Annotated in this window: 40 protein-coding genes, 2 tRNA genes and 1 pseudogene (2 of these 43 cut by a window edge); 15 read left to right on the forward strand and 28 right to left on the reverse strand. The window is 54.6% G+C overall.

The features are described from left to right. Nucleotides 1–894, forward strand: the 3' portion of a protein-coding gene (locus AC1EK1_RS06315; protein WP_480306150.1) for a chorismate mutase. It extends 219 nt beyond the left edge of the window; 894 of the gene's 1,113 nt are visible here — the last part of the coding sequence; its start codon lies beyond the left edge, outside the window; it ends in the stop codon at nt 892–894. After that, entirely contained in the window at nt 860–1,249 is a 390-nt protein-coding gene (folB, locus tag AC1EK1_RS06320) for a dihydroneopterin aldolase (RefSeq protein WP_480306149.1), read from the forward strand. Before AC1EK1_RS06315 ends, folB begins: the two co-directional genes overlap by 35 nt. A 123-nt stretch (nt 1,250–1,372) precedes the next feature. On the opposite strand, the gene AC1EK1_RS06325 is transcribed toward folB, so the two are convergent. Next, nucleotides 1,373–2,896 (reverse strand): Do family serine endopeptidase, encoded by a 1,524-nt coding sequence (locus tag AC1EK1_RS06325; protein WP_480306148.1) that lies wholly within the window; start codon nt 2,894–2,896, stop codon nt 1,373–1,375. A 656-nt stretch (nt 2,897–3,552) separates the two neighbouring features. On the opposite strand from AC1EK1_RS06325, the gene AC1EK1_RS06330 reads away from it, so the two are divergent. From AC1EK1_RS06330 to hemL, 8 genes are all read left to right on the forward strand, one after another. Next, nucleotides 3,553–4,863, forward strand: a complete 1,311-nt coding sequence (locus tag AC1EK1_RS06330; protein WP_480306147.1) for an adenylosuccinate synthase — start codon at nt 3,553–3,555, stop codon at nt 4,861–4,863. Nucleotides 4,864–4,906: 43 nt separating this feature from the next. After that, nucleotides 4,907–5,593: a zinc metallopeptidase gene (locus AC1EK1_RS06335; RefSeq protein ID WP_480306146.1), complete on the forward strand. Its 687-nt coding sequence runs from the start codon at nt 4,907–4,909 to the stop codon at nt 5,591–5,593. A gap of 144 nt (nt 5,594–5,737) precedes the next feature. Beyond that, nucleotides 5,738–6,451, forward strand: a complete 714-nt coding sequence (locus tag AC1EK1_RS06340; RefSeq protein ID WP_480306145.1) for an energy transducer TonB — start codon at nt 5,738–5,740, stop codon at nt 6,449–6,451. Between the two features lie 110 nt (nt 6,452–6,561). Beyond that, a complete protein-coding gene (hemA, locus tag AC1EK1_RS06345; protein WP_480306144.1) occupies nt 6,562–7,911 on the forward strand; it encodes a glutamyl-tRNA reductase in 1,350 nt (449 codons plus the stop codon). Nucleotides 7,912–7,944: 33 nt separating this feature from the next. Further along, nucleotides 7,945–8,856, forward strand: a complete 912-nt coding sequence (hemC, locus tag AC1EK1_RS06350; RefSeq protein WP_480306143.1) for a hydroxymethylbilane synthase — start codon at nt 7,945–7,947, stop codon at nt 8,854–8,856. Between the two features lie 15 nt (nt 8,857–8,871). Further along, the gene (locus AC1EK1_RS06355) at nt 8,872–9,576 is read left to right on the forward strand and encodes a uroporphyrinogen-III synthase (RefSeq protein WP_480306142.1); all 705 of its coding nucleotides are present in this window, start codon (nt 8,872–8,874) and stop codon (nt 9,574–9,576) included. Further along, a complete protein-coding gene (gene hemB / locus AC1EK1_RS06360) occupies nt 9,573–10,535 on the forward strand; it encodes a porphobilinogen synthase (protein WP_480306141.1) in 963 nt (320 codons plus the stop codon). Before AC1EK1_RS06355 ends, hemB begins: the two co-directional genes overlap by 4 nt. A 26-nt stretch (nt 10,536–10,561) precedes the next feature. Next, complete coding sequence (gene hemL / locus AC1EK1_RS06365) at nt 10,562–11,851, forward strand: glutamate-1-semialdehyde 2,1-aminomutase (protein ID WP_480306140.1); 1,290 nt, start codon at nt 10,562–10,564, stop codon at nt 11,849–11,851. A 510-nt stretch (nt 11,852–12,361) separates the two neighbouring features. Here hemL and rbr read toward each other — a convergent pair. Beyond that, entirely contained in the window at nt 12,362–12,949 is a 588-nt protein-coding gene (gene rbr / locus AC1EK1_RS06370) for a rubrerythrin (protein ID WP_480306139.1), read from the reverse strand. A 310-nt stretch (nt 12,950–13,259) separates the two neighbouring features. On the opposite strand from rbr, the gene AC1EK1_RS06375 reads away from it, so the two are divergent. Next, nucleotides 13,260–13,333, forward strand: a tRNA-Asn gene (locus AC1EK1_RS06375). 181 nt (nt 13,334–13,514) lie between these two features. Here the strand turns inward: AC1EK1_RS06375 and AC1EK1_RS06380 are convergent. Then, nucleotides 13,515–15,500: a peptide MFS transporter gene (locus AC1EK1_RS06380; RefSeq protein WP_480306138.1), complete on the reverse strand. Its 1,986-nt coding sequence runs from the start codon at nt 15,498–15,500 to the stop codon at nt 13,515–13,517. Between the two features lie 255 nt (nt 15,501–15,755). Between AC1EK1_RS06380 and AC1EK1_RS06385 the strand changes: the two genes are divergently transcribed. Next, on the forward strand, nt 15,756–17,405 hold the full coding sequence (locus AC1EK1_RS06385; protein WP_480306137.1) for an alpha-galactosidase D: 1,650 nt from the start codon (nt 15,756–15,758) through the stop codon (nt 17,403–17,405). Nucleotides 17,406–17,516: 111 nt separating this feature from the next. On the opposite strand, the gene efp is transcribed toward AC1EK1_RS06385, so the two are convergent. Beyond that, on the reverse strand, nt 17,517–18,083 hold the full coding sequence (gene efp / locus AC1EK1_RS06390; protein ID WP_480306136.1) for an elongation factor P: 567 nt from the start codon (nt 18,081–18,083) through the stop codon (nt 17,517–17,519). Between the two features lie 39 nt (nt 18,084–18,122). Further along, nucleotides 18,123–19,236, reverse strand: a protein-coding gene (prfB, locus tag AC1EK1_RS06395) for a peptide chain release factor 2 (protein ID WP_480306135.1) whose coding sequence is annotated in 2 segments (ribosomal slippage) — nt 18,123–19,172 and nt 19,174–19,236 — 1,113 coding nt in all. Because the reading frame shifts where the segments join, the coding sequence is not laid out codon by codon here. Nucleotides 19,237–19,462: 226 nt separating this feature from the next. Between prfB and AC1EK1_RS06400 the strand changes: the two genes are divergently transcribed. Then, on the forward strand, nt 19,463–20,989 hold the full coding sequence (locus AC1EK1_RS06400; protein WP_480306134.1) for a YncE family protein: 1,527 nt from the start codon (nt 19,463–19,465) through the stop codon (nt 20,987–20,989). Between the two features lie 364 nt (nt 20,990–21,353). On the opposite strand, the gene recA is transcribed toward AC1EK1_RS06400, so the two are convergent. The 7 genes from recA to AC1EK1_RS06435 form a co-directional block, all read right to left on the reverse strand. Continuing rightward, complete coding sequence (recA, locus tag AC1EK1_RS06405; protein WP_480306278.1) at nt 21,354–22,331, reverse strand: recombinase RecA; 978 nt, start codon at nt 22,329–22,331, stop codon at nt 21,354–21,356. Nucleotides 22,332–22,435: 104 nt separating this feature from the next. Continuing rightward, nucleotides 22,436–22,906 carry a thioredoxin-dependent thiol peroxidase gene (gene bcp / locus AC1EK1_RS06410; protein ID WP_480306133.1) on the reverse strand — a complete coding sequence of 157 codons (471 nt, stop codon included), beginning with the start codon at nt 22,904–22,906 and terminating at the stop codon, nt 22,436–22,438. After that, nucleotides 22,903–24,099 carry a saccharopine dehydrogenase family protein gene (locus AC1EK1_RS06415; RefSeq protein ID WP_480306132.1) on the reverse strand — a complete coding sequence of 399 codons (1,197 nt, stop codon included), beginning with the start codon at nt 24,097–24,099 and terminating at the stop codon, nt 22,903–22,905. The genes bcp and AC1EK1_RS06415 overlap by 4 nt, the downstream gene beginning before the upstream one ends. A gap of 812 nt (nt 24,100–24,911) precedes the next feature. After that, nucleotides 24,912–26,039 carry a DUF4876 domain-containing protein gene (locus AC1EK1_RS06420; RefSeq protein WP_480306131.1) on the reverse strand — a complete coding sequence of 376 codons (1,128 nt, stop codon included), beginning with the start codon at nt 26,037–26,039 and terminating at the stop codon, nt 24,912–24,914. 28 nt (nt 26,040–26,067) lie between these two features. Then, nucleotides 26,068–27,468, reverse strand: coding sequence for a hypothetical protein (locus tag AC1EK1_RS06425; RefSeq protein ID WP_480306130.1), 1,401 nt, complete (start codon nt 27,466–27,468; stop codon nt 26,068–26,070). 18 nt (nt 27,469–27,486) lie between these two features. Next, entirely contained in the window at nt 27,487–28,875 is a 1,389-nt protein-coding gene (locus AC1EK1_RS06430; protein WP_480306129.1) for a hypothetical protein, read from the reverse strand. Between the two features lie 5 nt (nt 28,876–28,880). Then, nucleotides 28,881–31,280: a TonB-dependent receptor gene (locus tag AC1EK1_RS06435; RefSeq protein ID WP_480306128.1), complete on the reverse strand. Its 2,400-nt coding sequence runs from the start codon at nt 31,278–31,280 to the stop codon at nt 28,881–28,883. Between the two features lie 188 nt (nt 31,281–31,468). Here AC1EK1_RS06435 and AC1EK1_RS06440 point away from each other — a divergent pair. After that, nucleotides 31,469–31,555, forward strand: a tRNA-Ser gene (locus AC1EK1_RS06440). Nucleotides 31,556–32,077: 522 nt separating this feature from the next. Here the strand turns inward: AC1EK1_RS06440 and AC1EK1_RS06445 are convergent. The 10 genes and pseudogenes from AC1EK1_RS06445 to AC1EK1_RS06490 form a co-directional block, all read right to left on the reverse strand. Continuing rightward, nucleotides 32,078–33,697 (reverse strand): glycoside hydrolase family 3 protein, encoded by a 1,620-nt coding sequence (locus AC1EK1_RS06445; protein WP_480306127.1) that lies wholly within the window; start codon nt 33,695–33,697, stop codon nt 32,078–32,080. A gap of 101 nt (nt 33,698–33,798) precedes the next feature. Beyond that, nucleotides 33,799–35,604, reverse strand: coding sequence for a RagB/SusD family nutrient uptake outer membrane protein (locus AC1EK1_RS06450; protein WP_480306126.1), 1,806 nt, complete (start codon nt 35,602–35,604; stop codon nt 33,799–33,801). Nucleotides 35,605–35,635: 31 nt separating this feature from the next. Further along, nucleotides 35,636–37,738, reverse strand: a pseudogene (locus AC1EK1_RS06455) (SusC/RagA family TonB-linked outer membrane protein); the annotation flags it as partial. A 36-nt stretch (nt 37,739–37,774) separates the two neighbouring features. After that, nucleotides 37,775–38,935, reverse strand: a complete 1,161-nt coding sequence (locus tag AC1EK1_RS06460; RefSeq protein WP_480306125.1) for a carboxypeptidase-like regulatory domain-containing protein — start codon at nt 38,933–38,935, stop codon at nt 37,775–37,777. A 51-nt stretch (nt 38,936–38,986) separates the two neighbouring features. Then, a complete protein-coding gene (locus AC1EK1_RS06465; protein WP_480306124.1) occupies nt 38,987–40,177 on the reverse strand; it encodes an exo-beta-N-acetylmuramidase NamZ family protein in 1,191 nt (396 codons plus the stop codon). A gap of 8 nt (nt 40,178–40,185) precedes the next feature. Next, nucleotides 40,186–41,370, reverse strand: coding sequence for a serine hydrolase domain-containing protein (locus tag AC1EK1_RS06470; protein ID WP_480306123.1), 1,185 nt, complete (start codon nt 41,368–41,370; stop codon nt 40,186–40,188). Continuing rightward, nucleotides 41,370–42,185 carry an N-acetylmuramic acid 6-phosphate etherase gene (murQ, locus tag AC1EK1_RS06475; RefSeq protein ID WP_480306122.1) on the reverse strand — a complete coding sequence of 272 codons (816 nt, stop codon included), beginning with the start codon at nt 42,183–42,185 and terminating at the stop codon, nt 41,370–41,372. The genes AC1EK1_RS06470 and murQ overlap by 1 nt, the downstream gene beginning before the upstream one ends. Continuing rightward, nucleotides 42,182–43,036 (reverse strand): ATPase, encoded by an 855-nt coding sequence (locus AC1EK1_RS06480; protein WP_480306121.1) that lies wholly within the window; start codon nt 43,034–43,036, stop codon nt 42,182–42,184. Before AC1EK1_RS06480 ends, murQ begins: the two co-directional genes overlap by 4 nt. Then, on the reverse strand, nt 43,033–44,181 hold the full coding sequence (locus AC1EK1_RS06485; protein WP_480306120.1) for an acyltransferase family protein: 1,149 nt from the start codon (nt 44,179–44,181) through the stop codon (nt 43,033–43,035). Before AC1EK1_RS06485 ends, AC1EK1_RS06480 begins: the two co-directional genes overlap by 4 nt. Before the next feature lie 18 nt (nt 44,182–44,199). Beyond that, a complete protein-coding gene (locus AC1EK1_RS06490) occupies nt 44,200–45,651 on the reverse strand; it encodes a sodium:solute symporter (RefSeq protein ID WP_480306118.1) in 1,452 nt (483 codons plus the stop codon). Nucleotides 45,652–46,251: 600 nt separating this feature from the next. On the opposite strand from AC1EK1_RS06490, the gene AC1EK1_RS06495 reads away from it, so the two are divergent. Beyond that, a complete protein-coding gene (locus tag AC1EK1_RS06495) occupies nt 46,252–47,079 on the forward strand; it encodes a glycosyltransferase family 2 protein (protein ID WP_480306117.1) in 828 nt (275 codons plus the stop codon). 1 nt (nt 47,080) lies between these two features. Here the strand turns inward: AC1EK1_RS06495 and AC1EK1_RS06500 are convergent, their stop codons facing one another. From AC1EK1_RS06500 to AC1EK1_RS06525, 6 genes are all read right to left on the reverse strand, one after another. Further along, nucleotides 47,081–48,094 carry a stealth family protein gene (locus tag AC1EK1_RS06500; protein ID WP_480306116.1) on the reverse strand — a complete coding sequence of 338 codons (1,014 nt, stop codon included), beginning with the start codon at nt 48,092–48,094 and terminating at the stop codon, nt 47,081–47,083. Continuing rightward, nucleotides 48,066–48,944 carry a lysophospholipid acyltransferase family protein gene (locus AC1EK1_RS06505; RefSeq protein WP_480306115.1) on the reverse strand — a complete coding sequence of 293 codons (879 nt, stop codon included), beginning with the start codon at nt 48,942–48,944 and terminating at the stop codon, nt 48,066–48,068. Before AC1EK1_RS06505 ends, AC1EK1_RS06500 begins: the two co-directional genes overlap by 29 nt. Nucleotides 48,945–50,175: 1,231 nt before the next feature. Beyond that, nucleotides 50,176–52,569, reverse strand: a complete 2,394-nt coding sequence (locus tag AC1EK1_RS06510) for a hypothetical protein (protein ID WP_480306114.1) — start codon at nt 52,567–52,569, stop codon at nt 50,176–50,178. A 15-nt stretch (nt 52,570–52,584) separates the two neighbouring features. Next, a complete protein-coding gene (locus AC1EK1_RS06515) occupies nt 52,585–54,063 on the reverse strand; it encodes a hypothetical protein (RefSeq protein WP_480306113.1) in 1,479 nt (492 codons plus the stop codon). A gap of 24 nt (nt 54,064–54,087) precedes the next feature. After that, on the reverse strand, nt 54,088–56,607 hold the full coding sequence (locus AC1EK1_RS06520; protein WP_480306112.1) for a hypothetical protein: 2,520 nt from the start codon (nt 56,605–56,607) through the stop codon (nt 54,088–54,090). Beyond that, nucleotides 56,604–57,671 carry the 3' portion of a hypothetical protein gene (locus tag AC1EK1_RS06525; protein ID WP_480306111.1) on the reverse strand. It continues 909 nt past the right edge of the window, so the window shows 1,068 of its 1,977 coding nt (coding positions 910–1,977); its start codon lies beyond the right edge, outside the window; the stop codon is at nt 56,604–56,606. Before AC1EK1_RS06525 ends, AC1EK1_RS06520 begins: the two co-directional genes overlap by 4 nt.

Here is a 57,671-nt window from a genome sequence, read left to right on the forward strand (position 1 = left end):
GGGGTAGGCGAGCCGGCACTGGAGTGGCTACGAGAGATCCAAAGGCGATACCACCTCTTTGTGGGAACCGAGGTCGGTACCCCCGACCACGCAAGGCTGGCACTCAAGTACGGGCTGGACTTTGTCTGGATTGGTGCCCGCACCACCACCTCTCCCTTTGCCATTAGCGAGATTGCAAAAGCACTCGCCGGTCACGACATAGCCATCTTAGTCAAAAACCCCTTAGCACCCGATTCCACCCTTTGGCTCGGGGCCATTCTTCGCTTCTTGGACCAGGGACTGACTCGTCTGGCCGCCATACATAGGGGCTTTGGTGTCGGGGCCAATGCCCTCCTGCGCAATCTGCCACTCTGGTCGGAGGCCCAAAAACTACGCGACCAACTCCCCTCTCTGCCACTCCTATGCGACCCCAGTCATATCGCCGGTCACAGAGACTTGGTCCCTGTGATTGCGCACGAAGCACTGGGCCGAGCCTATGACGGTCTGGTCATCGAGGTCCATCCCGACCCCCCTCATGCACTCAGCGATGCCACACAGCAACTCACTCCGGAGCAGATGGCAGAGCTTCTCCGTACCGACCCCTCTACCACGTCCGATCCGCAGCAGGGGGAGCTACTCCACCTCCGGCACGCAATAGACAATGTCGATGAGGAGATCATACGGCTCCTCTCCGAGCGCAACCGTGTTGTCGGAGAGATGGCTCTCTACAAGGAGCGCCACCATCTCCCCTACCACCAGCCCGAGCGAGAGGCCACACTCTACCTATCCCGTGCCGAGATGGCGCGCCTCTATGGCGTGTCACCGGAGTTGGTGCGAGAGCTCTACCACCTCATTCACGACCATTCGATCCGACTGCAGCATGACGACCCGACCACTCCACCTGACCGAGAGTAGCATCACTCTGGAGGCATTGCCCTTCTTTTCACACCACGGTGTATTGCCACACGAGCGACGAGACGGAGCTCACTACCTCCTTACCCTCACCCTATACTTCCCGGCCGACTGTGCCATGCAGAGCGACAGCGTGGACGACACGATCAGCTATGCCGAGGTCTATCGGGTCTTGTCCGAGGAGATGAGCCAACCCTCCGCACTGCTCGAGCATGTCGTCTATCGGATCCTCAAGCGACTTGGTGGAGAGTTTGGGCTACTCACGAGAGCCACTTGCAGCCTCACCAAACTCCACCCACCGATACCCCGATTTGATGGCACCGGTGCCACCTTCAGTGCGACAGTGACCTACGAGTGACCCTTCTCCCAAGAAAAAGAAAAAAGAGGAGCCGTCTCCACCACAGTAGTGGAGACGGCTCCTCTTGCTTTGGACACAGCCCTCACCCAAGAGTCCATCGGACTCCGGTGGGGACTGATGATTCTATCTGAGGTCTACAGCCGTATAGACGATCTCACCATTGGCACGCATACCTTTGATGAAAAGGACCTTGTCCGGAGAGTTTTTGATCACCTCGTCGATGATCCGATTGACCTCCTCAGCTGTGGCCACCGGCACATTGTTGATCGCCAGGATCACAAAACCCTTGCGGATACCTGCGGACCTAAACTTGCCCTCACTCACACCGGCAACACGTACGCCATAGCTGATGCCTATACGCGCACGCTCCTCCTTGGTCAGTGGCACAAAAGCGGCCCCGATCGATCCCGATGAGATCTTCTCCACGACACCGGTCGTACCCTCCTGGTTCTTCAGGACGACGTCAAAGGATAGCTCCTTGCCCCCACGGTGTACGCTCAGTCGCACCTTGTCGCCCGGTGCATGCTTGGCGATCTGCTCCTGCACTTGCGCCATACTCCGGACGGTCACACCATTGACCCCGGTGATCACATCGCCCTCCTTCAGGCCGGCTTGCTTGGCGGCACTCAGGTCCGAAAACTCCACCACTACAGCACCTTCGTTGACCTTCAGGTCGTATTTCTCACGCATCTGTGGGGTCACATTCGTCCCCACGACACCAAGTACCGCACGCTGTACAGTGCCGTACTTCTTGATATCGGCCACCACCTTGCCGGCAATGCTCACCGGCACCGCAAAGGAGTAGCCCGCATAGCTACCGGTCTGAGAGTAGATCATGGTGTTGATCCCCACCAGCTCCCCACGGGTATTGACCAAGGCACCACCCGAGTTGCCACTGTTTACGGCCGCATCCGTCTGGATGAATGAGGCAATCTTTAGATCCCCATCAGTCGCCGTACTGCGCCCCTTGGCAGACACTATGCCGGCCGTGACTGTAGACGAGAGGTTGAACGGATTACCCACCGCCAATACCCACTCACCCACCTGTAGCGCGTCACTGTCTCCGAAAGGAATAGGCTTGAGCCCGCTGGCGTTGATCTTGATGAGTGCAATGTCGGTCATTGGGTCGGTGCCAATGACCGTCGCCTCGTACTCCTCATTGTCATTCGTCGTCACATAGAGCTTGTCGGTGTCCGCTATCACGTGGTTGTTGGTGATGATGTACCCATCGGTGCTGATGATCACCCCCGAGCCTATACCAATAGCCTTGGGCTGCTCCATCGGCTGCCCATTTCCCTGCCCCTGAGGCATAGAGGGATGGCCAAAAAAGAACTCAAACGGATCAAAAAAACGAGGCTGACGTGCCTGCATCATCTTCTCCGAGCGGATGTGCACTACACCATCGATGGCGGCCGCCGCTGCTTTCACGAAACTCTCCGGCGCGCTACCCTGCAAGTACATTGCATTGGTGGCACGAGCCGGCTGGTTGAAAACCTGTGCCGCATTGGCCATATCCTCACTCAGCTCCGAAGGCGTGAGCGAACCTCTATTCTGCAGATGGCTGTACAGCCCAACTGCTCCAAATGCACTGCCCAGCGAACATGCAATCACTAGGGCAACTGTTAGGATTACTTTCTTTTTCGTCATATCACTTTTCGTTGTTTCTATTCGACAAACAAACTTGCCGGACCAAAAAATAGGGGTCACCTCCGACCCACCGGCTTCTCTGCAAATAAACAGAAACTCCCCGACTATAAAAAACAAATGCGCCACAATTTTAACATTTCGACTACCCCGATCCGATCTTTACCCTGTGGGTTAGTAATGATTAACGGCACGGGGCTATTTTTAGCGATTGGGAAGAGGGCATAGCATGATCTACGGTCACCGGCCGGAGCTTTTTTGGGGGGGAGCAAGTCCGCTAAAAGACACCCCGATGGGCGAAAAAAGGCGATTTTGGGGGGCAAGAAAGTGATTTTTGGGAGCGTTGATAGTCAGATGGTTACAAGGGACCTCGAGTTTCACGGATAGAAGCAAAAGTTTTCACGGACAGAAGCGAATCTTTTCACGGATAGAAGCAATCGCTTGGACGGATAGAAGAAAAACGGTGCCACGGGTCGGAGCAAAACGTGCGATCGTCTGGCCGTGCCCCTCAAGAAGGGTTGTACGGAGGGGAGATGTGGGGCCAAAAGATTTTCAAAGGTTGCCAAAAGTGGTATATTTGTGGAAGGGTAGGGGGATGCCGTTTGGGCGTGACCTTCCGGCACTACGAAACAGAGGTAAAATTTTTTTAGGATACAGATATGAACGATAAGCGAGTAGACGTACTCCTCGGGCTCCAGTGGGGCGATGAGGGCAAAGGTAAAGTGGTGGATGTCTTGACCCCCCACTACGATATGGTGGCACGCTTTCAGGGTGGTCCAAATGCCGGGCACACACTGGAGTTTGACGGCAAAAAGTTTGTCCTGCGCTCTATCCCGTCCGGGATATTCCAGGGAGGCAAGACGAACCTGATCGGCAATGGCGTGGTGCTGGATCCTGTCCTCTTTCGTCAGGAGGCAGAGGAGCTGATGACCTCCGGGATCGACATACGCGCACAGCTGGTGATCTCCAAGAAGGCACACCTCATCCTCCCGACTCTGCGTCTGCTCGATGCGGCCAACGAGGCGAGCAAGGGGGCATCCAAGATAGGAACGACAGGCAAGGGTATTGGCCCGACCTATACCGACAAGGTTAGTCGCAATGGCTTGCGCGTAGGGGATATCCTGCATGCCGACTTTTTGGATCGCTTTGAGCAAGCCAAGCAACGCCATGCCCGGATGCTCACCTCCCTGACCGGAGAGGCAGATCCGCTGAGTGGCGAGAAGTATCGCACTCTGGAGGCGGACTTTTTGTCCGCTGTGGAGTACCTGCGTGGCTACCGTATCGTGGACAGCGAATATCTGGTGAATGATGCTCTTGACGCCGGTCACAGTCTGCTCGCAGAGGGTGCGCAGGGGACGTTGCTGGATGTGGACTTTGGGTCTTATCCTTTTGTCACCTCCTCCAATACGGTGTCGGCCGGGTGCTGTATCGGCTTGGGCGTGGCGCCCAACCGTATTGGGCGGGTCTTTGGGATCTTCAAGGCCTACTGCACCCGCGTGGGGGCAGGCCCATTCCCGACTGAGCTGGATGATGAGTATGGCCATGCGATGGCGGAGCGGGGACATGAGTTTGGCGCAGTGACCGGTCGCAAGCGCCGCTGTGGCTGGATCGACTTGGTGGCTCTCAAGTACTCCACGATGCTGAACGGTGTCACGGATCTGATCATGATGAAGAGTGATGTGCTGGATACGTTTGATGAGATCAAGGCGTGTGTGGCCTATGAGATCAATGGCGAGCGGACGGAGCACTTCCCCTTTGAGGTGGACTCGAGTATCACCCCCGAGTACCGCACCTTTGAGGGGTGGAAGGTCGACCTGACCGGCAAGAAGTCGGAGGCAGAGCTGCCGGAGACTTTTATGCGCTATGTCCGCTTCGTAGAGGAGTATCTGGGTATCCCGATCACCATCCTCTCCATCGGACCGGATCGTGAGCAGACTATATTTAGAGCGGGTTTTGAACAACTGCCCTGAACTTTGGCCCGTTTTTCCCTCCCCGAATGAATAATATCGAGAGATGAATACAGGACTTTTTTGGGTACTCACCCTATTTGTGATGATCGGTGGTGCCGCCGCTCAGATGCTACTCCAATCAAGATTTAGGCGGTACGGTGCTGTGCGACTGTCCAGTGGACTCACCGGCCGTGAGGTGGCAGAGAAGATGCTACGTGACGCCGGGATCAACAATGTCCAAGTACTCTCGACGACCGGCCGACTGACCGACCACTACAACCCCGCCAACAAGACAATCCGCCTCAGTGAGGTGGTCTACGACAGTAATTCTGTGGCGGCTGCGGCAGTGGCGGCCCACGAGACCGGCCATGCGATCCAGGATGCACTGGGATACGCGCCGCTCCGGCTGAGGAGTACGATGGTGCCGGTGGTGAGCTTTGCCGGGAGTCTGGTGCAGTGGGTCCTCTTGGCGGGGATCTTGCTGATAAGAGTCTTTCCCGGACTATTGTTGCTTGGAATCGTACTTTTTGGCGTGACGACGCTCTTTAGTCTCATCACCTTGCCGGTGGAGATCGATGCATCGAGACGGGCACTGGAGTGGCTGAGGACAAGTGGGGTGACCTCTTCCCAACAACAACCCATGGCGACCTCCGCACTCAAGGCGGCGGCCTATACATACGTCGTGGCCGCACTGGGCTCACTGGTGACCCTCCTCTACTATCTCTCTATCTACACCAACAATCGGAGATGAACCGGCGGATGGTTTAGAAAATAGGACTGTGGAGTGGTAGTTATTCAAAATTGTGTATATTTGTGACTGACTAGATTGTCCGGCACCGTAAAGGGCCGCTCCTCTGAGGCAAAAACAAAAACTATATAACACTTAATTGATTTTATGGACCAGTACAACAAGGAACAAAAGAAGACGGACCGAGCAAACCTCGAGTCGAATATCGGTCTGTACTTCCTAATGGGAGCCGTCGTGGCACTGGCGACCATCTTCGTTGCTTTTGAGTGGGGTAACCGTGATATCAAGCTCCAAGATATCGAGAACACAATGGTCATCGAGGAGATTGAGGATATCCAGATCACGCCACCCGACGAGGATACGCCTCCCCCTCCCCCTCCCGAGGAAGCCCCTGTCAACGTCGAAGTCCTCCAGATCGTGGAGGATGACGTGAAGGTTGCCGATGTGGAGTTGGCATCAGTCGATGACTCATTTGACAAGGTACAGCAAAAGCTGACCCTGCCCGGACCGACACAGAGAGGTCGCGCAGAGAAAGTGGCGGACGATACGATCTTTGAGTTTTTGGAGGAGATGCCGGAGTTTCCCGGTGGTCCTGCAGCCATGATGAAGTGGTTGTCCGAGCATGTGCGCTATCCGGCAATCGCCGCTGAAAACAATATCCAAGGACGTGTGATGGTGTCGTTCGTGGTGGAGACCAATGGGTCGGTATCCAACGTGAAGGTCCTCCGTGGTGTGGACCCCTCCCTCGACAAGGAGGCTGTACGCCTGATCGAATCCATGCCGAAGTGGAAGCCCGGTATGCAGACCGGTAAGCCTGTCCGCTGTCGCTACAATATCCCTGTGACCTTCAAGCTGAGATAAGTCACAGTAGCTAGAGAAAATAGATAAGCCCTCCTCGGTATTGCCGAGGAGGGCTTAGTCGTATCCCGCCACGGCCAAAGCAAGGTGCGGGGCCGAAATCACCAAATATAGTGAGTGTAATCAGTCGTGAATTGGCTACATTTGTCTCAACCTACAAAAGCGTAAAAACAAACAACAAGCAAATGCACGACCTCGAGCAAAGTACACCGGCACACCCCGAGAGTACCCCCCTCGTCATAGCCACTCTGGGTGTGGATCATACCACTGCTCCTATCGGAGTGCGTGAGGCACTAGCCTTTTCTCCAGCGGATGCTGTGGATTTTCTAAAAAAGTCAAAGCAAGATGGACTGGCAACCGGCGGTGTCGTGCTCTCTACATGCAACCGCATGGAAGTGACAGTGGAGTCGCCCCTCTCGGCGACCGAGCTGAGGCAGGCTCTCTCCCGATACCTGCTGGAGTACAGACGCTTGCCACAGACGTACCAAAAGTACCTGATCTACTATGACGGTGAGCAGGCGTACGAACACTTGTTTAGGCTCGTCTCCGGCTATGAGAGTATGGTGCGGGGTGAGACACAAATCGTGGGGCAGGTAAAGGAGGCATTGCATCTGGCCAGAACAGGTGGCTATGTGACCAAGACCCTTCTGCGACTGTACGAAAAATCACTTGAGGTGGCCAAGTCGATTCGATCGACCGAACAGGTTTGTGCAATCGATAGATCCGCCGGAGCTTCTGCAGTGGACCTTTTGATCGAGCGGGATGGAGCCGAGACCCTTAGAGGTGCTACGCACTTGGTCGTTGGTGCCGGGCTGATGGCCGCCACGCTGGTGGAGTCGCTCAAGCGTATCGGTGCGAAGTATTTGACCCTATACAACCGCACCAAGTGCCGTGCCCAAGAGTTTGCCGACAAGTACGGCCTGAAAACATACTATGCGGATGGCGATCTGGAGACGGCACTGACAACAGCCGGCTATATCTGGGTGGCAACCGGTGCTTCCAGCCCGATTATTCTCCCGGGTACCTTGCCAGCCAGTCCGTCTCTGACGGTCTTTGACCTCGGTTTGCCCCGCAATGTCGACCCAGCTGTCTCCGTAGTGGATGGCGTGCGGTTGTTTTGTATCGATGACTTGGACCGTGATACCCTGGTGGAGCGGATGTCGGATGAGGCGTGGAACTACATGCGCCAGGGAATCGACGAGTTTCGAGCCTGGCAGGAGGGTTTGGGGATCCGTGATGTTTACTCCATCATTCGATCCGAGACAGAGGGGTTGCTCATGCGTGAGCTCCAAAAGGCGGAGCGCCATGTGGATGAGGCCACAGCCAAGGCTTTGACCAGCTATAGCCACCAGATCTCCCAGAGGGTGTCCAGTGATATGATCTCTCGACTGCGCAAGCTCTCCGAGACCACACATGATCCTATCTATGCCACCGTACTGCGAGAGCTATACACGATAGTCTGAAAGAACACCAACTAATATACAACCAACCTACAGATGGATATGAAGCCCCTAGTGATCGGGACCCGAGGAAGCGACCTCGCGCTGTGGCAGGCCAAGGCGGTACGAGATGCCCTAGGCCACTATACGTCGCAAGCTGTGGAGATCAAGGTCATCGAGACACGCGGTGACCAGCACTTGGAGCTGTCGCTCAGCAATCACAAGTTGGACAAAGGCCTCTTTACCCGAGAGCTGGAGGAGGAGTTGCGGACCGGCGAGGTGGACTTTGCCGTTCATTCGCTGAAGGATATGCCGGTGGAGCAACCCGATGGGCTGACACTCGCCGGTGTTTTGCCACGAGCCGATGTCCACGATGTAGTGGTGGCAAGGCCTGGCCTTGAGCTCCACAGTGTTCGTGATCTAGTTGGACTAAAAGTAGGCACCGGTAGCCCGAGGAGGATCAGCCAGTTGAGCTACCTCATCGGTGCGGACAAGGCCGTCACGGCGGATATTCGGGGAAATGTGCCCACGCGTATCCGCAAGGTGATAGATGGTGAGTATGATGCCGTACTGCTCGCCTATGCCGGTCTCGAGCGACTGGGGCTAACGGATAAGGTGAGCCTGCACCTCCCGCTTGAGGCGATGTTGCCTGCACCCGGACAAGGGGCGATAGGGATACAGTGTGCCACGAGCAATACCCAAGCCCTACAGTTGGCTAAAAAAATCAATGATCCGGAGACAATGCTGACCACTCGCATTGAGAGACAAGTACTGGCTGCTCTGGGTGGAGGCTGTGCGTTGCCACTGGGGATCCTCTGCCGGGTCGATGGTCGGGAGGTCTGCCATATCCATGTTGCCTATGCGCCACGCCTGGGGGCGGATATGATACGCCACCATTACTTGGTACCGGTTGAGCATGAGCCGGATGCACTTGTCTCGATCTGCAGGGAACTTTCGGCAGGTCGCTAGGATTTGTGTTGAGTGATGGGGCGACAGCTGATCATAGGACGCTCGCTTGAGCAGACCGAGGAGCTAGTGCCTCAGTTGATGTGGCTGGATCCGGAGTTGCAGGTGCAGTGTCTCCCGCTTATACAGGTCGAGCCGACCGATGTACCCCTGCCTCCATCCTCCTCCTACGATACCTTGCTTTTCACTTCCCAAAACGCAGTCCGCTTTTTTCTCCAAAAAGGGGGGACCACTACCGGCAAGGCACTTCTCTGTATTGGGCCGGCGACAGCACAGGCTCTCCCCACACCGCCACACTTCGTCAGCCGGTTCGGACACGCCCGAGGGATGGCAGCCGAACTTGTGGCGCAGCTGTCCGACCTCTCCACCCGACATCTGCTCTACCCCACAAGTGCGCTGAGCGAACTGGTCTTGCAACAGCAGTTGGCTCCTCGTGTCGCCTCTTTTTGCACCCTGCCGATCTACACCACCGTCCCTCATCCTCGGATTCCGACCACCCTGGCCCCGGACTACGCAGTCTACTATAGCCCCAGTGCTGTCACGGCATGGGCAGAGCGAAACAACAGCCGCCCCACGGCGGTCAGTATCGGCCCATCCACGACGAACCGACTGAGGCAACTCGGATGGACCCACGTCTTTCAAGCAAAAACCCCAACCAATGGGGCTGTATTCCAAACCCTAAAACAACTACTCAAAACGTCATGTATCCAGAAGTCAGAATGAGACGACTACGCACGTCTCAAAATCTACGTGATATGCTGCAGGAGACACATCTCCTACCCTCCAACTTCATCCACCCCCTCTTTGTCGTACATGGAGAGGGCATACGCGAGGAGATCAGCTCCCTCCCCGGACAGTACCACCTCTCTGTGGACGAGCTGGTAAAGGAGTGCCAAGAGATCTATGCCCAAGGTGTGCGGAGTGTCATGCTTTTCGGAATACCGGCGCACAAGGACGGCATCGGTAGCGAGGCTCTCTCGGACGATGGTATCGTGCAGCAGGGTATGAAGGCTCTCCGCGAGGCATTGCCCGACCTAGTCACCATTGCTGATATCTGCATGTGTGAGTACACGGATCACGGACACTGTGGTATCCTCCATGGACACGAGGTGGACAACGACGAGACCCTCAAGTACCTCGCTCAGCAGTCTGTGTCCATGGCACGCTGTGGCGCAAAAGTCATCGCCCCATCCGATATGATGGACGGACGTGTGGCCGCAATACGAGAGGCCTTGGACGAAAATGGCTTTGAGCATATCCCGATCATGTCCTACGCCGCCAAGTTTGCTTCAGCATTCTATGGCCCGTTCCGTGTGGCAGCGGACTCAGCCCCCTCCTTTGGTGACCGACGTGGCTACCAGATGAATCCCGCCAACGGCCGTGAAGCCCTCCGCGAGATCGAGCTAGATATAGAGGAGGGAGCGGACATCATCATGGTAAAGCCCGCCCTTGCCTACCTCGACATCCTCCACGAGGCACACATGAGGTACGACCTGCCACTTGCCGCCTACCACGTCAGTGGGGAGTATGGCATGATCAAGGCCGCCGCCCAAAAGGGCTGGATCGATCACGACCGCGTCATGATGGAGTCGCTTTTGTCCATACGACGTGCCGGAGCGCAGTTGATCCTCACCTATCATGCCAAAGAGGCCGCCAAGCTCCTCAACGAAGGTAGGTTCTAAAGTTTACACACAGTCCAAAAAGCAATATGTCCAGATACACCAAGTCCGAGAGCCTTTTCAGAGAAGCCTGCCGCCATATACCCGGTGGCGTCAATAGTCCTGTGCGTGCCTTCAAGTCAGTGGGTATGTCGCCCCTCTACATAGATCGTGGTATACGAGGGCATCTAGTGGATGTGGATGGCAATGAGTACATCGACTTCGTCTCCTCCTGGGGCCCCCACATCCTAGGGCATGCCCACCCGGATATCCTTCAGGCCATTCACACCACTGCCGCCAAGGGTACCAGCTTCGGAGCCTGCATCCCTCTGGAGGTGGAGATGGCTGAGATGGTCAAGGAGTTTTTTCCCTCCATGGATCTGGTGCGCATGGTCAACTCCGGCACCGAGGCCACTATGAGTGCGGTGCGCCTGGCACGAGGCTATACCGAGCGTCCACTGATCATCAAGTTCGATGGTTGCTACCACGGCCACTCCGATGCCTTTTTGGTCCAAGCTGGATCGGGAGTGCAGACCTTTGCGTCGGTCCAAAACAACGGTGTCACCAAAAGTGCCACAGCCGAAACACTCATAGCACGCTTCAACGACCTCGACTCCGTCCGAGACCTTTTCCAAAAACATCCGAACCAAATCGCAGCCGTGATCTTGGAGCCCATCATGGGCAATATGGGCGTGATACCTCCGGAGCCGGGATTCCTGGAGGGGGTGCGCGAATTGACGGAGTCCAACGGCACACTCCTCATCTTTGACGAAGTGATCACGGGATTCCGGGTCAGCCGAGGTGGGGCGCAGGCCCTCTACCACATTCGGCCGGACCTCACCTGCTTGGGCAAGATCATTGGCGGAGGTCTGCCGGTGGGAGCCTTTGGCGGGCGACAGGAGATCATGAGCAAGCTCTCACCCGATGGTGCCGTCTATCAGGCCGGTACCCTCTCCGGCAATCCCCTCGCGCTTGCGGCCGGCTTGGCGATGCTCCATCTGCTCCGTGATCCCGATACTTACCGTACGCTGGGCGAGCGGAGCGAGCAGTTTGCAGAGGGGGTGCGACGCATCATCCGACCCTACGGTGATCGGTTGCGCTACAATAGTGTCGGCTCTCTATCCACGATCTTTTTTGCACGAGAGACGGTGCGCGATGCCGACAGTGCTCGGACATGCGACACCGATAACTATGCACGCTACTTCCGCCAAATGATCGACCGAGGCATCTATATCGCTCCATCGCAGTTTGAGGCAACCTTTGTATCTGCAGCACATACCGCTGAGGATATTGACCAAGCCCTCACCGCCATAGAGCAGAGTCTCTCGGCCGTCCTATAGCTGACTGCCAATCCTCAGGGCTCGGACAAATGATCGAGGGTGTGCCAAAACAGTCGTTTGGGCACACCCTCATTTTCTATCGGAGCACTTCCCCAAAAAAATCCTTCTATCCGTCCTAAGCGATTGCTTCTATCCGTGAAAACTTTCGCTTCTATCCGTGAAAAAGATGGCTTCTATCAGTGAAACTCAAGGGCCCGTGTAAGTGTCTGAATACCAACACTCCCAAAAGAGACGTTTTTTTGACCCCAAAACCGCCTTTTTTGCCCTCGCCAATAGAGGTGCTAAGGTTCTGATTATGGTCAACCTGGGATCTGTTTTTGGGGACGGACCTCCGTGTTTTTTTGCGGTTGGGAAAATTGAGGTTAGGAAAGAGGGTGTGCCAAAACTCAGTTTTGGCACACCCTCTCATATTCGGATTGCATGTATTGGTGCGACTGTGCCGACCTCCTAGGTCAGCCTGCGAGCCACTCCGGTGCAATCAACTGTGCTTGGCGCAATTGCCGGCAGGTATCAGATGACTGGAGCGTCGGATAGTCGCTCGGCATAGCCCTGCGGATGCTGGCAGATGGGGCACTTTTGGGGTGGTTGCTTGCCCTTGTACACATAGCCACAGACGCGACACTTCCAGATCACTTCCTCCTCCTCGTGTAGGAGATTCTCTTTCTCGATACGCTCCAGGAAGAGTCTGTAGAGACGCTCGTGCTCCTGCTCGGCCTTCATGATGTTGCGCATCAGGATAGCGACCTCTCTGAATCCCTCCTCCTCTGCTTTGGCGGCAAAGGTGGGGTACATGTCTGTCCACTCCTCGTGCTCGCCCTCTGCAGACTCGAGGAGGTTCTCACGTGTTGTGCCGATCTTGCCGGCGGGGAAGGTGTACTCGATCTCTACAGGACCACCCTCTAGGTGCGAAAACAGCATCTTGGCATGCATGCGCTCTTGGTCTGCTGTCTGCTTGAAAAAGTCTGCGATCTGTCCCAAACCCTCCTTGCGTGCCACGCTCTCGTAGATATTGTAGCGGTTGCGAGCCTGCGACTCACCGGCAAAGGCTCTCAGTAGATTTTTCTCGGTTTCCGTCCCTTTGATACTTTTTGTTCCCATTTTTCTTGGTTATTTCTTGTTTGAACAACGGTTGGTGGTACTCCACCATAGATTACTCTCTAGAGCAAATATACCTAATAGTAGGTATGTGGACAAGCAAACAATGTTCGGAAATACCTACTCTTTCGGATCGAGGGCTGTGGAGGCTGTGCGTGTGAGGGGAATGGGAGCCTTGGCATACGCTCAGCGGATCTGTGTGGAGGATAGAAAAAATGAAGAGAGTGTGCCAAATATTTTGTGGAATCAAAAAATAGCGCTACCTTTGCAGAGCAAAAGGGAGATAAGACATGTGTCCTCTCTTTTATGACACTCTTCATTAGCTCAGTTGGTTAGAGCACCTGACTGTTAATCAGGGGGTCCTTGGTTCAAGTCCAAGATGAAGAGCAAGCCCAACAAAAAGGATCAGTGTCCTACAGACGCTGATCCTTTTTTGTCTTCCGGCTGTTGGCCCGCTGTTGTGTGCCGAGTACAAGAGAGAGAGGGTACCTCCCTATTTTGGGGGAGGTACCCTCTCTTGCGTTTGGGCCCACTATATCGCTATGTGGCGGTATAGAGTGGTTGGAGGTCAGCCCTCGGTGACGGCCTCCAGTTTTTTCATGATGCTAAAGATGAAGATAGCCGATAGGAGACAGCAACCGATGAGTACGCCCCAAAAGGCCACCAGAGGCAGCTTGTCCCAGAAGGATCCCATCACTCCGACGAGGAGGTTGCCGACAGCCGTTGCCGCCAACCAGCCACCTTGCATCAGTCCGGAGTACTTGGGAGGAGCCACCTTGGAGACAAAGGAGAGACCCATAGGGCTCAAGAATAGCTCTGCCAGTGTCAGGACGAAGTAGGTGCCGATCAGCCAATCCGGTGAGATCAGCGTGGTGCTGGTGCCGGATAGGGTGCTGGGGTCGGGCAGTCCGATCGAGCCGATGAGCAAGACGATGAAGCCGAGTGCGGCAAGCATCATGCCGATACCGATCTTGCGTGGGGCACTAGGCTCCTTGCCCTTGCGGTTTAGGTAGGTAAAGAGTCCTACAGTCACAGGGGTGAGGAGGATGATGAAGAAGGGGTTGAACTGCTGGAAGATCTGTGGTGTGATGTTGCGTAGTCCATCGCCGATCTCCTTGATGTCCAAGAAGTATCCACCGATAAGTCCGGCGATACCCAGTACGACCAAGACAAGGCCTGTAGCGGGGTTTTTCTTGCTACCTAGGAGTCCGAAAAGGCTGAGGTAGATCCCGTACATGAAGCAGATGAACGGAATGAGCATCTTTAGGGAGAATGGGATGAAGCCCAGAGCATTGACCTTGCTCATCGTGTAGTCTCGTGCAAAGAAGGTCATGGTTAGGCCGTTTTGGTGGAAGGACATCCAGAAGAAGATCACCACGACAAAGACAAGTCCGAGTGCGATAAGTCTCTGACGCTCCTCCTCCTTGGACATGGTCTCGACTTGTGCTCCGGACTGTGCCGCTTGCTGTGCCGCCTGCTTGGCTGTCACGTCGGCGTACTTCCAGGTGCGACGGAAGAGCAGGAAGATCAGGATCGAGATGACCAAGCTGATACAAGCCACAAAGAAAGCTAGGCTGTAGGACTTGGAGAGCGCAGTGGTCACGTAGTGGTGCCCAAAGTCGCGCGCAAAGTCTCCCGTGGTCGAATCCGGTATCAGCGTCGCAGGTACTTCGGCGGAGATGATTCGGTCCCTGATGGCCGCTTGGTTGGGTGCCTCCTGTGGGTCACGGCTCGCCATGGTGAGGTAGTCGTCCTCTGTCACAGCGAGGGGATCGCCCTCGGCGATCTTGCCGGCTTGGGTTAGCTGGTGTAGCCCGGCTAGCTTGAGGTTGAAAAGCACCTGTGCCTCCTCTTCCGGAAACATCACTCCGTGCTTCTTTTTGGCCTCGCCTACGATCGCTTTTTGCTCCTCTTGGGAGAGTGTCGCCCAGTCGCTGTGGGCCTGTGCCACCTCTGCAGTGAAGGCAACGGGATCCACGGTCTCGTCATTGAGCCGTACATAGTTGGCCGGCACTGCCGCATCGTAGTAGTAGCCCTCTTGTGCAAGGACTGTATTGGTAATCGCATTGCCCATACTGGGTGCAAAGAAGGCACCAATATTGATGAACATGTAGAAGATGGAGAAGGCTATGTCTCGATTTTTGGAGTAGGCCGGGTCGTCGTAGAGCTTGCCGACCAGTGCCTGTAGGTTGCCCTTGAATAGCCCGGTCCCTGCTGAGATCAGGAGCAAGGAGAGGAACATCACGCTGATGCCCATCGCTTGGTTGCCGAGGTCCAGCCCCAGTACCAAGTAGCCAAAAAACATGATGCAGATGCCGATGAGGACGGTCTTGCCATAGCCGAGCCACTTGTCTGCCACCACGCCACCAAAGACAGGCAGGAAGTAGACTAGAGCAAGGAAAGTCCCGTAGATCATACTGGTCTCAGACGAACTGAAACCAAACTTTGCTTGCATGTACAGGGTCAGAATCGCGAGCATGGTGTAGTACCCAAAGCGTTCGCCCATGTTGGAGAGGGCTAGTACGATTAGCCCTTTAGGATGACTTTTTGCCATACGGTTAGGTTTTTATGATTGGTTGTTTTAGTAATATAGTCCCATATCACCCTGCATTCCTAAAAATGCACATGGACAAATCTAACCTTTTTCTGTCAAATACAGCTCCCGGATTTGCTGTCGTTTGTCTTGCTTTTGATCGGAGTTACCGAGGCAGGTGTCGGATGGTCTTTTTAGGAATTGCCCTTCCTCGCATCTTGGAAAGTGAAAATGACTATATTTACCACACGAAAAATAGCTGAAAACAGTTGAGCCATGGACAACCACCTGACCACCAAGACCACCTTTTCCCTCCTAGTCGCCATTTTTGTCGCCACTCTCTCCTTTGCTCAGGAGCCGACCCCTGCTCCTCCGCTGATGGGGTGGAGCTCGTGGAATACCTACCGTATCCATATCAATGAGCCCCTTATCCGATCTCAAGCTGATGCCATGGTTCGGCTCGGACTCCGAGAGGTGGGCTATCGGTATGTGAATGTAGATGATGGTTTTTTCGGTTACCGAGATAAAGCGGGGGTGCTATGGACGCATCCGGAGCGTTTTCCGAAGGGGCTGAAGGGGTTGGTCGACTACGTACACTCGCAGGGTCTCAAGGCCGGTATCTACTCGGATGCCGGAGCCAATACCTGTGGATCGATATGGGATGCTGACCCCAATGGTGTGGGGGTCGGACTCTATGGGTACGAAAAACAGGATGCTGACCTATACTTCAACCAATGGGGCTTTGACTACATCAAGATCGACTACTGCGGTGCCGGCCAGCAACTGGAGCTGGACGAAAGGCAGAGGTACACCGAGATAGCGGATGCCATACGTGAGGTGGCCCGCAAAAAGGTCAGTATCAATATCTGTCGATGGGCTTATCCCGGCACGTGGTGCGCGGACCTTGCCGCGTCATGGCGTATCAGTGCGGATATCAATCCCTCCTGGGCATCTGTCCAGCACATTATTGGCAAAAACCTCTACCTCTCGGCCTTTGCCACGGGTGGACACTACAACGATATGGATATGCTGGAGGTGGGGCGCGGATTGACGAGGACCGAGGAGGAGACACACTTCGGCATGTGGTGCATCATGAGCTCGCCCCTACTCATCGGTTGCGACCTGACGACGATACCCGAGGAGACGCTGGAGTTGATCAAGAATGAAGAACTGATCGCCCTCAACCAGGATTCACTCGCTCTGCAGGCGGCTGTGGTCAGTCGTGAAGGAGCGGGCTATGTCTTGGCCAAGGATGTTGAGCAACGCAGAGGACTCACTCGTGCCGTCGCACTCTACAATCCTTCCGACTCCATTCTGGCCTTTTGTGTGCCTCTATCGGTACTGGAGCTCTCCGGTGAGACTCGTGTGAGGGATCTGATCCGCAGGCGGGACGAACCCTGTGTGGACAATACACTCCGGTACGATGTGCCGGCACATGGAGTCAAGATCCTTCGTCTCGAGGGAAGTCGGCGTATAGAGCCGGTGAGGTACGAGGCGGAGCAAGCGTTTCTCAACCGGTATGAGGACCTTGGAAGACGTCATCGTCCGGTCGCATTTGTCCCCTACGAGGGTGCATCCGGAGGTGTGGTGGTCAGCAATCTCGGTGGTGAGGAGGACAACTACGCTGAGTGGCGTCACGTCTACAGCGAGCAGGGCGGACGCTACCGACTCACCATCCACTATCTGCCAAGCGAAAAGCGCAAAAGCCCGGTCGGGGAACGTGAGATTGAGGACCGCCAAATCGTGCTGAGTGTCAATGGGGATAGGACGACACTCTTCCCCACGGTGACGGATCGTACCAAGGGCATTCAGACCATCGGTCTGGAGGTCGTCCTCGACAAGGGTGAAAACATCATCCGCATGTGTGGCACCCGCACTTGGATGCCCGACCTGGACTGCTTCACGCTCACCCCACTACGCCGGTAGTACCTGGATATACCGAGCCCAAAAAGGAGTTGGCCCGACAGAATCATTTTCTGTCGGGCCAACTTCCTTTGTCCGAGTCACAGTCTCGGATTTAGTCCTGTGTGAGGAGCATCACTCCTTGGCGCGGCTCACATATACGCCATCACGCGTATCTATGACGATGCTCTCGCCTTGCTCGATGAAGAGGGGCACCTGTACCTCTGCACCGGTCTCCAGAGTGGCGTTCTTTTGAGCATTGGTGGCAGTATTGCCTTTCACTCCCGGCTCAGTGTAGGTCACGACTAGAGTAACGTGTGCCGGCAGCTCGCAAGTGAGGACCTCCTCGGTACCGGCGTGGACCATTGCCTCGACCATATCCCCCTCTTTGAGGAACTGTACACCGGCGATGGAGACTTCCGGTATAGTGATCTGGTCAAAAGTCTCCGGGTGCATGAAGACCAACCCCATCTCCTCTTTGTAGAGAAACTGATAGGGGCGACGCTCAATGCGGACCTCCTCCACCTTTACGCCGGAGCTCCAGGTCTTGTCGAGGACACGTCCGGTGCTGATGTTGCGGAGCTTGGTGCGTACAAAGGCAGGGCCTTTACCCGGCTTGACGTGTAGAAACTCCACGATCTCGTAGTAGGTGCCGTCGATGTCGAGGCACATGCCGTTCTTAAAATCTGCTGTCGTTGCCATAGTTGTATTGTCTTATCTTATTTTCTGTGTTGTTTTCCTTTACTCTTCGTCGCCGTGCTCCATGAGGTAGGCCTTGATGAATGGATCTATATTGCCGTCCATCACTCCTTGGACATCTGAGGTCTGGTAGTTGGTGCGATGGTCCTTGACCCGTCGGTCATCAAAGACGTAGCTACGGATCTGGGAACCCCACTCGATCTTTTTCTTGGTGCCTTCGATTGCCTCTTGTGCTTTTCGTCTACGGGCTAACTCCCTGTCGTATAGCTCACTTCGGAGGAGCCGCATGGCATTTTCGCGGTTGGTCTGCTGCTTGCGGGACTCTGTGTTTTCCACAAGGATCTCCTCCTCTTCGCCGGTGTCTGGGTCTACAAATTGGTAGCGCAGCCGTACGCCGGTCTCCACTTTGTTGACATTTTGTCCTCCTGCACCTCCGGATCGGAAGGTATCCCACGACACGCGTGCGGGGTCGACTTCGATCTGGATCGTGTCGTCCACCAGAGGCACCACAAAGACAGAGGCAAAGGAGGTCATCCGCTTGCCTTGAGCATTGTAGGGCGAGACACGGACAAGGCGGTGTACCCCGTTTTCGCTCTTGAGAAAACCGTAGGCCATCTCACCTTCCACCTGCAGGGTTGCTGTCTTGATCCCCGCATCATCTCCGTCCTGCCAGTTGGTGATAGTGACTGTATAGCCCTGCTTTTCGCACCACCTCTGGTACATACGAGCGAGCATAGAGGCCCAGTCTTGGCTCTCGGTACCACCGGCTCCGGAGTTGATCTTGAGTACGGCGCCTAGGCGATCCTCCTCGGCTCGGAGCATGTTGCGCAGCTCCATGTCCTCCAGCTTCTCAATCGCCTGAGCGTAGAGCTTGTCCACCTCCTCTTCGGTGATGAGTCCTTCTTTGAGAAAGTCGAGCGACAGTGCTACCTCTTCGGATAGGCTGTCCACCTCCTCATAGCCGTTGATCCAGGACTTGAGCCCACGGACCACTTGCATCTGCTCCTCGGCCTTCTTGGGGTCGTCCCAGAAGTGCGGGTCTTGTGTTCTTAGTTCTTCTTCCTCGAGTTGTATCTTCTTCGAGTCGACGTCAAAGATACCTCCTCAGCGCATCGCGGCGCTCCAACAGTTCACTAAGTTGGTCTGATGTTATCATCGGAATGACTTCTTTTGATAGGGTGAATAATACAGTTGCTTGTCACCCTCCCCAGCTTCGCAAAATTACCAAAAAAATGGCGAACCTCTGACGCATCAACACGCTTACCCCATGTACTAGAGCGACAAGCTCCACCGAAAAGCGGACTTTGTCAGTAGGTTTGGGTAAATTTGAAGTTTGAATAGGCAAATTTTAGTTAACCAAACAAGTACACCAACAAAAAGCGATGAAACAAAAACATTATGTCCCGGCGCTACTCTCACTGGTAGCAACACTGGCACTGGCCCTAACCGGCTGTCAAAGAGACGAAGTCAGCGATCTGCAACGAAGCATCGACGACCTCAAAAAATCACAAGAGGCGCAAGGCGAGCTCATTCAGGCTCTCCAAGTCGTGCAGGAGCTCAAAGAAAACGACACCAAGGCTTGGAACATCCAAAAATCCCAAAAAGGACTGCCCGTGACAGTGGCTACGCTGACCGATGGCAGGCTCCTTGCTGTGTCCGAGGGCGGTCTCACCCTCTTTGAAAAGAGCGAAGACGGCAAGGTCCTCATCAATAATGAGAAGACCGACAGAGAGTGGACCACCCCTATGACCATCGAGATCTGCCCCAAGGGGGTATGGCTCATCAATGGTGAAAGTACACGCCACGCTATCCCCACCCTTGCCAAAAAGCAAAAGCCATACACCATTCAGGCAAAAGGCACCGGCTACCTCATCACTCTGGCCAATGGCAAAACCTATACGCTGGCAAAGAGTGTTGGCCTCTTTTACCTAGCCGAAGGGTCGTTCGGCAAGGGTAATGGTGAGCTGGAGTTCTTCTCTCTGGATGCTAATACCGAAAAGTACAGCCCCGTTGATGGGCTCCGTTGGCAAAAGTTCGGCGAGACCCCCAACGCATTCATCCCCTATGGCTCAAAAATCTATGTCGCTGTATCCGGGAAACAGGGTGCCAAGAATGGCTCGGTGCGTGTGCTCGACCGCACAGGCAGGCTCCTAAAGGAGATCAAGCTGGCCGCAGATGGCGGTGATCTGATGCCCAGGCAGCTTGTGGCGCACGAGGGCAAGGTGTACGTATCGGCCTACCTGGATCCGGCGGACAAGGACTACTCTTTCGTGGCACGTCTCGATACCATAGAGTACAAGCCCGAGTACGCCAAGATCACCGGCAAGCACAGCGAAGGACTTACCACCGAGGGCAATGAACTATTCATATGTCAGTCCGGCCAAGGCAGGGACAACAAGATCGCCGTCGTAGATCTCGCCACCTTCAAGGAAAAAGAGGTCATCACTGTCGGCTACAACCCCTGCTCCATCGTGGGTGATGGCAAGGGCAACCTCTACTTCGGCACCAAAGATGTCTACGACACGACCACTTGGACAGTCTCCACACCATCCGACCTGCACAAGATGACCGCCGCAGATCGGAAGGTCGTCAAGACCTACAACATCCGCACCGGATCACTGGCGATCCACAACGGCATACTCTACATCACCAATATCTCCAGTTGGACCACCGGAGCCTGCGAGATCAAGAAGCTGAACACCACCGACGACACTGTGAGCGACTTTTCCAAAAAGCTCCCGCATGCCATGTTTGCAAGTAAAGTTGCCGCCTTCGACGATGAACGTGGAGAGCTCTATATCACCCAGAGCTTGGGTAGCACAATCTTTAGATTCAAGTACGATGGCACACTCGTGGAGAAGCTCCGCGCAAAGCAGCAAAACGGTGCCGGTGTCCTGCTGATCAAGTAACCGGCAATGCTCGAGGGGATCTGCTCCGTGCGACACTCCATGTGAGCAAGGCCGAGACTTGATCCCGTACCAAATGAAGCGGAGGGTGCGCCAATATTTTGGCGCACCCTCCGCTCCTATTTGTGATGCTCCTCTCCCCATAACCAACAAGAGTCACACTCACGTGCGACTCTTGTTGATTTTTCCACAAAAATATTAGATTGATAGGTAAGAAAGATTGATTAGGTTTTGCTTTTTCAACAACTCAAAGATCCTATATTTTCCAAGACGAACAAAGAAAAAAGGAATGTTTTTCAACACTCCTTTTTTGTTTTGTTTTTTAATATCCACGAAGATTTTGGGGGCATAAAGAAAATTTATTTCATCACCCCTGTGTCAAAGCCTCGTGTATTTTTGTTTCGATCTCTGCGCACAGATCGGGATTCTCCTCGAGGGTGGCCTTGGCGTTGTCCTTGCCTTGCCCAAGGCGGGTGTCTCCGTAGTAGTACCACGACCCGGACTTGCGGATAATCTCCAGATTCTCACCGGCATCGATGATCTCGCCCAGCTTCTGAATCCCCTTGCCGTAGAGGATCTCAAACTCAGCTGTGCGGAATGGCGGTGCGACCTTGTTTTTGGCCACCTTTACTTTTGCCAGGTAGCCGATCTGCTCCGATTCATTGTCCTTGATGTGCTGGCCGCGACGGATATCGAGGCGGATCGTGGAGTAGTACTTCAGAGCATTGCCGCCGGTGGTTGTCTCCGGACTGCCATAGACGACACCGATCTTCTCGCGCAGCTGGTTGATGAAGATACAGGTGGTACGCGTCTTGCTGATGATCGATGCCAGCTTGCGTAGTGCCTGGCTCATCAGTCGTGCCTGTAGTCCGATCTTGTTTTCTCCCATCTCGCCGTCGATTTCGCTTCGGGGGGTCAGGGCCGCCACGGAGTCGATCACGACTAGGTCCACCGCAGAGGAGCGTATGAGATCCTCGGCGATATCCAGGGCCTGCTCACCATTGTCCGGCTGAGAGATCCACAGCTTGGTGAGGTCCACGCCCAGTGCCTCGGCATAAAAGCGGTCAAAGGCATGCTCTGCGTCAATGATTGCCGCCAAGCCACCCAGCTTTTGGGCCTCTGCTATAGCGTGGATCGCGAGCGTCGTCTTACCGGACGACTCCGGACCGTAGATCTCCACGATACGTCCGCGCGGATACCCACCGACACCCAGAGCCATATCCAGGGTCATGGAGCCCGTGGGGATCACCTCCACGTCCTCCACACTGTTGTCAGCCATATTCATGATCGCACCTTTCCCAAAAGTCTTCTCGATCTTGCCCATGGCTGCCTTCAGTGCCTTCATCTTCTCGGCATTGGGGTCCGCTTCCTTGATCTGCTTCTTATTATCCTTAGTATCCTTATTGTCTTTCGGCTCCGAGGCCGTTTCCTTTGTTTCTTCTGCCATTGTCATTTGTCTTCTTTTTGAATGATCTTCACTAGTTGCTCGCCATGGCTCATCGTCTTCAGCTCACGGCCACTGATGACTCGCTGTACGACTCCCTCCTCATCGATCAAGAAGGTCGTCCGCACCGTACCCATATAGGTGCGGCCAAACATCTTCTTCTCGCCCAAAACGCCAAAGGCCTCTAGTAGCACCTGATCCTCATCGGCAATCAGGGGAAAGGGTAGCCGATGCTTGTCCCGAAAGCCCCGGTGACTCTTGGCCGAATCCTTGCTCACTCCGAGGACCACATAGCCCAGGTCACGTAGCTCCTGCCAGTGGTCTCGCAGACTGCATGCCTCGCCGGTACAGCCGGGGGTGTTGTCTTTGGGGTAAAAGTAGAGGATCACCTTTGAGCCCTTGAGCCCCTCTCGAGTAATCACCTGCCCGTCCTGATCCGTGCCGAGCACCTCGGGTATCCTGTCTCCCACTTTCATAGCTCCAGGTCAATGTCGTGGAGTTCCTCAAAGGGCAGGCCCTGCTTGGATAGCTCGGCCAGGAAAGGATCCGGGTCAAACTCCTCCACATTAAACACACCCTTGCCACTCCACAGTCCCTTGAAAAACATCAGTGCGCCCGTAGTCGCAGGCACACCGGTCGTGTAGCTGACCCCCTGTGCCCCTGTCTCGCGAAACGCCGCCTCATGCGAGCAGTTGTTGTAGATATAGTACGTATGCTCACGACCATCTTTCATCCCACGTATGCGGCATCCGATAGAGGTCTGGCCCGTATAGTTCTCACCCAGCTCCTTGGGGTCGGGTAGCACGGCTTTCAAAAACTGAATCGGCACAATCTCATGTCCCTCATAGTTGATCGGCGTGATGCTGGCCATCCCTATGTTTTGGATCACACGCAGGTGGGTCAGGTACTCCTCGCCAAAGGTCATCCAAAAGCGGGCACGGCGGAGCGTCGGGAAGTTTTTCACCAAGCTCTCCAGCTCCTCATGGTACATCAGGTAGCTCTCCCGTGGGCCGACACGAGGGTAGGTCAGTGGCTTGTGCACCGACAGTGGGTCGGTCCTGTGCCAAGCCCCATCCTCGTAGTAGCGTCCCTCCTGTGTGATTTCGCGGATATTGATCTCGGGGTTGAAGTTCGTCGCAAAGGCCTTGTGGTGGTCACCGGCATTGCAGTCCACGATATCCAGGTGTGTGATTTCGTCGAAATAATGCTTGGCCGCATAGGCGGTGAAAACACTCGTCACACCGGGGTCAAAACCACAGCCCAGGATGGCCGTCAGTCCAGCCTCCCTAAAACGGTCCTGATACGCCCACTGCCAGCTGTACTCGTACTTCGCCTCATCCAGTGGCTCGTAGTTGGCTGTATCCAGATAGTTGACCCCACACTCCAGGCAGGCATCCATGATGGTCAGGTCCTGATACGGAAGTGCCACATTGATGACCAGCTCAGGCTTCACTTCGTTGAAAAGCGCCACCAGCTCTCGCACATTGTCCGCATCGACTTGTGCTGTCCGGATCGGAGCATCCTGGATACGCGACGCTATGGCGTCACACTTACTTTTCGTACGACTGGCAAGCGTTATGTCCGTAAAGACCCCATGGTTCATCGCCACCTTTTTGGCCACAACCGTCCCGACACCGCCGGCACCAATGATCAGTACACGTCCTTTCATCTTGATATCAAAAAAAACTTCTAGGTGATCACCCCTCAATGCTGAGGGGAATAAAATACTCTCCGAGACCTTTTCCCAATAAAAACGGTCCGGAAAAAATGGTTATTTCTCCCGGAGGTACCCGCATGTATGATGCCAAAAGCGAGGCTGAGAGTGAGGTACACTCGGGTGAGTGACCGACCCCCGACCCCGAAGACAACACTGCGGATATGGGGGCATCGCCCCCAAGAGGTCTCTCTCTCAAAGGTACTTATTTTACGCCACTTATCCCAAGTCCGCACCTCTCCCCGATTCTGCCGACTGTGGTGGAGACAAAATGAAGCGGGAGCAGAGAGGGTGAGAAAGAGCCCGAAAGCTCTCCCGGTCTCGTCGAAGATTGGTGCCTCGGTCTGGACAAATGAATCCAATGCTCAGGGGGAAAAGTCATCCCTCTGTACTTACAAACTATTTTCTCCGGCTGAAAAAGTAGAAATCACTGTGTGATTTCAATAAATCACTTAGTGATTTCTTCAGGTCACAGTGTGATTTGAATAAATCACACTGTGATTTTATCTTTTTCATGGGAGATGAGTTTCTTTTTCTCCGACCTTGTCGACTTTTTCTCCGAGAAAAAGGACTTTTCTCCCTCGCAACGACGGCCCAATGTTCTCTATTTGCGTGGTGTGTTTTCCCTGTGTGGGGTATGAAAAAGGAGGGGGCGTATCTGCGGATACGCCCCCTCCTCGGGGTTGTGTGAGTCACCGTCCTTGGCGCTCGCTCCCGTGGCGTGTCTGTGGCTCGGGAGAGAGGTCGGGGGGAAAAAAGTGGTGAGTTTACTTCTTCTTGGCTAGGCTTGCAGCCTTGACTTCAAAGTCTTTGTTGGAGTCATTGGTGTCCACGATCTTGTTGCCATCGTTTTTGCGTGTGAGCGACAGTCCGGCATACTTGCCCCAGGCGTCGTAGTTTCCTGCGACGTTTACCTTTTCGTCACCGGCATTTTGGTTGACTCCGTTGCTGCTTTGGTCGAGCTTGGCGTTGACGACCCATTGGGCATTGTCCTTGGCGGATATGGAGACGAAGTCGGTGATCCAGTCGTTGGGTAGGAAGAGGGCCCAGCGGTAGTCGGCGTAGGGGTTGTGCTTGGACTTGTAGGGTGTGGGGCGGGTGTACTTGCCTTTTTTGTCGGTCTTTCTGTTTTTGGGGTTGACCGCCATGATCGCATTGAGGAGCTCCTCGTCGGTTGTGCCCAGCCGTACGAGTGCGATGCCGGTGGAGTTGGGGAAGTCAAAGGGATCGAAGTCCTCGGCATCGTAGTCGCCTTGGATAAAGGCGGATAGGTCGAAGAATGGGGTGAGGTTGGGGACGGCGGGGTTTTCATCGTTTAGCTCGTAGTCTGCTACGGTGAGGTCGAGGAGTGCGCTAAAGTCGAGCTCTTGCTCTTCCCACTTCTCTGCCCGCTTTTTCTCGGCCTCGGTGGGGTTGATGGCCGCTGTGGCTATGATGCGTGTGTCGCCCGGCTTGAGGGTGTTTTTGCTCTCACCCTTGGGGAAGAGGTAGAGCTTGGAGATGGCCAGTGAGTCGTTGTAGACGGAGGGGGCGACAGCGTCGGAGAAGTCGGGCTTTGCCTCCGGTCTGTAGAGGGAGATGGCGATCCCCATGCCGTCCAGTGAGATGTCTTTTTTGGTGGGGTTGGTGATGCGGATGTACTTGTTGTACCGCTCTTCGCTTCCTTGTTTCCAATTGGCCTTTTTGCCGGCGGCTTTTTCGTTTGCGGTGATTGCGTGGTGGTAGTTGCCGAAGTAGTAGACCTCCTCGATGAGTAGGTCTTTGGCTTCGGTGCGGGAGTTGTCACCGCGCTTGTTGTGGGGGTTGTGTGGGCTGCGGCCGTCTCTCGTACAGCCGATCAGTGCGGCCGAGAGGAGCAGTAGTGCTGTGGTGAGTGTTGTGAATATTTTCTTCATACTAAATAATTATTTTGTTTTGGGTTGTTTACAAAAACCATGAGGCGAAGCCTCCGTTGTTGCCGTGTGTCATGACTTTTTTGACCTCATTGAAGGCTTTTTCGGGGGTGAGTCCGATCTCTCGTGCGAGGTGGACGTAGTAGGGTTCGTTGTAGTCGGCACAGGTGGGGTCGGAGTCGTCCATGTTGGTGTAGACCTTGATGGGGATGTTGAATCGAATGATCTCGGTCCACTGTGGTCCGGGTGCGTAGTATGGGTCGCAGACTTTGGTCGCTTTTCCGAAGGGCTCTTGTGCGTTGTTTTTGGGCATGTCTTTGGCCGTCTTGGTGCCTTTTTGGCACTTCATCACCCGTACCGATAGATAGAACTGTGGCAGGAGGGTGTGGGTGCGGGAGTAGATGGTGCTACCGGTTATGCTGGGTTTGGAGCGCTCGATGGGCCACTCTCCCTCCTTGTAGTCGTTGTAGCCGTTGATGCCTTGGCCGATGCTGTAGTACTTGTCGAGCATGTCGAAGCGTAGGTGCCCTTTTAGTCCCACATTGTCTTGGTCGTAGCAGGGGTCGGCTCCGTAGTAGTTGGTCCGAGTGGATGGGGGGAGCAGGCGGAGGTTGAAGAGCTCGGTCGCTCCATCGCCCATGTCTTCCTGTGTCCAGGTGTCGCGATAGGTGTAGGTGAATAGGTTGGGGGTCGCTTGTGCGCGTTCGTCCCAGGTCTTGAACTTGCTGTAGAAGGGCGACACGATTGGTTGCTCCTCTTGGTAGGCTTTTTCGTTGAGCTGGCCGTGGCGGACTGTACCAAACTTTTGCGGATCGTCCATTCCGTTTCGGAAGCGTACATCGAGTAGGTCGTAGGGTCGGCCGTGACTGTCGAGGTCGCTGATGGTGTAGAAGATCTGGTACTCGTCGGAGTGGCTGTAGATGTTGTCGTTGATCCGATTGCCGTTTTTGTCAAAGAAGTAGAGGCAGAGGCCCCACAGCTTGTTGACTCCCCCGATGATACGTATGTAGTCTCGACCGACCCCACCTCGCTCACTCTCCTGGTACGAGATGGTGCTCCACTTTAGGACCTCTACGTCGGTACCGCTAGGGCGGTTGTAGGCAAAGGCAAACATCTCTTGTCGCCAAGGGGCCTTGGTGTAGACAAAGTTGCCGTGGAGGAGGTCGCCCCCGTGTGGGTGCCCTTCCTTGAACATCACGAGGCAGGAGGCCCAGTTGTCAAAAGCACCGCCTTTGTCGGGATTGGGGATGTCGGTTGTCACCTTTGGAGGGGTGATGGTGTCTGCGGCTGAGGTGGGCATCTTGTGCTGGATAGCCGGGCTCTCGTCGTAGTCGAAGTCGATCTTGCCGAATAGGAAGGTCTGGCAACTCGATAGGAGGCAGAGGCAGGCGATGACTGCCGAGAGGGTATGTATGGTTGTGTTGCGTTTCATGCCTAGGTCGTTCTGCGATTACATGTTTTTGCTGGGGAAGCGGTTGAAGTACACATCGGGTTTCCAGAGCATCTTGGTGAGGTCTGCTTCGTTGGCGTCGGGGTAGTACCTCTTTATCGATCGGATGCACTGTGCATGGTCACCGTCGGCATCCGCCATCACTCTGAATGGGATGGTGAGCTGTGAGTCAAAGGCACCGAGGCCGGACTCGAGCTCGTTGTAGTCGTACTTGACTTTGGCACCGGAGCCTTCTCCGTCATCGTACTTTGCCCCGAGGCCACCTCGGCCTATCTTGGTGTTTTTGATGTGAAAGATGCCTACGTGCATCTGAAAGTGTACATCCGATTGCCTGAACTGCAACATCCCCTTGAAGCCTAGTCGCTCCAGCTGATCGCCCCCAAGGTTGCGATGCATGCGGAGGCGTATGGCGTAGGGTGCGTGGTATCCGTTGATCACAAAGCCACGGTTGTCGCCCAGGTCGTCAAAGTCCACCTCCTCGCCAAGCATCTTGTCGAGCGGATCCGTGTCTCGGTACTCGTAGGTGAATAGATCGGGGACGAGGGCATTGAGTTCGTCTGCCGGCAGTGGCTCCGAGAGCTGATAGCGCTGTCCGTCCGAGTCGGTGTAGTCGTTGGTGTTGTTGGTCTCTTCGGCCTTCATGGCAAGTGCCTGATTGTACTTGAGGCTATTGGGCGTATGGGGTAGCAGCGGTGTGTAGATCACGCTTCCCGAGGTGCTTTCGGCCTTGACAAAGGAGCCATCGGGCTTGAGCAAAAAGGTGTACTTGTCGATATACAAGCTGTCGGGGGTCAGCGGATATACGAGTGGGTATTTCCCGGTGACCTTGCCATCGGCACCCTTGTAGCCCTGGGAGGCATTGCCTATCGTGAAGAAGTGCTGGTGCTGGTATAGGGTGGCCTCTGGTGAGGTCTTGCACAGCTCCCTCTGTGTGGACTTGGAGGTCGCTTGGTCGCTGATTTGGGCAAACTGGTGGTTGATGTTGTTGCCGTTGATGTCAAAGTAGTTGAGCTCCAGTCCGTAGTAAAACTCATCGGACTTGATCACATCAAAGGCCTTGCGATCGGACGTGATCACCATATTGCGGTTTTCGTCCATGCCAATCGTGATCTCCTGATAGGTGGGGATCGGTGTGGCGAAGTGCGCAATGTCGTAGGCGGTGTAGATGTCGTCGTTGTTTTCCAGCCTCTGATCGCTCTTGCGCGCCAAGCGTAGGATCGCCTGCACCCCATAGACGTTGTCGTGTCCGACGATGACCCTCTCGATCGAGGATGGCGGGGCTTTTACGACCCGCTTGAGCAAATCATCCATCTTGTCATTGGCACACGCTGTCAGGAGGAGTACCAAGGTGGCTATTACGAATTGACTGTATCTATAGATCTTTTTCATGTCACTCAAAACTTAATGATCGTCCGCAACGAGACATTGGCGCCCTTACCGTGCGCATAGTACCTGAATCGGTCGGTGTACTCCTTGTACATGGTGTTGAGGATGTTGTCTCCGATGAGTAGGATCTTCACCTCTCGGGACTTGGGGAGATTCCACGTAAACTCCGCCGTGGCATTCATCAGTGCATACGCAGGTGGTGTCTCGCTCACCAAGTCCTTCTCCGGGTTGAAGTGCTTTTGCTTGGTCACAAAGATACCGGATACGGATACCTGGGAGCTGTACTCTTTGTTTCGCCCCATGGCCCACTCGTAGCTCGCCGACAGCCCGTACCTATCGGAGGGCATGAAGGGTAGGTACTCCTTTTGGGTCAGGTTGCGGGCATAGATCCATTCACCCCTGGCCGATAAGCTCACCCCTGTATAGGGCGACACCGTGGCCATCAGGTCGCCACCCAGTAGTCGGGCATCGTCCTGACCGTAGACAAACTTGGGGTACTTCCCCGTCGGGTGGTTGTGAAAGCGATCCAGACCTTTCCCGATACTGTCGTAGATATAGTTTTTGACATGCTGATAAAAACCACTGGGCTCCACCGACAGCCAGCTGTTGCGCCATCTGGCACCGAGGACCGCCTTGTAGCCATTTTCGCTCACCAGGTTGCGGTTGCCCTCCACCCAGTAGGTACCGTGGTGCAGCCCGATAGAGTAGAGCTCGTTGATATCCGGTGGACGCCAAGACCAGCCGATATTGGCTCGCGCATCCAGGTTGTCACTAAACTGATAGTGACCGGCAAAGCTCATCGTGTAGTTGCTAAAGACCTTCCAGTCCGTATAGTACTTGGGGCTGCCTCCGATATTGGTGTACCCGTCGACATCCATGGCCCTAAAGTCGTACCTCAGTCCGGCCGACAGCTGCAGCTTGTCTATCTTGGCCGAGTGGATCAGGTAGCCACCCATCGTGAGTGCCGCATAGTTGGGGATAAAAGCCGGCTGCATCGTGCCGGGGTAGTTGTAGTTGTACTGATAGGTGCCCGACAGCCCTACCTCCGACTTCATGTCCCAGAGTCCCCACAGGGCATTCCAGTTGGCATCGGTACGGTACGTGGAAAGCAAAAGATCCTGCACCGGATACCAGCTCATGTTGTGCGTCTTGCGGTTTTCAAACTCCCACCTCAGGTTGTCCTGGTACGAGGCAATCACCGACAGACTATGCCGATCATTGATCTGCCACTTCACATCGCCCTTGAGCATGAAGTGCTGAGTCTGCTGAAAAGGAGGCTCCACCTCGTATCTAAATGGCGACAATGTGGAGGGATCCGGACGCCCCGCGCGGAATCGATCCAGTAGCTGATTGATGTCCGAGATTTTGCTCCCAAAGTAGATACCGCTCCTAGAGTAGTACAAGCTACTGTAGATCGTGGCCGTAAGGTTGTGCCACTTCACCCCGCCGAGTCCGGAGAAGCTGATGTTGTTGTAGCCGGTGTTGTTGAGGATATACTCCGGCGTGCTGTAGTCACCGGCCCTCTGGTACATGCCGTGCAAGCGCAGGCCAAAGGCCTTGTATCCCATCTCTATTGATCCGGCACCACTGTACCCCCTCGAGTTGGAGTCGAGCCCTAGGTTGACCCGCCCATTCACCTTGAAGCGGTCGTTCCCAAAAGGCAACTCAGCCTCATTGAACAACACCACACCCCCCATGGCACCATACCCGTACTTGATCGACTCGGCCCCCTTTACCACCTCCACGACACTTGCGCCCGTGTGGTCTATCTCCGGAGCGTGATCCGACCCCCAGCTCTGACTCTCCAGGCGCACACCGTTATTCATCAGGAGGATACGACTGCTGTGCATCCCCTGTATCACCGGCTTGGCAATCGTGCCCCCCGAGCTGATACTGCTCACTCCCGGCACCGACTCCAACATCTTGGCCAAGGAGAGCGAACTACTCTTCTCCAAAGTCTCCGTACTGATCTTGATCGCCTGTTGCAGCGATGACGTGTGGCGTCGCTGACTGATCACCAGCACCTCATCCATTAGCTCCGAGTCCTCCGACATCTCCACGACCACCTTGTTGCCGGCCCCAAAGGTGATCCACTTACTCACCGGACGATACCCCACAAAGGAGATATACACACGGGTCTTCGTCACCGGCTTGATAAAAGCCAGCTGGCAGTCACCATCCATGCCGGTCAGCACCGGTGTCTTGATATCATCCGACTTGACGATGGCACTTATGATCGGCTCCTTGGTCACCGCATCCACCACCACCAGAGTGACCTTTGACTTGGGCGTGGTAGGACCGTCTGTGACCACATGACCGCTCAGGTCAGAGGCGGCGTACGCACTCCAACCACTCAGGCAGGGCAAAAAAGCAACAAGAAACAATAAAAAGCTAAATACCTTCTTCATCCACATAACTCCATTGCTACAGGAGTGTTTTATTTAACTATCTGAATTCGTGGCGCAAAGTTAACATCTATTATCCAAGAAGACATCACTATAAGTAGGTAATTTTGCCCCAATTTTGCCCTTTTCCCCTCCTCGCCACTCTTTCAAAAACGGAAAGTAATAGGTACCTTTGCCTGCCCGCATCGAATGGAGGGGTGACAGAGTGGCCGATTGTGGCGGTCTCGAAAACCGTTGGAGCCTTCGTGCTCCCGGGGGTTCGAATCCCTCCCCCTCCGCAAGCAGGGGTGTAAATCACGTGATACGTTGATTTACACCCCTTTTCTATCCCCCCCCCAAAAAAAAATGTCGCTAGTCATTCATCCAAACAGCCTTGCGTCAGTTGATCCCCCCAAAAAAGGGGGGAAGTGGTTTTAGGGGTGAAAAAAAGAGTCTCTTTGGGAGTGGTGGTAGTCAGATGGTTACAAGGGGGCTTGAGTTTCACGGATAGAAGCGATCGGTTTCACGGATAGAAGCGAACCTTTTCACGGATAGAAGAAATTGCTTTGACGGATAGAAGGGAATTTGATCCTGTATCACGACCATTTTTGGTGAGTTCATTTCGTTGATCGGTTTTGCGACCCTTGGCGGGGTGCTGTTGGTCCGACTTTTCCGTCCGATCGCTGACCGTTGGCATCCGGATTTGGGCGGCCTTTTGGCTATTGTGCACCGGCAGGGGTGGCTTTGGGTGCGAAAAAACGATAGCCCCCTACAGCATGTGGCTGCAGGGGACTATTGATTGAGGTCTCTCTATGCGATTGCTATCTTAGTGTGGAGAGGCCTGTGCCGGCATGGTAGTGGGGGGCGAGGTCGACCGGCAACTTGCCTTGGAAGGGTAGCTTGCCTTTTAGGACCTTGTCAAGTGCCCGATCTGCATAGTCGCTCTTGTCGTATGCAAAGACTACCGCATCCGCAGTGGCCATCGCTTCGGCGTACTTTAGGGCTACGTAGGGGCTGGTCCGAAACACCAGTACACTCTTGGTCTCCCGGAGTAGCGCTACCAGCTCCGGAGTGGAGGTGGCGTCGCTGTCGGAGATGGTGAGGATCAGTGTTGTCTTTGGGTCGGTCTCCTTGGGGAGGGTTGCTCCGGTTTTGTAGTCGATATGGCTGACTGCATCGGTGGTCAGGGGGAGGAGTCCATTGTCGTTTTTGACCAGGGTCATGGCCCGATCGTAAATGTCTTGGCAGAGCTTGATCGAGGGGGCACTGTTTAGATCCTTTGAGAGGTTTTTGGTGGGGATTGGCTCCCGGCTGTCGGCTCCGAGGAGGTACTTCCAGATGAGTACTTTGCGACACCGTCTATCCACCTCTGCTGTGGAGACTTTGCCACTCTCCATGGCGGCAACCATCTCGTCTAGTGCCTGGAAGGGATCTACCGAGGCGAGCAAAATATCGGCCCCGGCCAAGAAGGTGGTGACAGCCACACCGTCCTCTCCGGCTCCCTCTATGATGCCTTTCATCCCGAGTCCGTCGGTGAAGATCAATCCTCTGAAGCCCATCTCCTCCTGTAGGAGGGTCGTGACCACATAGGGTGTGGCACTGGTGGCCTTTTCGCCGGTGCCTAGTGCGGGGATGCTGAGGTGTCCCACCATGATGCCTCCAAATCCTTGGCTGATGTAGCTCCTAAAGGGGGCCAGCTCGACTGTCTCCAGCTGATCTCTGAATCGGTTGATTACGGGCAGGGTCTTGTGGGAGTCCGTGGCGGTGTCTCCGTGCCCCGGGAAGTGCTTGGCTGTGGAGAGGAGACCGGCGGTCTCCATCCCGAGTGAGTAGGCGAGTCCCAGGCGTGACACGAGGTCTGCCTCGGATCCGTAGCTACGGGTGCCAATGACGGGGTTGAGGGGGTTGCTGTTGACATCCAGAACCGGGGCAAAGTCTACATGGATGCCTATCCGCCGGGCCTCCTCTGCTGTGGCTCTGCCGTAGGCATAGGCAAGTGAGACATCGTCCGCCGCTCCTAGTACGATATTGCGTGGCCACTTGATGGTCCCGGAGAAGCGCATCGAGAGGCCCCACTCTCCATCCATGGCGACCAGCATGGGGATGCGGGCCTCACGGCGCATATAGTTGGCGAGGCGGACCACATCCTCCGGTGCCCCTTTTTGCCAAAGGACTCCGCCAAACTCAGCCTCCTTCACCTGTCGGCGCCAGTTGGCAAGTCCCTCCTTGTCTACCTTGGGCCAGGTCATCGGCATGATGAGTTGTGCGGCTCGTTGCCTAGGTGTCAGCCGGCTCATCCATTGGTCGGCATACGCTTCCGCCTGTCGCACCCGCTCCGCATCCCTCATCATCAGTGGCACCACCCCTTGTGCCAATGATCCTCCTGCGGTCAGTAGGGTGAGTGTGCTTGCGAGTAGTACTGCTTTATTGAATAGTTTCATCTCCTAGTGTGTCCAAAAAGAGGGGGTGTGCCCTCTCATGCATTGCAGAGCATGACACACCCTCTCTTTGTCAAAAAATACTTCTTATTATCCGGCGTTGATTATTCCCATCCGGGGTTTTGCTTCAGTACAGCCTTGTGGTCTTTGTAGAGCTTCAGCTGGTCTATGGGTAGTGGGTCGAGGTAGTGCTTATCCTCCACTACTCGGAGGTCCTTGACATTGCCTTGCAAATACCCTTGGTCGCCATCACCGAATGTGTGTATGGCCTCTTTTACGCTTTTCTCAATCTTTTTCAGATCTTCCGGAGTGAGGGGTGCCTTTTTCGCAGCTTCCGTCTTCAGGTAGTTGAGGATCACTGTTCGGTCCACCCAAGCGCCCATGTTTTGTTTTGGGTTTTTGTTGCTGTCGGCTCTCCAAAGTTCTTTCCAGCGCTTGAGGTCTAGGTAGCGCTTACCCTCGTGCTCCATCTCTATGCGTCGCTCGTTGCGTACTTCCCATAGGAGTGGGCTTACTTCCGGGGTGCGCTGAGGATCCATCACTTGGACTCCATTGACCAGGACATTGTCTCCACTGATCTGCAGGTGGGGCATCATGACGTCCTTGCGATCACGGATCGTATTGATACTCTTGTCCATATCGTCTTGTGTCATGGCAGGACCTCCTACGGTGCCCAGCTCGGCACATGCTTCTGCGTATATGAGCAATACCTCTGCATAGCGGAGCACAGGAGCATCGGTGGTATTGGTGCTACTTTGTCCCTGAGCGGTCCCGATGTACTCTGTCCGGATGTATTTCCGGTTGAAGTAGCCGGAGGTGGAGTATTTCGACTCCACTAGGTTGTAGTGTGGTCCCTCGATGTCGAGGCAGTAGCCCATACGTGGGTCACGGTCTTTCATCTCGTTGGTGAAGACTTTGTCACCATAGTATTGTGGGTTGCCGTCCTGTCCCCAAGCTTGTCCGTTGAGTGTCCTAAAGCTCTCTATCAGAGACTTGGAGGGCGCGTTTTCCTGAGGTTGCTCTATCTCAAAGGACATGACAGAGTGGGTCACCTTGCCGGCCATGTAGGAGCGGTACATGATGATCTCCGGATTGAGTGCCAGGTCCTCGGAGGTAAAGAGGTCTCTATAGCTTTCGGAGAGCTTGTACTTCTTGGTGTCCATTACCATCTTGGCAAAGGCTTTGGCTTTTTCGAAGAAAAACTTGGCTTCTGCTTGGTTGTTTTGGTGGTATTTCTGCCATGAGCCCTCATACAACATCAGGTCTGCTGCTCGTGCACAGACGACATCTCGGTTTACCTCTTGCTTGGGATAAAGGTCCTTGACACGTACGTGCTGTGCCGCATACTCCAGATCCGCACAGATCTTCCTCATGTTGGTTGCCCGATCGGTCTGAGATTTGTACAGCAGCTCAGTGTCCTTGTACTCGGGGGCCTCTTCGTAGTAGGGAATACTGCCAAATGAGCGGATAAGGTTGGCATTTTCCAGAGCGCGATAAAAGAGGAATACCCCTTTCCAGTGCGCTTTGGGCTCTTCGGCCAGGGTTCCCGCCTCCACTCCTTTGAGGAGTATATTGAGCTTCTTGATGTAGTCAAAGTTCCAGCCTCCACCGCTGGTGGGGACGTTCTTGGTCATCTCCTTGACACCGCTTTGGCAGATGTCGTCGCTCCAGATGGCGGCTGTGGTCTGATTGCCAAACTTTGATCGGGTCCATCCGGATTCGTAGCCACCAAAGTGGAGTGGCAACAGCTCATTGGCCGATCCCCTAAGGGTGACTTCGTTGCTGTAAAATCGTTGGTTGTTGGGCAGCTCTGTCTTTGGGGGTCTGTTCAAAAAGTCTGAACAGGATGTCGCCCCCATTGCCAGGCTCAGAAAGCCGGCGTATAGACCTATTTTCTTATATATTTTCATAAGGGTTGTTCTTTATAAATTCATCAGTTAGCTAAAACCTCACCTGTGCACCTACAGAGATGGTACGTGAGAATGGGAATGTACGTCCGAATGAGTGCGGATTGTTCCATTTACCTGAGACTTTGTACGTAGAGGCTTCCGGGTCTACCGGTATCTTGCTCTTGTAGATCTCAAAGAGATTCTCACCACTCAGGTAGATCCTCAGTCCGCTCATGCCGGCCTTGGAGATCAGGTTGTTGGGCAGGCTGTAGCCTACGGTCAGGTTTTTCAATCGGAGGTAGCCCAGGTTGAGCAGGTAGCGTGACTGAGTCTTGAAGTTTTTGGTATCGCTGGATAGGTTGCCATTATGCATGAGTCGTGGGTAGAATGCATTGGTGTTTTTGGGTGTCCAGTAGTCCATCTGGTGCTCAAACATAGCCTCATATGTGAATCCGGGGATTCCGACAGATCCGAGAGGATTCACGTGACGGCTGCCAACGCCTTGGAAGAAGGCGCTCAGGTCCATTCCGGCATAAGTCAGCCCAAGATTGAAGCTGTACTCAAAGTTGGGGTTGGTATTGCCGATTACTTTGAGGTCGCCGTGATCGTCCACGGTATTTGAGCCGTAGTTGATCTTGCCGTCACCATTGAGATCCTTGTACTTGACATCACCCGGGCCGAACTTAAACTTTCCGGTCTCAAACTTGGATTGATCCGGTACCTTTTTGGTGTCGATGAGGTAGGTACCTTTGGAGTTTTTGACACAGTCGTCGTAGGTGAATAGGCGATCGGTCTCGTAGCCCCAGATTTCGCCCAAGACCTTACCTTCGTACAGGCCGTAGATGTTTTTGGTGGTGTTGTTGTACTTGGTGATCACTTCCTTTACGGTAGACAGGGTCGCACTTGCTGTGATACCTAGGCCGTTTTCGAACTGATGCTGGAAGTCTAGCATGAGCTCCATACCTGTACTTGTGAGCTCTCCGGAGTTGACCTTGGGCACATTTTGTCCGAATGTGCTTGGTAGGGTTTCGCCCGGTGAGTGCATGTCGGATGTGATGCGCTTGTACCAGTCAAAACTTATGCCCAGCTTGTTGTTGAAGAAGCGCATGTCCATACCGATATCATACGTAGAGACACGCTCCCAGGTCAGTAGCGGAGATATGGCATTTGGCATTTTGAAGTAGGGCAGTTGCTTGCCATCCACCAGCCAATTTCCGGTCTTTTGCTGGATGGTTGAGAGATAGGCATTGGCCGCCACATCCTGGTTGCCGATGGTTCCGAATGATGCTCTCAGCTTGAGATCGGAGAAGGTCGGCTTGAGTGGCTCAAAGAAGGACTCCTCCGAGACACGCCAGCCCAAGGATCCGGATGGGAAGAATCCCCACTTCTGTCCCTGTGGAAACTTTGATGATGCATCGTATCTGGCATTGAGCTCTACGAGATATTTGCCGAGGTAGTTGTAGTTGAGACGCCCAAAGAATCCCGCTGTTGCTTGGTCGTAGTGGAAAGGATTGTCGTCCACATACTGATCACCGGTGGTGAGTGCCAGCTCGGGCATATCGAGGTCGATGAGCTCTTTTCGGTCTGAGCTGTGTCCTCGGAACTCGTTTTGCTCAGCATCGAATCCGGCCATCAGCTTGAAGTTGTGCTCGTTGTTTAGAGAAAAGTCGTAGGTGCCGTATGCCTTGTAGACATGATTGTAGGCGTAATCACTCTCTTCGTAGACACGGTTGTGGAACTTGGAGTATAGCCCGTCGTACTTGAGGGGGTTGGTGGTGTTGAAGAAGTCGTACCCGTACACTTGTCCACCGGGGCGATGGAGGTGTGTGCTGACGAGTGTGAAGGTGTAGTCAAAGTTGATCGCAAGGTTTTTGATCGGTGTGATGACGGTACCTGCATTCATACGCATGTAGTTGCGCTTACGACTCTCCATCTTGGCTTGCTGGACCTCCGTGATTGAGCTGCGGAAGGTCTTGCCCTTGTAGGTGCCATAGGGGTAAAAAGCCGGCCACCGAAGCAGATAGTACCACATGTCGTATACTCCGCTGGTAAAGCGATAGGGGCGTGAGTAATTGTCATGCGTGAACATCATGCTACCGTGTACCTCAACCCAGTCATTGATCTTGGTGCTGATGTTGGGGTTGAAGGTGTAGCGTCGGTTTTGATCCGGATTGTAGCGGAGAGGTCCCTCTTACTTGAGGAAGCCCATGCCGATGCTGTAGGTCGTAGAGTTGGTACCTCCGGAGACCGTGATGTTGTGGGTCTGCTGTGGGGACCAGGTCTTTGTGAACATCTTGATCGGGTCAAACTCACGATACCAGTAGTATTTTCCACCACGGTATTCAAAGTCACGCCCTTCTTGCATTTCTCCGAGCTCAGCTTCGCTCATACCATGGTACTTGTCGTACCACTCTTTCATCTTCCCGACTGCGATCTCATCTACGTTGTAGCCGATCCAGTTGTCAATAGATGATTTTCCCTCGCGGTGTGCCATTTCCAGCATAGCCTGAGCATTTTCGTAGGCTTTTGCCAGCTTGGGCATGATGGTCGGGGTGCTCCATGCAAAGTTGGTGGAGTAGGTGACAGATGGTTTGTCGCCCACTTTTCCTTTTTTGGTCGTGATCAAGATGACTCCAAAGGCTCCACGAGTACCGTAGATAGAGGAGGCTGCCGCATCCTTGAGGACAGATATGGAGGCAATGTCGTTGGGGTTTACGAAAGAGAGATCGGGTATGGGAACGTTGTCGACCAATATAAGTGGCTGAGTGCCCGATTTTGCATTGAGGGATCCAGCGGAGCCACGGAGCTTGATCGTCGGCCCTTGTCCCAACTGGCCGGAAATGGAGGTGATACTCAGACCCGGAGTGGCACCCTGTAGTGCGTGTCCTACGTCTGCTACAGGTCTACTCTGTAGTGTCTTGTCGACATCGATGCTGGCAACGGCTCCGGTGAGGTTTTCTTTCTTTTGGGTGCCATAGCCGACTACGACGACCTCGCTGAGGAGTTCGCTGTCGGGGAGGAGTTTGATCTTGAGGTTGGTGCGCCCGTTGATCTTGATCTCCTGGGAGGTGTACCCAACGAAGGAGATGCGTAGGGTAGCGTTGGAGGCCACGTCAGTGATGGAAAAGTGTCCATTTGGGTCGGTGATGGCTCCCTTGTTGGGTACACCGACTACCGAGACGGTCGCACTAACGAACGGTTGGTCGTTTTCGTCGGTGACGGTACCTTTGACCGTCAGTCTCGACTGTGCAGACAGTGTGGCGGGGAGCAGGAGGAGGCAAATCAGCAAGCCCAGGAGAAATAGGGGGCTGCTTTGATGCCGTCTGCTACAGAACTCTGTTTTTGCATTCATAATAGTTTGGGATGAAGAATTAAAGATAAGCGTGTCCTCTTGCCACATCTTTTACCGAGTGCTACAATCGTAGCGACAGTCGGGGTAGAGGAGGTAGCGAGCACGCATGGAAATGTACTTTTGGAGATCTGCCTGCCAGGAGTCTCGGATCGCCTCCGGTGAGACGCCCGACTCCAGCTGCCGGCGGAGCGTGGAACCTCCGGCAAGGAGGTCAAAGAACTTTGGTCTGGTGATCAGACTGACACCGGCGGCCTTGCTGAGGGTGGCTATGTCGGTGAGGATCTCGATGTTGATCCCCGGCTTGATGGTATAGCCTGTGAGGTCGGGCCCGTAGCAGACTTTTCCCTCGTGTTTGGGGTTGTGCGCTCCGGCGATGCTCTGTGGGGTAAAGGTATGTGTGCCCATGCGTTTGTCGGGGTAGCCGGTCTGCTCAAAGGGGTGCTCCGTGCCACGGCCCTCGCTCCAGCACGTCCCCTCGATGAAACAAAGCGTGGGGTAGAGGAGCAGTGCGCGGTCGCTCCGGAGGTTGGGGCTCGGCCGGACCGGCAGGCTGTAGGGGTCGCCATGCTTCCATCCGAGGAGGGAGACGACGGTGAGGTCGGCGGTGAGGTTGTCGCCCAGCCAGCCCTCTCCATTGATCATCTGCCCCAGCTCGCCCATGGTGAGCCCGTGGACAGCCGGTATGGGGAACATTCCGACAAAGGAGCGGTACTCCCTATCCTTGAGCACCGGTCCGTCTACTGCATCGTGGGGGTTGGGGCGGTCGAGGATGAGGATGGGTGTGCCGGTTTCGGCGCAGGTCTGCATTACGTAGTAGAGGGTGCTGATGTAGGTGAAAAAGCGTACCCCCACATCCTGTAGGTCAAAGAGGATCATATCCAGCCCGGCAAAGTCCTCTGCGGTGGGCTTGTGGTGCTTGCCGTAGAGGGAGATGACAGGGAGTCCGGAGACCGGGTCCTTGGCGGAGTCCACCTTGGCTCCGGCATCGGCCATGGCTCGGAAGCCATGCTCGGGAGAGAAGAGACGCTTGACCACGACGCCATTCTGTATCAGGGCATCGAGGAGAAAGGTATGTGCCGGATCGGTCTGTACCGCCGCTTGATTGGCGACCAGTCCTACGCTTTTCCCCTCGGTTAGTCGGACGATCTCATCCATCCTGTCGGCGCCTACCTGTAGCTGTGCTGTGGCGCTGAGGGGAAGGAGTAGGAGGAGCAGAGATGCGAGATTGTGCCTGAGTGTCATAGTGTGGGCTACTTTAGGACTGATGAGGCGACGATATTGGAGATCACCTGATTGAGTTGTGTGGTGGAGGTATTGTCGTGCGGGTGGACCCGATTGGCGAGCCAGATGATGGCTACATGCGTCTCCGGGTCTATGCTGATGTAGGTGCCGGTGTAGCCGGTATGGCCGTAGGTCCCCTCGTGGAGTAGGTCACCCATTGCCCGGATATTGGGGAATGAGCCAAAGCCGGGTGTGCGACCACTGTCGTTGGGAAACGCCGGGTGGAGGGAGGTGAAGACTCGCACGGTATTGGGTCTGAGGATGCGCTTGCCGTGCCAGAGTCCTCCATTCATGAGCATGGTGCAAAGAGCAGCCATCTCCTCAGCGGTGGAGAAGAGCCCCGCATTACCTGATATGCCACCATTGAGCACCCGTGCCATCGGGTCGTGGACGGACCCACGCAGGGGTAGACCATCGGGTTGTAGCTCGGTGGGTGCGCAGTTTTGGAGGTTCTTCCCGGTGGGGAGATATCCGGTGTGACGTAGTCCCATCGGACGATAGATATGATCGGTGACGTAGTCCTTGAGCGTTTCTCCCGTGACCTTCTCAAGGATGTACTGTAGGGTGATGAAGTTGAGACAACTGTAGGTCACCCGTCCCTCGTCCGGTGTGTAAAGTCGCGCCACTTCGGCTATATGCTTCTCCAGACCGCGACGAGGTGTTGCTTCGCCCCGCTTGAGCACTTCGGAGACTGTGGCGTAGGGGGGTAGGCCGGAGGTGTGGGTCAGTAGGTGGCCGATCCGGATCGGATCCTTGGGGTCCCAGTCGGGGAGATAGTCGGCGACACGGTCGCGTAGTGTGATACGTCCCTCTTCGAGGAGTTGCATGATGCTGATACCGGTTGCCATAGGCTTCGTTACGGAGGCCATATCAAAGAGTGTCTCGACGGTCATCGGCTCTACGGTAGGGGTGAGACTGCGGTGACCGTAGGCTTTGAGGTAAACCATCTTTCCCTCCCGCACCACTGCTAGCACGCCACCCGGGAGTAGCGAGTCAGCTATGGCGGTGGTAATCACACTGTCGCACCGAGCCAGCATGCGCCCATCCATCCCCATCTCCTCGGGGGTGGCACGCCGGAGAAGTCTCTCCTGTGCCAGACCGGATAGGGAGAGGGAAAGGAGGAAAAGTAGGACTGTCGTCTTTCTAGTCATCATCACTTTGCGTATTTATCAAGTACAGCACGTACAGATCCTGCCTTCAGTAGCTCTGCCTGTGCACGGTCATGTGGCCAGTCGTAGTACTCCATCAGCATGCGGGTGCCACGTTCCACGAGCTTTTTGTTGCTCAGCTGCATGTTGACCATTTTGTTTCCCTGCACGCGTCCCATGTGGATCATGAGGGTACTGGATATCATGTTGAGCACCATCTTCTGTGCTGTGCCACTTTTCATGCGAGAGCTGCCGGTGACATACTCCGGTCCGACGATGGTGACGATGGGGTGCTTGGCGGTGCGGGCGATGGGTGAGCCGGGGTTGGAGGTGATCCCTCCGGTGACGAGTCCGTGCTTATTGGCCTGCTCCAGTCCGCCAATGACGTAGGGGGTTGTACCGCTGGCGGCGATCCCGATGACAGAGTCGTTGGGTCCGATGTCGTGTTTTTTCATATCCTCCCAGGCTTGGTCCCGTAGGTCTTCGGCATTTTCCACCGGATGTCGTAGTGCATAGTCTCCTCCGGCTATCAGCCCCACAAAGAGTGTGGGGGGCATCCCATACGTGGGCGGAATCTCGGAGGCGTCGAGCACGCCCAAGCGTCCACTGGTACCGGCTCCGATATAGAAGACCCGTCCACCTCGCTCCATACAGGGGAGGATATCGTCGATGAGCGCACCAATTGCCGGGAGTACGTGCTGTACGGCGTCCGCGATTTTGTGGTCCTCGGTATTGATCTCCTCTAGGATCTCGAGGGTGCTTTTTTGCTCGAGGTTGTCGTAGAGGGAGGTGCTCTCGGTTATGTTCCTAAAGTCTGTCATTGGTTATTCGGGTTGGTATGGTATATGATCAGTCCCTCCATAGGGGTTTTTAGTACGGTGCCGACTGTGATCCCCTCCTCCTCACCGGCCTCACGCAGTATCGGCTCAAAAGCCTTGGCTATCGATCCCACAAAGTGTGCCTGAGTGGTCTCGGAGGCGGAGTAGAGCTGGACGTTGCGCCTAAAAAAGGATCGAAATGCCTCCAGGACCAGGCTATGCATCCGTGGATGGTCGATGTGATTGCGCACGAAAGGTGCAAAAGAGGCAAGAAAGCGGTTGGCCTGTGGCTCATTGTAGACTCGGCGGAGTACCATGGCTGTGTCGACATCGGGGTAGCTCTCCACAAACGCCTGTTTCAGCTCCTCAGGGAGCAGCCCCTTGCACAGATCAGCCACCAACATCTTGCCCAGCATGGTACCGCTTCCCTCATCTCCGAGGATATAGCCCAGTGGTGGGATATTTTCGCAGATATCGGTGCCGTCGTAGTAGCAGGAGTTGGCTCCGGTGCCGAGGATACAGGCAATACCCGGCTCGCTGCCGCAGACAGCGCGAGCGGCACCGAGCATATCCGTCTTGACAGTCACGCCACCGGCTATCGCATCATTGATGGCCTGCCGGATCATTGAGTGCTTTTCCTCACGTGCCCCCGACCCGTAAAAGTAGATTTTGTCAAATGAGTAGCCCTCTACCGAGGGACAGACCATCTCCTGCAACTCGGTGACAATCTCCTCCGAGGTGACAAAAAAAGGGTTCAGCCCACGAGTGTTTATTCGGGCTTTTACTTCACCGCTTTGGGGGTCCAGAGCGACCCATTCCGTTTTGGTAGATCCACTATCGGCTATCAGTATCATAGTTTGATGAAAATTCGTTTCCTATACAGTGTATATGCGATGACCCAGTTGAGGCCCAAAAAGATCAAGGAGTAGGCAAAGGAGGCCGACTCAGGCGATGGAAGAAGCTCCGAGAGTGCGGACCAAGCCAGGCCGGCCACTCGCTTGCCATCAGCCTGTACCGGCACGTACAAAAAGAGCAACGTCAGCACCGTGGATGCCAAGTAGGTAAAGAGGGCATTGGCACCGAAGTGTCTGAAAAAAGCAGCCCACTTTACCCGTCTCTGCACCTCAGTGACCCAGATCAGCAACCCCAGCAGGAGAGTGCCCAGGCCACAGGTGACGAGGACAAAAGTGGGCGACCATACTTTCTTGTTGATCGGGAGCCACCATCCCAGTGCATACCCTGCTAGTGTAAGCGACGTCCCGAGCACGAAGAGCACCACCATCCGGCGGTCGCCTTTTTCGCTCATCAGTCGTTCGCCCACCAGGGCACCTACTAGTACCTGCATAGTGGCCGGCAAGGTACTCAGTATCCCCTCTGGATCGATACCGTTGTCATTGTACATGTGCTTCTCTCCGAGCAGTGCGCGATCCACACGGGCAAGTATGTTTTCGGGTCCGTACAGGTAGCCATTTCCCATGAGGAGGAGAGCTGCGTAGGCGACTAGGACCAGAGCGATAAGCCACTTCAGTCCCCGACTCCGCACCGTCAGCAGGAGTAGAGAGCCCAGCCCATAGGTCAGGCCAAGTCGAGGAAATACTCCCAGTATCCGCATATGAGCGGGGTAGTCAAGCGCATGGACCAGCCGCTCCATGAGAGTGGCCCCCACCTCGGGCTGAAACCAGCGCCGCAAAAAGGTGGCCACAAAACCCACTCCCCAGCCAATCAAGATCAGCAGGAGCGTCCGTCGGGCGACCTTGTAGGCCACAGAGCGAGAGAGCCGACAGTCATATTTCGACAAGCTGATGTACATCGACACGCCCATGATGAAAAGGAAGAAGGGAAAGACTAGGTCCGTAGGCGTCAGTCCATTCCACTCGCTATGCTGCAGAGGTGCATACATGTGTCCCCACGAGCCGGGATTATTCACCAGGATCATACCGGCTACCGTCATTCCTCGGAGGATGTCAATGGCTACTATGCGCTTACTCTCTGTCATCATTGCTTGGCTATCGGTTGGTCAAGCCCCCTTTTTTGTACTAATGAGCCGGAGCCCGATCATGGTAAAGAGGGCATTGAGGATCAGGATCTCGTAGCTAAAGTGGTACCCACCGAACCATCGGTCGGAGTTGAGGTCCAGCACCAGACAGATGATGGGCGACAGTAGCACCACCGGAGGTATCATACGGTCACGCACCTTTCTCTTCGAAAAGATCCCAAATGCAAAGAGCCCCAGCAGTGGCCCATAGGTATAGCTGGAGAGGACGTAGACGGCATTGATGATAGAGGTGTTGTTGAAAGCATTGAAGAGAACTATGCAGACCCCCATCAGTACCGCCATCATTAGGTGCACCCCCTTGCGGGTCTTGGTGAGCTGTGCGTCACTTTTGTCCTTGCCTCCTAGGATATCGATGGTAAAGGAGGTGGTCAATGCTGTCAGGGCCGATCCTGCGGCCGGAAAAGCGGCCGCCACCAGCCCCACGATGAAGAGGATACCCACGATACTCGGAAAGTAGCTCCCTGTCGCCAGGAAAGGAAAAACCTGGTCGCTATTCTCCGGCAGAGTGATCTCCATCTGTGTCGCAAAAGTGTACAGCAACACCCCAAGAAGCAAAAAGAGCGCAATGACAAAAAACTGAAAGATGGAGCTGACCATCATATTGGTCCGAGCCTCACTGTCGTTTCGACAACTGAGGTTGCGTTGCATCATGTCTTGATCCAGCCCCGTGGTGGCCACCATCGTAAAGGCACCGGCCAAGAATTGTTTCCAAAAGTACCGCCCATCCCTAAAGTCATCAAAGAAGAAGACCCGAGACATATCACTCTCCCGGAGGGTGCTCACCATCCCCAAAAAGTCCAGTCCCAGCCCCTTGGCGATATAGACGATGCAGAGTGCGACCGAGGCTACCAAGCAGACCGTCTTCAGCACATCCACGCTCACCACACTCTTCACGCCACCAAAGAAGGTGTACAAAAAGACAAAGGCAACGGTCGTCAGCACATTCAGCCCAAAAGGCAATCCCAGCGGGTCAAAGACCAATAGTTGCATCGTCAGCACCACTAGGAAGATCCGGACAGATGCCCCCAGCATCTTGGAGACAAAAAAGATCCATGCCCCTGTCTTGTAGCTCGTCATCCCAAACCGATCCCGCAGATACTCGTAGATAGAAAAGAGCTTGATGCGGTAAAAGAGTGGCACCAGCACAAACGCAATCAATATCTGCCCCAAGACAAAGCCAAGTGCCATCTGCAGGTACGACATACCTCGAGCCGCCACCATGCCGGGAACGGAGACAAAGGTGACCCCACTGATCCCGGAGCCAATCATGGCAATCGCCACGAGGACCCAAGAGTTTGAGCGGTTCCCGATGAAAAATCCGGCATTGTCACTCCGGCGACCGGCCAGGTAGGAGACAACAAACATCAGGAAAAAATAACCGAGTGTCAGGCCAAGGACAAGGTAGGGAGACATAGTGGCTGTGGTGCTTAGATGGTTACGGTATTAAATGGTAGGCAAAAACTTGGGCTAAAAGACCAGTTATTTTACAATGCCGTTGGAGGTATTTTAATTATCTGCTTGTTTTGTTCGCTATTTATTCAAACTAGGTCAATCAACTGCGCTATTGACGCTTTTGGATTTCGTATCTGCGGGCAAGATAGGAATTTTCTCTGAATTAACAAACGTTTTTACCCAAAGAAAATGATATCATACTCATCATACTGTTTAGTTAATATGAATATAAACAAACTGCTGTATTGTTATGAATGTTTTTATTGTTTTTGCTTTGCGTTTATGAAATAGTGATTATTGTGACCTTGATGGTATAGCAAAGGTTTAGAAAATGTGTGTGCTGGGGAAATGGCTCTCTCCGCACCCTAGGTCGCTCGGTGGCAAGTATCCGTGCTGGGCTTCCTGAGGTCTGGCATGCCTGCATCGGAAGTTGGAGTGCAACGCTCCCGGAGCTTCGGTGGCAGGAGTGGCAAATGAGACTCTCGGAGCCGGGGTTTATTGTGGGTGAGCAATTTTTGGGGTAACTTGTCAGGTAGTAAGATCCAACTTAGCAGAATAGTTATGACCGAACTTAAAGGCGAGGGGCTGCCCCTCATCACGGTGGTGATACCGTGCTATAATGGTGCCCTGTACATTGAGGGCTTGATGGAGCAGATGCTTGGCCAGAGCTATCCGCACCTAGAGTTGCTGGTGATTGACGATGGCTCCACCGATGAGTCGGTCGCACTCTGGGCACGCTACCACGAGGTGCGTCTCTTGCGCAACCCCGAGAACCGTGGACTCTCGTACACTCGCAACCGTGGTATCCGTGAGGCGAGCGGTGCCTATCTTCACTTCATGGATGTTGATGACCGCATTACCCCCGACTTTTATGAGCTGATGATGCGTGCTATTCGGGAGAGCGGTGCCGAGCTGGCTTGCTGTGGAATGGTTCACGAGTGGGATCGTGCCAAGACACAGCGTTTTGTTGAGCGCAAGGTCTACATCGACCGCCACGACCGTCTCTTGGTGACCTGGGCCGGTCGCTGGGGCTATGCGGTTCGGTATCTTTTCCCGACCGCTTTTTTGCGTGATCGGGGGTTGGCTTTTGAGGAAGGCCGTTTGATTGAGGATCTGCCCTTTTCGTTTGCTGCTGTTTGCTTGGCAGACTCGTTGGTGACTGTTCCCGGTGCGGAGTACCTCTACGTGCATGCGCCCGGATCGATCATGCGGAGTCGGAGTCGAGCCGTTCACGAGCGACGCCGGCGTGACCGACGACATGCAGCGGAGCGTGTCCGAGCCATTGCGAGTGCACTTGGCGTCGATCGGATCCCGGGGGTGACTGCCGACCGCTGGCGCTATCGCCTGCACAAGGTCCTGCGGTGGCTGGGATTCCCGCCCAGGTACTAGGTTACTCGCTCGGTCGCTCGTAGGAGGAGGGCTCCGGCAGCAGATTGTCCAGTGCGTCTCGCACATTCCCCATCACCTCATCGTAGTTGCGGATATAGGCACTGTCGTTGAGGCAGATGAGCTTGTAGCTATGCTCCTCTATGGCGCGTATGGCACCGGCGGAGCGCAGTGCGAGCGGAAACATCTTGGTGTCTTGGTAGGTGTTGTAGGGGACGAAGTTGGAGCGACAGATCTGCCAGGTCCTAAAGAGTTCTTGCGTAAAGTCCTCCCGTGACCTAAATCTGTGCGGAATCATCTCACGGAGTCGGTCGCCGGCGTAGTCCCAGACCTCGTGGTAGGTTTGCTTGAGGTAGGGTTGGGCGTTGTGTGGCACCCGTAGGGTGAGGAAGCGAGGATACCATTGGGTGAGGCGTGTGAGACGCCCCTTGGCCCCGTAGGTGGGGTCGAACCACTTGTCGTGGTCTCGTGCCAGCACCTCCCTTTTGTCAAAGCGTTCATTGATCACACGCAGGTTGTTTTTGAGGCAGTGCGACCAAAGTCCGATACCGGTATTGAGCCGAAAAGCGGCGATGTCGCACGGCAACCCCTCTCGGAAAAATCGCTCCGGTGCCACCGGTGCGATCGGGAAGACATCATCGTTGAAGTAGACGAAGTGCTCCGCCAGACCGGGGATTTTGTGAAAAAACATCTCCAGTAGGCTGGAGTTGAAGGTCGGCAATGCTTCTGCGGGGAGGTAGTCCGTATGGTCCACAAAGACGAGCTTGGGGTGGTCGGGATCCAGCCACTCGGGGTGTTGCCCACAGGTGACGAAGTGGATCTTTCGGACCCACGGGCAAAACTTCTCCACAGCCCTAAACCAATAGCGGATCAGACCATAGTCACGAAATCTTGCGATGGAGACGGCATTGCCACTCTCCTTTCCCGAGTACTTGGCAAAGTCCTTTTGCCACTCCGGGTCGTGCATATCCACCCAGGTGATGATGAAGTCAATGTCGTGTTGGCAATTGCTTGGCATACTGAAAACGCTTGTGGCTCCAGAGGTAGTAGGGCGGGTCGCGCCGGATCATCTCCTCCAGCAGTTGGTAAAATGTAGTGGTCAGCGACGGTCCGGACTTGGGGAGCGGTCGTACCTCCGCCTGCCAGTAGCCCCGTCGTATGCGCCGGACCTCTAGGAAAAAAGGCTCCAGCCCCAGTCGGTGTGTTATTTTCTCTGCCCCCAGATATACCGGCACCTCCAGCCCAAAGAAGGTCTCGTAGTGCAAGAGTTGGTTGATCGACGGCGATTGGTCGGCCACAAATCCCACAGCATAGGGTTTGCCGGCTTGGTGCATCGCCACCATGTAGCGCAGAGTGTTGCGCCGCTCCACCGATCGACTCCCAAACGCTTGCCTATTGGCTCGGATGATCTCGTCTGCCACCGGGTCTCGCAACCGCTCATAGATCTGTGCGCAGTCAATCTCCGGTACCCATAGAGCGATGGAGGGGATCCACTCCCACTGACCGTAGTGACCCATATAGAGGATGATGTCTTTGCCGGCACGGCTTAGCTCGGCCACCGCCTCCGTCCCACTGATGGAGAAGTGTCGCCGGATCTGCTCCGGTGACCAAGTCATCATCTTGGGGGCTTCGATGAAGGTGTCACAAAAGTAGTGGTAAAACTGTCGCTCGATCTTGCGACGCTCACGGTCACTCTTTTCCGGAAAAGCCAGACGCAGGTTTTCGGCCACCACCTCGCGACGATAGCGCAGAAGGTGGTAGAGGACGAGGCAGACCAAGTCCGACAGTACATACAGCATCGGTAGCGGGAGCTTGCCGAGGCCGTACCAGAGTCGTTTCGCCCATTTGATCTTGCTCTTTGTTTTCATGAGGTCGTGTGTCGGTATTTTTCGTGAGGCGGTCGCACTTTGTGCAATCCCCTCGGTTCGCCAAAGGTACTAAAAAAGCCCCTTACGCTCCGCCCCATCGCTCGCCTATGAAAGGTCACTCCTTGGTTTGGAGTCGGGCCCGGTCTGCCGTATCGTATTTCTCGATCTGTTTTGCGACCCCTGGCGGGGTCGTGAGGGGGGGGGGGGCCGTCTTTTTCCGGGGGTCATCGTCGGGGCCTTCGCCCCTCCTCGACCGCCCGGCTATGAAAGAGCGACCCCTTGCGGGGTCGGTAGACCCTTTTTGTCGCACCTGTTTTTCGTTTTTGGATTCACCATTTGTGTCGTTTGATTGGGTTCACCAATGGGTCAATAGTTTGGTCAACAAACAGTCGGCAAAATTGGATCGGAGAAGTTGGGTCGTCAGCACCCTGCCGGGGGTGCCTTTTTCATAGCCCGGGTGTCAAGGGGCGAAGCCCCGAAGACCCCGGGTCCATAGATTCCGGAACAAATAAAACAACCCCGCCAGGGGTCGCAGAGCAGATCGGCAAAATTGGTCCGCCAAAGATGGGATTGATTTTTTCCGTCTATCCGTCTAAGCGATTTCTTCTATCCGTGAAAAGGTTCGCTTCTATCCGTGAAAACTTTTGCTTCTATCCGTGAAACTCAAGGGTCTTTGCAACTATTTGACTATCAACTCCCCCGGAAAAGGCTTTTTTTGAACCGAAAACCACCTGTTTTGCGACCCCTTGCGGGGTCGTGAGGGAAAAAGTGGCGGACTTGTGGCCCCGGGGTCTTCGGGGCTTTGCCCCTCGACACCCGGGCTAAGAAAAAAGCACCCCTAGCGGGGTGCTGTGGACCAATTTTTCAGCCCCTGGTTTGTTTAAGTGCGGAGCAGATGTCCGGATCTGCCGACCCCGCCAGGGGTCGCTCTTTCATAGCCGGGCGGTCGAGGAGGGGCGAAGGCCCCGACGATGACCCCCGGGAAAAGACGGTCATCCCCACCCTACGACCCCGCTAGGGGTCGCAAAACAGATCGACCGGTTGGCGACCCCCTGGCGGGGTCGTGAGGGAAAAAGTGGCGGACTTGTGGACTCGGGGTCTTCGGGGCTTCGCCTCTCGACACCTAGGCTAAGAAAAAAGCACCCCTAGCGGGGTGCTGCGGACCAATTTTGCCAATCAATTGGCAACCACCGGAGGGGCAACAAGGCCGGATCATCTTCTGGGGATGAGCTCACTCATCCCCGTCCTCGTCCAGCGCCCTGTCGGAGATTAAACGCAAAGCGTGAAGATCAAATGTATCTGGATCTGGAGACGGTCCGATCTGAGGCATTGTAATAGTCATTATGCCTCCAATAATAGTATTCTCTGAAAAAGAAGCGTAACCCGAGTGGCAAAGTATAGGATCCTGAAGCAAGGTCCCGTCTTCACCCTGATGCGTAAGATTCGTTGGGTTATCGTATTTGTCATGTGATGATTGGCCTGTAGCGGGAAGAAAACGGACCACAGCTTGGCTTAGGTAGGTGTCCCAGAAAGATTTGTCCAAGAGGTCTTCGGCACTGGTTACGGATCGGCTGATCCCCACGATGTTGATGCAGTGGATGTATAGGCCGTTGACTTGCCTTCCATTCACCTCCTTGACCCCCCAGTAGTAGAGCCAAGCGGAGCGGTACTTCTTTTCCGTACTGTCATTGCCATTGTAGCGGAGAGCAACCCAGCAGGATCTTCCTGTTTGCTTATCGGCCAGCTTTATTTTCTTGGGAAATATCAGTGTACTTGAGGCATTGAAATCCTGACCGGCAATCTGTACCTTCTCTTTTCCTTTGCATATCACGGGGTTGTCGAGACCTTCTCGGCCGGAAAGCATTATTAGCCCAGAAGGTATGATGGACCACATTTGATACGAGCCGGGAATTTTGTACTGCTCGGACGATCCCTCTATAGACTGAGGTTGCTTGAAGGTTGACCGTGCAAAAGTGTTCCTCATCAGCACCTTTTTGGCCTCTTCCAAGGTGGAGGGGATGGTGTGGTTGGTGTCCCACTTTTTGTCTTTTGTCACGTTGTACTTCGCCAGGTAGGCGAGTGGGTTGTCTTCCAGTGACCGCTTGACGATGACCGGTACAGGGAAGCTCTGTGTGGGGTCAGCTTTGCCACGAAGCGAGAGTCCGGGCTTTTCCAGCGTTTCGGGGACGCCGATTTTCCTAGTCTGCTTCACTTTGGGGCCGGATACGGCCAGCCAGTCCATGGATGGAACTTTCTCGAGGTCAAAGTCGCCCAATGTCAGTGGGCGTGTGGAGACCACACGGCCATCCACCTTGGTGGAGACTGTGCCGGTGACTGCTAGGGTTCGCTCCTGCCCTTTGCCGTCTCGGTAGTAGAGTGGGGTGAGGGACTCGAGCTTGTAGACGATCTCGGTCTTGGAGGGCTCTTCCTTGATCGCTTTCTCGATGGTGGGGTATCCGGATCGGGTGATCTTCTTGACATTGATGCGGTAGCGCTTGTTGCGGATCAGGGGCAAGAAGTTTCTTTGGCCATTGACCGTGGTGGAGATGTCCAGGGCATAGTAGGATGGATCCTGATCTCTGTACTTGCCTTTCATGACCAAGCAGGTGCGCTCCACCAGTGAGGCGGGTACGGGAGACTCGGGGATGTAGATGGCACGGATGTGGCGTCCGACGTGCTCGTATGGCTGGAGGTTTTGGGGGTTGTAGGTGCCCCACTTGGGCATCCCGCCCTCCTCCATGGTGGTGTGGAAGTCTAGCGAGGTGGGGAGAGTGGGAGCGGTGAAGGTGAATGTCCCGCGTTGGATTTTCCTCATATCTCCGGCCATGCGAAAACTGGAGGCGGGGTGATAGAGGTAGACGGCCTCGAAGGTAAAGGGGTCTCCGGGTACATAATGGTAGGTCTCGGGGAGTGTCGTGGCTCCGGGTGTGGGGTCATCAAAGTTGAGGCCAAAGTCTATCCTGGCGAGGGAGCGATAGAGTCGGATCGTACCGGTGGTGCCTTGCGGATCGAGGTAGTCGCCGAATGGTGTGGCTCTGTTTTCGACTGAGCAGACGTTGCTCTCGCCCCACATGGGGATCGGGTCGAAGATTTCGCTGTCCTTTTTTGCCATCCAGCCATCCGAGCTGAATGGGAAAACCAAGCGGTCGTAGACCTGCTTTTTGGTCATGCCCAGCTCCACCCCGGCGATGGAGTAGGCGGGCTGTGCGGAGGGGATGTTGGCGAGGAGTATGAGGCGTTGGCGTCCGGGCTTTGTCAGGAGCGTGAGGGTGTATTTGCTCCCATTCCGAGTGGGGCCGGCGATGATCTCGGGCAGGTGAAACAGTTTCTCGTCCTCGTAGCCGGGGTTTCCCTCCAGAGAGAAGGCGAGTATGTTTAGCGTCTTGATCGTGCACTCCTCCTCGGGTGTCAGTGCTCTGGGTGTGTCGATCAGTCCATCGAATTGGTCCGAGCCAATCTCCAGCTCCACTTTCATCAGCCCCGATGGAGTCCGCTCTATCGCGGGTGCGTCCTCGGGGAGTGTGAGGTCGGTATCGGTATGCCGGCAGGCACCGGTCACGAGCAAAAATGCGAGCAACAATGACCGAAAGGTCAGCTGAGACAGTATGTATTGAGCACTTTTCATAAAAAACGGGAACTCCTAAAACTCCTTGGGTAGGTCCTGATCGGTCCAACCTATCACTTCAATCTGTGGATCGGAGGAGTGGTGATACCGCTTCATGCGGACATAGATGCGATAGAGGGTATTGCGATGCACCTCGTAGAGGCCGGTCTGTGGGTTCTTTTCTCCAAAGAGGACGTCGAACTGCTTGAAGTTTCGGTAGTCCTTTCTGGGGTTGCCGTGATCATTGGGATCAAACTCCGAAAAGTCGTTGTCGGCGGTCCGGAAACTTTTGGAGATCCCCACTCGGATGGTGGATTGCTCCTCGGGCTTTGTCGGGAAATTCTCGGGCATGAAAATCGGGTGCTGTAGTCCTTGCTTGAAGATATGCACATTGTAGGCATCCCATCCATCTCTCAAGCGATCACCTAGGTAGGGGATATGGGATTGGGGGTTGGCCTCTTTGCTCCACTTTGCTCTCGCTTGCTGTACTCCCTCCCAGTTGTCGGGGATAATGGACAGCATATTGACGTACCTGCCGGGTGTCCCATTGCTGAGGATGTAGTACTGGTCGGGATAGACCTTGTCGGGAAACAGCTCATCTCGGGTCTGGAGCCGGATCTCTACCTCGGCTGTGGCACGCTCGACATAGACGGTCTCGATCTCCTCGCTCTCACGGCCCAATTGCTTGCCATAGAGTACCCCCTTGTAGACTCTGGCCTCTGTGATGCGGCCATACATTGGTAGGTAGGAGGCTGTCATCAGTGAGTAGTAGGGTGGTCGTACGTTCTCGGCATCTGGGTTGTAGTTGGCGACCGTCTCATCGTCTATGCGTAGCGGAAATCTACTGGGGTAGGCCGTCATGTAGGGGTGTTGCAAATCGAGTTTGCGGACCTTGCGCAATCTGTCGGTTTGGTCGGATCTCAATGGATCGATGAACGAGGTGCCGGGCTGCATCAGCTCGGTCCAGGCATTGATAAAGAAAGAGAGGTTCCCATCTTTTGGGAGCTTGTAGATGGTCACTATTGGCAAATAAAGTTTTCCCGAGGGAAATGGGGCGAAGCGGTAATCGTCATCTATCCTATGCTCCGGGTCGTACCTGTAGGGGATTTCGATTTGCCTAAACATGGGACGCTCCTGTGATACCTTGTAGTCCACCCCCAGTGTCAGCTCAGGAATGTCGATGGTGCGGATCCAGTCGTTGACATGTGGGGTGATGTGGTACGTGGGGTCGGGGGTGTTGAGTGTGGAGTTTTTCATATCCTCCTCGCTGTAGGAGCGTGAGAGCTCCCCTGTGGCACGTGTGGGGGGGCGCGAAGTGTCCACCACTCGCATAGGCAGTACCCCTAGGTTCAGTGTGATTGGCTTCTCGAGGAGGATCTTTTCCCCCTCATCCGCAGTGGCCTCCGGAGTGGGACAGCCCGGCCCGGGGGCATAGAGCCCCTGGCACCCTGCCAGTAACATGGTGGCGACCAAGAGGGTCAGCTTGCTATTGGATAATAAACACTTCATCATCATAGGTTATCTGTGCATCTGCTGCCGTCACTTAGCCGGGGTTAGAGAAAAGAGTCGGATGGAGGCACGTGTGTCGAGCAATACGCCATTGCCATCCTGTGCCATAACGTTGTCACCAAAGTATACCATGACCGCATTGTATCGGTCTCCGAAGTACTGGGTGCGGAGCCAGTAGTAGCCCATTTCGCCCCTCTTTTCGATCATCTTCTGTCCGAAGTAGGTGATTCTGCCTGCGGCCGGGAAAAAGCGGTGTACTGCGTGGGGGATGTTTGTCTCCCAAAATTTATTCTCACAGATTTGGCCAAAAGAGATTGGTTTGGGCCCAACCGCGTAGGCCAAGGGGATGCAGTAGATGTGTAGTCCTTTCTTGCCATCCTGCTCACCGTAATAGTAGAGCCAAGCCGACTTGAACCGTTTTTCCTGTGGGTTGTCGCCCCTGAACCGCAATCCCACGCAACCCTTGACGCTTTGGCCATTTATGGTATAGGTACCGGGTCTAAAGTCTTGGGTCGCCTCAAAGGTCTCTCCAGCCACCTCCACTATCTCACGGTGATTTTCGACTATTGTATTGCCGCCACCCAAGCTGATGTTGGTCTGGCAAGGGAAGATGCTCCTCCACTGGAGGTAGTTGGGCATACTATACTCGCAGCTCGAACCCTCGATCAATCGTGGCCGATTGTACCGCTCGGTGGCGTCATTCCAAGTGAGTAGGAGCTCATCCTCGTTTTGGGCAGTAGGGATGGTCTGTCCTTTGTCCCAAGTACCCGACCGTGTCACATTGTACTCGGCGACATAGGCGAGAGGGTTGCACCTCAATGCTCGTGGAATGGTCCAGTCGTATGCTTGGTTGTCATTAGCCTCGGGGTCGATCTCTGAGTCCAGATCCACGATCTTGTAGGGCAATACCTTGAAGGTTCCTCTGAGCACATCTCCCAGTCGGATATGTAGGCGGTAGCAGGTATTACGAGCCAACTCGTGAAAGCCATTGGCATTCTTTTCGCCCACTACCATATTCAGGATCTTGGTGTTTTTCTGATAATGGGCATTCACTGTGAGATACTCATACGGATTGACTGGATCTCCGGTAGCGAACAGCTCCGAAATGCCGATACGTATGGTGGTCTCGTAGTCCTTTGAATTTCTCAAAATCTCCTCCGGGAATTTGCTTCTTGCCGGCTCGTAGCTTTCGGGCAGGTACATGGCCACTTCCCGAGGCCGTTTTACCCCGCTCCTGAGCTTGTCGTTGATGTACTTTGTGTACCTATTATCGGGGTCATTCTCAATCTCCTCCTTGGTTAGCCCGAGGTAATTGTCGTGCTCAATCTGGTACTGCTCCTGAGGGGATATTTGCTCGCATTCAGGCTGTATCACAAAGTCCGTCTCCCTTCTCCAATACCGGCCGTAGCCGTAAAGATATCCGTACCGAACGGCCTTGTTTCTCCAGATGAAAGGCATACCATCATCTGGTGCTCCCAAGCCCTCCAAAAGCTGGCGTGCACCATCGACATTCCGGTTGTAGTTTTCGTACCCCGGTACGATGGTGATGATGTTGGGGAAGTCGCCGGGACGTAGCTCGTCCAGCCAATACATCCTCTCTTGCTGATCAGATGGATCAGTGGCGACGTATTCGTCGAAGGTCACCTCTATTTTGGAGACTGCGCGCTCGAGATAGATGGTCTTTATCTCCTCTCTTGTCGCTTGTCCCCACTGCTTGCCGGTGAACTCAAAGGTATCGGGGTTGATGTCGCAGTCGCTTACCTTGCCATACATTGGAAGGTTGGAGGGTGCCATGTAGGTCCTCAGATACGGTAATGTTGAGTCTACATATATCTCTTCGTTAGTCTTCAAGAAGAGGATCTCCTCGTAGTCGCAACAGGTGGATGGAGTGTTGGGCCAAGCGGTCAGGCAGGGACTATTTCGGGTGTTGATGTAGGAAACGTCGACTGTATCAGGGTCCCGATGATCCCCAACCGTTATTGCTTGTGCGTTGGCAAATACCTCCAGATTTTTAGGCATGTCTTTGGGCAGACGGTATATCTTCACGACCACCTGTTTGGAAGGAGCCGGAAGTGAGGAGTCGTACTTCCAAGGCACTTTGGGCACGAAGTCATTCTGATTGAGCACCGGTCCACCTACGAGCCCCTCTACGTCGTAGTCAACGCCTTGCTTTAGCTCTTCACCGTCTGCAAATAGTACGATGTTTCGGATCCAGTCCTCTCCGACCTCGGCATCGTAGAGGCAGTCGGGATCCTCTCCCGGGGGCCGATTGACCGTCGACCGGGCAAAATCAGCCTCGGTATAGCTCCCCTGCTCGGCACGCAACGCACCACGAGTGCGGGGCTGGTTGAGATCCACCACCTGGGATGGCAGTACCGATATGCCGAGCACGATGGGGTGCTCCAGATCAATCATCTCCAGGGGTTGTTTGTCCTGTGTGCCTTGTCTGTTTTCCGGTACGTTTGGTAGCTCCGCTTTGCGACAGCTCGATAGGAGAGCCAAAGCGACACACAGTGCGATCAAGGCTATTTTATCTACTGACTTCATCATTTCTTTACTGTGGCATTTGTGCGGTCGTTCCTGGGGTAGTCCTCTCCCTCTACCTCCTCATACTCCCAAGTGTCCGGGTTGATGATGTAGTACTTGTCTTTGTAGTTCCAGGGCAAAACCTTTACTTGAGCGGTGAAGCAGATGACAACATCCTTTCCTTGCCAGTTGAAGACCAGCTTGTAGATGGTGTTGCGACGAATGGCATAGCTGTCATTGCCCCCGTCTCGATTGAAGAGCCTAAAGCGGTAGTCCTTCAGCATATGGTCATCCGACTGCTTGTAAAGCCCCTGATCATCGCTCCAAAACTCGGATTTCAACATCTCCTTGGTCACCGGACGTTTCATGATGGCTGTGGTCACCACTACCTCGGTCGGCTCCTGTGTCATCCCGACTTCACCGTTTCTTGTGCTAATGCCGTTGCCGGAGATGGCGGGCATGTGGCTGTTGGTAGTCGGTAGCACATAGAGGTCGATAGGGTGCGAGCTGTTGTAGCGGTCATTGTAGTTGACATAATCGCCCACTCTCCGATCCGGATCTATGTAGACGGCATTTCCCGAATAGATGATTATAGCATTGTTGCGAATGATCGGAATCCAATTGACATTCAGGACCGGATCTTTCCGCCTGTCCGACACAACCCCCATATCATACTTGTACTTGAACATCGGCGACATGTAGCCAAAAATGAAGCAACTGGGGCGACAAAGCACCGCTTTGTCACCATTGACTGTCCGGCTACGATAGGAGGCGGGGGTGAGGGGCATTTTTAGCCCATTGCTGGCATCGGGTATCCCCTTTTCCTGTGCGTAGTACATGTTCATAAAGGGGCTTGAGGGGTCGGAGTAGAGCTTGTGATTGGTTCCGGGTGAGGCGTAGTCTCGATCCGATTCACTTCGCTCAGAGGGTAGCAACATCGCATACATTGGATAGTTGTTGAGCCAAATGGAGTGCAGGTGGCGATTTCGCACCATCTGATCGAAAAGTGCGTGGGTCCAGGGGCGTATACGCATATCCGGTTCGGTATTGGTGTACTCGACCACTACCTTTGCCAGCACACGCTCCAG

The sequence above is a fragment of the Porphyromonas sp. C0026D3 genome (genome assembly GCF_056590775.1).

Coding starts and splice junctions, on each gene's coding strand:
- recA (WP_480306278.1), bottom strand. CDS start 22,331: ATGAAGGCACTGAAGGCAGCCATGGGCAAGATCGAGAAGACTTTTGGG.
- folB (WP_480306149.1), top strand. CDS start 860: ATGACGACCCGACCACTCCACCTGACCGAGAGTAGCATCACTCTGGAG.
- AC1EK1_RS06450 (WP_480306126.1), bottom strand. CDS start 35,604: ATGAAAATATATAAGAAAATAGGTCTATACGCCGGCTTTCTGAGCCTG.
- AC1EK1_RS06430 (WP_480306129.1), bottom strand. CDS start 28,875: ATGAAAAAGATCTATAGATACAGTCAATTCGTAATAGCCACCTTGGTA.
- murQ (WP_480306122.1), bottom strand. CDS start 42,185: ATGACAGACTTTAGGAACATAACCGAGAGCACCTCCCTCTACGACAAC.
- AC1EK1_RS06520 (WP_480306112.1), bottom strand. CDS start 56,607: ATGATGAAGTCAGTAGATAAAATAGCCTTGATCGCACTGTGTGTCGCT.
- hemL (WP_480306140.1), top strand. CDS start 10,562: ATGTCCAGATACACCAAGTCCGAGAGCCTTTTCAGAGAAGCCTGCCGC.
- AC1EK1_RS06495 (WP_480306117.1), top strand. CDS start 46,252: ATGACCGAACTTAAAGGCGAGGGGCTGCCCCTCATCACGGTGGTGATA.
- AC1EK1_RS06400 (WP_480306134.1), top strand. CDS start 19,463: ATGAAACAAAAACATTATGTCCCGGCGCTACTCTCACTGGTAGCAACA.
- AC1EK1_RS06480 (WP_480306121.1), bottom strand. CDS start 43,036: ATGATACTGATAGCCGATAGTGGATCTACCAAAACGGAATGGGTCGCT.
- AC1EK1_RS06505 (WP_480306115.1), bottom strand. CDS start 48,944: ATGAAAACAAAGAGCAAGATCAAATGGGCGAAACGACTCTGGTACGGC.
- AC1EK1_RS06510 (WP_480306114.1), bottom strand. CDS start 52,569: ATGAAAAGTGCTCAATACATACTGTCTCAGCTGACCTTTCGGTCATTG.
- hemC (WP_480306143.1), top strand. CDS start 7,945: ATGGATATGAAGCCCCTAGTGATCGGGACCCGAGGAAGCGACCTCGCG.
- AC1EK1_RS06465 (WP_480306124.1), bottom strand. CDS start 40,177: ATGACACTCAGGCACAATCTCGCATCTCTGCTCCTCCTACTCCTTCCC.
- AC1EK1_RS06470 (WP_480306123.1), bottom strand. CDS start 41,370: ATGATGACTAGAAAGACGACAGTCCTACTTTTCCTCCTTTCCCTCTCC.
- efp (WP_480306136.1), bottom strand. CDS start 18,083: ATGGCAACGACAGCAGATTTTAAGAACGGCATGTGCCTCGACATCGAC.
- AC1EK1_RS06500 (WP_480306116.1), bottom strand. CDS start 48,094: ATGCCAAGCAATTGCCAACACGACATTGACTTCATCATCACCTGGGTG.
- AC1EK1_RS06445 (WP_480306127.1), bottom strand. CDS start 33,697: ATGAAACTATTCAATAAAGCAGTACTACTCGCAAGCACACTCACCCTA.
- AC1EK1_RS06435 (WP_480306128.1), bottom strand. CDS start 31,280: ATGAAGAAGGTATTTAGCTTTTTATTGTTTCTTGTTGCTTTTTTGCCC.
- AC1EK1_RS06420 (WP_480306131.1), bottom strand. CDS start 26,039: ATGAAGAAAATATTCACAACACTCACCACAGCACTACTGCTCCTCTCG.
- AC1EK1_RS06415 (WP_480306132.1), bottom strand. CDS start 24,099: ATGAAAGGACGTGTACTGATCATTGGTGCCGGCGGTGTCGGGACGGTT.
- AC1EK1_RS06385 (WP_480306137.1), top strand. CDS start 15,756: ATGGACAACCACCTGACCACCAAGACCACCTTTTCCCTCCTAGTCGCC.
- AC1EK1_RS06355 (WP_480306142.1), top strand. CDS start 8,872: ATGGGGCGACAGCTGATCATAGGACGCTCGCTTGAGCAGACCGAGGAG.
- AC1EK1_RS06460 (WP_480306125.1), bottom strand. CDS start 38,935: ATGAATGCAAAAACAGAGTTCTGTAGCAGACGGCATCAAAGCAGCCCC.
- AC1EK1_RS06335 (WP_480306146.1), top strand. CDS start 4,907: ATGAATACAGGACTTTTTTGGGTACTCACCCTATTTGTGATGATCGGT.
- AC1EK1_RS06425 (WP_480306130.1), bottom strand. CDS start 27,468: ATGAAACGCAACACAACCATACATACCCTCTCGGCAGTCATCGCCTGC.
- AC1EK1_RS06340 (WP_480306145.1), top strand. CDS start 5,738: ATGGACCAGTACAACAAGGAACAAAAGAAGACGGACCGAGCAAACCTC.
- AC1EK1_RS06485 (WP_480306120.1), bottom strand. CDS start 44,181: ATGATGACAGAGAGTAAGCGCATAGTAGCCATTGACATCCTCCGAGGA.
- AC1EK1_RS06330 (WP_480306147.1), top strand. CDS start 3,553: ATGAACGATAAGCGAGTAGACGTACTCCTCGGGCTCCAGTGGGGCGAT.
- AC1EK1_RS06380 (WP_480306138.1), bottom strand. CDS start 15,500: ATGGCAAAAAGTCATCCTAAAGGGCTAATCGTACTAGCCCTCTCCAAC.
- bcp (WP_480306133.1), bottom strand. CDS start 22,906: ATGAAAGTGGGAGACAGGATACCCGAGGTGCTCGGCACGGATCAGGAC.
- AC1EK1_RS06515 (WP_480306113.1), bottom strand. CDS start 54,063: ATGATGATGAAGTGTTTATTATCCAATAGCAAGCTGACCCTCTTGGTC.
- hemB (WP_480306141.1), top strand. CDS start 9,573: ATGAGACGACTACGCACGTCTCAAAATCTACGTGATATGCTGCAGGAG.
- AC1EK1_RS06490 (WP_480306118.1), bottom strand. CDS start 45,651: ATGTCTCCCTACCTTGTCCTTGGCCTGACACTCGGTTATTTTTTCCTG.
- rbr (WP_480306139.1), bottom strand. CDS start 12,949: ATGGGAACAAAAAGTATCAAAGGGACGGAAACCGAGAAAAATCTACTG.
- AC1EK1_RS06325 (WP_480306148.1), bottom strand. CDS start 2,896: ATGACGAAAAAGAAAGTAATCCTAACAGTTGCCCTAGTGATTGCATGT.